This window comes from Janibacter endophyticus (assembly GCF_016888335.1).
Classification (GTDB): domain Bacteria; phylum Actinomycetota; class Actinomycetes; order Actinomycetales; family Dermatophilaceae; genus Marihabitans; species Marihabitans endophyticum.
In genome coordinates this window covers 1,857,913-1,913,388 of record NZ_JAFEJG010000004.1, presented here as the reverse complement: position 1 = coordinate 1,913,388, position 55,476 = coordinate 1,857,913, and the positions used below count along the sequence as shown (strand labels likewise).

The following is a 55,476-nucleotide window of genomic DNA, read 5'->3' as shown; positions in this document are numbered from 1 at the left end:
GCGGGCTGACGACGTCGTTGCGCAGGCGCCGGTGCCAGGCCTCGTGGTGCGCCTCGGGTGCTGCGGGGTCCATGAGAGGGACCGTAGATCACCCGGCAGCGGTGAGGCGGCTGTCCAGCACTCCTTCGTCGAGGTAGTGGCGCAGGCGAACCGTCGTCGTCGTGAGGTAGGCCTCGGCCTCGGCCCGGAACGACGGCGTGACCGTCGCGAGCAAGGAGGCGGTCAGGGTGAGCTGCCGGGCCGCGACGAGGCCCTCGAAGATGCTCGAGCTGACGGGCGGGAGGGCTGCGTGCTCGGCGTACCCGGCAAAGAGTCTCGTCATCGCTTCCGGGTCCCCCGACCGGCGGGTGTAGAAGGCGGTCACCGCGATGTCGTGGGCGGGAGAGGCGACGACGGCGTCGTCGAGGTCGAGGACGTACGGCTCCACCCGGCCGTCCTCCCACAGCAGGTTGCCGGCGTGCAGGTCTCCGTGGACCGGCAGGACGCCGATGGCGTTGGCGGCGTCGACGGCCGTCTGCGACCGTCGCACCGCCTCGGCGACGACGGCCCGGTCTGCCTGGTCCGTCAGGGCCGGCGTCACGAGGTCGGGGTAGCCGCAGAAGGGGTCGGCCATCGTCGGGAACCCCGTCCCGTCGGGGAAGGACCACCGGCTCGCCTGCCCGTGCATGCGGGCCATCACGCCGCCGAGGGCGTGCGTCTGGTCGGTGGTGATCTCCGGGTGGACCGTGCCGGTCACCCACCACGACGCGCAGACCCGGAAGTCGCGGCCGGCGCCCTCGGGCCGCACGACGACCACGTCCTCGCCGCCGGGCCCGAACCACGGCGGCGGCACCGGCACCCCAGCGACGGCCAGGGCCTGCGCCCAGGCGAGCTGGCCACGGACGTGGGCGTCGTCGGCGATGCTGTTGACGAGGACGCGGACGGCGACGCGTCCCCCGGCGACGAGATCGACGGCGAAGGTCGTGTTGTAGGCGTGAGTGACGAGGCCGACGTGCTGGGCCTCGATCCCGAGCAGCGGCAGGGCCAGGCGCGCCGCCTGGGTGACGACGGCGACCTGGCGCTGCTCGTCGAGGTCTTCGTAACGGCTCACGCCTGCGAGCGTAGGTCCCCCGCGGTCTCGAAGGTCATGACGAGGTGCTCCGTCTCGGCCTTGCGGGCCTTGCGCAGACCGAGCACCGTCGGCTGGCCCGGGGCGACGACGAGCTCGATCTTGCCCGGGAGGAGCACCGGCTTCTTGAACCACACGTGGCTGCTCGACGGTCCGCTGGCCTGGGGCCCGAGCGAGCCGAGGCAGCGGGCGTAGGTCCACATGCCGTGCGCGATCGCCGACGGGAAGCCCATCGCCCGCGCGGTGAGCGCGCTCATGTGGATCGGGTTGACGTCGCCGGAGACCCGCGCGTACTGCCGACCGAGGTCACCGGGCAGCGACCACACCGCGGCGGGATGACCCGTCGGCGTGGTCGGAGGGGCCTCGCCGCGCGGTGCGTCCGCGTCGCCACGGCCGCGTGCGAGGTACGTCGAGCGACCCTCCCAGACGAGCTCGCCGTCGACCTCGGCCACCGTCACGAGGTCGACGGTGCGCCCCTTCGGGTGCGGCGCGAGCCGGTCGGCGGTGACGGTGACGTCGAGGACGTCGTCCGCGGTGAGCCGACGGTGGACGGTGATCTGGTTCTCGACGTGGACCAGGCCCACGAGCGGGAGCGGGAAGTCCGGCTTACTCATGAGCGTCATCTGCAGCGGCATGCCCATGATGTGCGGGTACGTGTGCGGCAGCACGTCGTCGGCGTTGAAGCCGCACAGCCGCTGGTACTCGTGCAGGTGTGCCCGGTCGATCTCCTGGGCGGCGAGGCGCAGGCTGCGCTCGGGCAGCTTCGTGCCCTTCTTCTTCCCGCCGATCCCGACCGCCCCGAGGGCGGAGCGGGCGAAGATCGGACCGAGGGCCGGGGCGCTCTTGAGGGTCTCGACGGCCATCAGGCGCCCAGCATCATCTGGCCGCAGACGCGGACCGTGTTGCCGGTGACGCCACGGTTGGCGTCCCACGCGAACCAGCCGATGGTCTCGGCGACGTCGACCGGCTTGCCGCCCTGCGAGAGCGAGTTCATGAGGCGCCCGACCTCACGGGTGGCGAAGGGGACCTTCGCCGTCATCTCGGTCTCGATGAAGCCCGGGGCAACCGCGTTGACGGTGATCCCCTTGGCGAGGATCTCGTCGTCCTGGGCGAGCGCCGAGGTCATGCCGATGACGCCGGCCTTGGAGGCCGCGTAGTTCGTCTGGCCACGGTTGCCCGCGATGCCGGCGATCGAGGCGACGTTGACGATGTGACCGCCCTCGTTCATCGCCGGGACGAGCGCCTCGTTCATCGCGAGGATGGACCTGAGGTTGACGTCGACGACGGAGGCCCAGCGCTCGGCGTCGGTGTTCGCGAGCAGCTTGTCGCGGGTGATGCCGGCGTTGTGCACGACGATGTCGAAGCCGCCGTGCAGCGACTGCGCGTGCTCGACGATCTTCGTGCCCGCGTCGGGCGAGGTGACGTCGAGCTGGAGGGCGCTGCCGCCGAGACGGTTGGCGACCTCGGCGAGCGGGCCGCCGGCGGCCGGGATGTCGACGCACACGACGGTCGCGCCGTCACGGGCGAGGACGTCGGCGATCGAGGCGCCGATGCCGCGCGCGGCACCGGTGACGACGGCGACCTTGCCGGCGAGCGGCTTGGCCCAGTCCTGCGGCTGGACGACCTCGCCGACCGGGGAGTCGACGTGGACGACCTGCGCGTCGACGTAGGCCGACCGGCCGGAGAGGAAGAAGCGCACGCTCGCGTCGACGCCGGCGTCGGCGCCCTCGGCGACGTAGATGGTGTTGGCGGTACCGCCGCCACGCATCTCCTTGCCGATGGATCGGACGATGCCCTCGAGCGCGCGGCGCGCGGCCGACTGCGCGACCGAGGTGGCCTCGTCGACCGGGCGGCCGATGACGATGACCCGGCCGGTCGGGGCGAGCGTCTTCAGCGCCGGCGCGACGATCGCGCGGAGCGACTCGAGGTCGGCCGGGGTCTCGATGGTCGTCATGTCGACGACGACACCGGCGACCGAGGTCGACGGCTGGGTCGCGACCTGGACCCCTTCGCCCTCGAGGAGCGCGGTGAGCTGCGGGACCAACGGCGCGTCGCCGTGGCCGGTGAGCAGGACCGCACCGTTGATGAGGGCGCCGCCCGCCTTGTGGCGACGCAGGGTGGTCGGCCGAGGCAGGCCGAAGGTCGTGGCGAGCTGCTTGCCGAGACCGCTGCTGACGAACTTGCCGTACTCAAATCCCATGGGAGTTCTCCTGGTTCAGGTGGGCGGGAGGGCCGGGCGCGAGGCTCAGGCGCCCTCGAGGATGGCGACGACGCCCTGGCCGCCGGCGGCGCAGATCGAGATGAGGCCGCGGCTGCCCGGGCCCTTCTCGTGCAGCATCTTGGCCAGCGCGGCGACGATGCGGCCACCGGTGGCGGCGAAGGGGTGACCCGCGGCGAGCGAGGAGCCGTTGACGTTGAGCTTGTCGCGGTCGATCGAGCCGAGCGGGGTGTCGCGGCCGAGCTTCTCCTGGCAGAAGGTCGGGTCCTCCCACGCCTTGAGGGTGGAGAGGACGGTCGCGGCGAAGGCCTCGTGGATCTCGTAGAAGTCGAAGTCCTGGAGGGTGAGGCCCTGGCGCTCGAGCATCCGCGGGATGGCGTACGCGGGGGCCATGAGCAGGCCCTCGGCGCCGTGGACGTAGTCGACCGCGGCGGCCTCGCCGTCGACGAAGTAGGCGAGCACCTTGAGGTGGTGCTCGGCGGCCCACTCCTCGCTGCCCATGAGGACGACGGAGGCGCCGTCGGTCAGCGGGGTGGAGTTGCCGGCCGTCATCGTCGCGTCGTCGCCCTTGCCGAAAACCGGCTTGAGCTTCGCGAGCTTCTCCATCGAGGAGTCGGCGCGCAGGTTCTGGTCCTTCGAGAGGCCGTTGAAGGACGTCATGAGGTCGTCCATGAAGCCCTCGTCGTAGGCCCGCGCGAGGTTGTGGTGGCTCTTCATCGCCAGCTCGTCCTGGGCCTCGCGGGTGATGCCCCACTTCTTGGCGGTCTGGGCCATGTGGTCACCCATGGACAGGCCGGTGCGCGGCTCGGAGTTCGCCGGGGTCGCGATGCCGAGGTCGGTCGGGCGGATCTTCAGCAGGGCGAGGGCCTGGGCCTTGCCGCCCTTGGCGCGGTTGACGCGCAGGAGCTTCTTGCGGAGCTTCTCGCTCACGGTGATGGGCGCGTCGGAGGCGGTGTCGACGCCGCCCGCGATGCCGGACTCGATCTGGCCGAGCTTGATCTTGTTGCTCACGAGGATCGCGGCCTCGAGGCCGGTGCCGCAGGCCTGCTGGATGTCGTAGGCGGAGGTGTGCGGGTCGAGGCTGGAGCCGAGCACGGACTCGCGGGTGAGGTTGAAGTCGCGGCTGTGCTTGACGACCGCGCCGGCGACGACCTCGTCGATCTTCTCGCCCCCGAGGTTGTACCGGGCGACGAGGCCCTCGAGCGCGGAGGTGAGCATGTCCTGGTTGCTCGCCTCGGCGTAGGCGGCGAACTGACGGGCGAAGGGGATGCGGTTGCCGCCGAGGATGGCGGCGCGACGCGGAGCGTTCGGCTGGGTGGACGCCACGGAGATCTCCTGAGATCGGGGTCTGGGACGGGCGGCCCGACGTCGGCACCGACCGTGATTTATCCGAAACGGACGGTAGCAGGTACACCTGGTACCTGCTACCGTCCCGCGATGTGAGCACGCCCACCGATGGACGCAGCGCCCGATGGGAGGCGCACCGTCAGCAGCGACGCAAGGAGCTCGTCGAGTCGACGCTGCTCGCCATCCGTGAGCACGGCGCCTCCGTCGGCATGGACGAGATCGCCGCGTCGGCGGGGACGAGCAAGACCGTCTTCTACCGGCACTTCACCGACCGCTCGGGCCTGTACCGCGCGATTGCCGAGCGGGTCGACGAGCTGATCCTGCGGGACGTGGGCACGGCGCTCGGCCAGCAGCTGCGGGGCACCACCGCCCTCTCCACCCTCGACGAGGACCCGCGCTCGCTCATCGCAGCCGCCGTCGGCGCCTACCTCCACCTCGTCGAGCGGGACCCGGAGGTCTACCGTTTCATCGTCTCGGCCCCACTCGTCGGGGCGGAACGCTCCGGCAACGCGGCGGAGGCAGCCGCTGACGTGACCGGCCGGATGGCCCTGCAGATGGGCGAGCTCATCGCGCACGCCCTCGTCGACCGGGGCAACGACCCCGCCCCGGCCCGCGTGTGGGGCCTCTCGCTCGTCGGCATGGTTCGGGCCGGGGCCGACGCCTGGCTCGACGGCCAGCTCGGCGAGCTCGACCGCGACGGCCTCACCGAGCAGCTCACCGCGCTCGCGTGGGGCGGCGCGCGCATCGCCTGGCACCCCCGCGGCTGACCCGACCAGGCCCTACCGACCGGTACGGTCGGGGCGCATGACGGTCACCGCGGACCCCCTCGCCGCACTCCAGGAGCTCCTCCGCCTGCCGACGGTTGCCGCACCGTCCGGCGGAGAGACCGACCCGGCCCCCTTCGTCGCCGCCCACGAGGTGCTGCGGCGACGCTTCCCCCTCGTCATGGCCGAGGAGGTCGTCGACGTCGACCCGCACGGGCTGCTCGTCCGGGTCGCCGCCGACCCTGCCGGCGAGGCCGACGGCGAGGCGCCGGTCGTCCTCATGGCCCACCTCGACATCGTGCCGATCGGTGACGAGTCGCGCTGGACCCATCCGCCGTTGGCCGGCGAGGTCGTCGACGGTCTGCTCTGGGGCCGCGGCACCCTCGACGACAAGGGCCAGCTCGTCGCTGCCATCAGCGCCGTCGAGTCGCTCCTGGCCGACGGTCGCCGCCCCGCCCGGGACGTCTGGCTCTCCTTCGGCGGCGACGAGGAGGTCCTCGGTCACGGGGCCAGGAACGCCGTGGACATCCTGCGAGAGCGTGGCGTGCAGCCCTGGTTCGTCCTCGACGAAGGGGGTGCCGTCGCCTCCGGCGCGTTCCCCGGCGTCAGCGCCCCGCTCGGCGTGGTCGGCGTCTCCGAGAAGGGCGCGGTCTCCCTGCGTCTCACCGCGTCCGGCCGGGGAGGACACGCCTCCACGCCGGCGAAGGGCGGCCCCGCCGCCCGGATCGCCACCGCGATCACCCGGCTCGAGCAGCGTCCCTTCGCCGCCTCGATCAGCCCGCCGACCGCCGAGATGCTCCGGCGACTCGCGCCCCACCTGCCGGCCCCCCTTCGGCCGCTCGCCGCACGGATCGAGACGCTCGCGCCCGTCCTGGCCCGCGCGATGGTCGCAGCCGGCCCCGAGGCCGCCGCCCTTGTCCGCACGACGCTGGCCGTGACGACGCTCCAGGGCTCACCGGCGATCAACGTCATCCCCACCTCCGTCGAGGCCGGACTCAACCTGCGTATCGCGGTCGGCGAGAGCGCCGCGGCGGCGATCGAGCGTGTGCGGTCGATCGTCGGCGCCGACATCGAGGTCCGGGTGGTCGAGCAGCACGACCCCAGCCCCCTCTCCCCCGTCGACGACCCCGCCTTCGCGCTCCTCGAGCGCACCATCAGCGCCGTCTTCACCGACGCCGTGCCGATCCCCTACGTGCTCTACGCGGCGACCGACTCACGGCACTTCACGGCGATCTGCGAGCGGGTCTACCGCTTCGCGCCCTTCCGGATGAGCAAGGCCCAGCGCGAGTCCATCCACTCCTACGACGAGCACATCGGGGTCGAGGACCTGCTCGACGGGGTGCGGTGGTACCGCGCCCTGCTCGACGGGCTGCCGACCGTGGGCACCGAGGGAGGCGCGCGGTGAGCCCGGCGATCTGGCGCCTCGTCGGCTTCCTCGCCGCCGTCGAGATCGCCTCCGGCGTCATCCAGGGCTACTACACGCCGCTCTACTCGGACATCGCCGACCACCTGCGGATCACCGACGGCGACGTCAACTGGTTCGAGGCAGCCCAGCTCATCGTCTCCGCGCTCGCCGTGCCCGTCCTCTCGCGGCTCGGTGACCTTCACGGTCATCGACGAGTGCTCCTCGGCGCGACCCTGGTCACCGCTCTGGCAGGGTGGGGCGTCGCCGTGGCCCCGGACTTCTGGACCTTCCTCGTGGCCTGGGGCGTCCAGGGTGTCTACGCCGTGTGGTTGCCGATGGAGATCGCGATCCTCCACGAGCGCTCCCGGGACCGACCCGACCAGGACGCCCTCGTGCGCAAGGGCGCCGGCTTCCTCGTCCTCGCGCTCGAGGTCGGCGTCATCGCCGGTGCCCTCTCGGCGGGAGCGCTCCAGCCGGTGCTCGGCATGACCGGGCTGCTCGCGATGCCCGCGGCCGCGACGACCATCGCCCTCGTCGCGATCTGGTTCGGCGTGCGCGACGCCCCGACCCAGGCGAAGGGGGGCCGGCTCGACCTGCCGGGGACCGGGCTGCTCACCCTCGGGCTCCTCGGGCTGCTGGCCGGGCTCGTCGTCGTGCGGGTCCAGGGTCCGCTGTCCCCGCTCGCATGGCTGCTCATGCTGGCCGGCGCTGCCGTGCTCGCTGTCTTCGTGCGCGTCGAGCGTCGCACCGACTCGCCCCTCATCGACGTGCGGATGCTCGCCGGCCCACGGATGTGGCCCGTCCAGGTCGCGGCCGCCCTCTTCGGCATGAGCGTCCTCGGCGCGCAGATCCCGCTGTCGACCTTCGCCCGGACCGACCCCGCCGAGGTGGGTTACGGCTTCGGGGTCTCGGCGGCTGCCATCGCCAACGTCATCGGCCTCTACGTCGCGTGCATGGCGATCGGGGCGCTGCTCAGCCCGGTCGTCGCCCGAAGGCTCGGGGTCCGGTGGATGCTTGTGCTCGCCGCGGTGCTCGTCGCGGCGGGGTACGCGACCTTCCTGCCGCTGCACGGCGTGCTGTGGCACGCGATGCTCGCCATGGGCATCGCTGGGCTCGGCTCCGGTGCGCTCGTCGCCTCGCTGCCCGCGGCTGCAGCGGCCGCGGCGACGCACGGGGCCACCGCGGAGGCCGCCGGCCTGACCAACGCCACGAAGACAGTCGGCGGGTGCATCGCCTCGGCGATCTTCGCCGTGGCGCTCACCTCCACCGGCTCGATCTCCGAGCCGGGGGCCGGCCACGCACCGCTCGAGGGCTACCTCACGGTGTGGGCGATCTGCGCGGTGTCCGCGCTCGTCGCCGCGCTCTGCCTCGCCCGCCTGCCGCGGCCCGAGCCGCACGCTGAGGCCCAGGCCACGACGTCGTAGGCGACCACTGCCCCCTTCGCTCTGGGAGAGTGCCGCCATGGGTACCGCCGAAGAGATCCGGACCGTGCTCGACGGGCGCTGGGAGGAGGTGCGCCAGGAGGTGCGCTCCCGGCTCGACCCCGAGACCTTCGCACCACCGCTCTCGACGCTCCCCCTCGACGAGCACCGGCAGCGGACCCTCCAGGCCGTCCTCGAGCTGACCCAGACCGACTTCGCGCGCAACGGCCTGACCGAGGAGCAGGGCGGGACGAACGAGCACGGGGCGTCCGTCACCGCCTTCGAGATGCTCGGGCACGCCGACCTCTCCGTCTTCGTCAAGGCCGGTGTGCAGTTCGGGCTCTTCGGCGGGGCGATCGCCAACCTCGGGACCAAGCGGCACTGGGATGCCTACCTGCCCGGCATGCTCGACGGCTCGCTGCTCGGGTCCTTCGCCATGACCGAGCTCGGCCACGGCTCCGACGTGCAGTCGCTCCTCACGACCGCGACGTACGTGCCCGAGACCGACGAGATCGAGATCCACTCCCCCGGCATCGCGGCGCGCAAGGACTACATCGGCAACGCTGCCCGCGACGCCCGTATGGCCGCGGTCTTCGCCCAGCTCGTCGTCGACGGCGAGAACCACGGCGTCCACTGCGTCCTCGTCCCGATCCGCGACGAGCACGGCAACCCGCTCGACGGCGTGACCATCGGTGACTGCGGCGCGAAGATGGGCCTGCGCGGCGTCGACAACGGCGAGCTGACCTTCGACCACGTCCGCGTGCCGCGGCTCAACCTGCTCAACCGCTACGGCACGATCGACGACGACGGTCGCTACCACTCGCCGATCGAGAACCCGAGCCGCCGCTTCTTCACGATGCTCGGCACCCTCGTCCGTGGCCGCATCTCCGTCGCGGGCGGCGCCGGCGCCGCGACCCGGACCGCGCTCACCCTGGCCGTGATCTACGGCCTGCACCGGACGCAGTTCCACACCCCCGACGGCGAGAGCGAGGTGCGGATCCTCGACTACCGCGGCCACCAGCGCAAGCTCCTGCCCCGGCTCGCCCGGTCGTTCGCGCTCATGCTGGCCCAGAACGCCCTCGTCGAGCAGATGCACCGCATCGCCGCCGGAGAGGAGAGCAGCGAGGACGCGCAGCGCGAGCTCGAGGCGCGTGCTGCCGGCATCAAGGCGCTGACGACCGAGCACGCGACCGACACCATCCAGGTCTGCCGCGAGGCGTGCGGCGGGGCCGGGTACATGTCGGTCAACCGCTTCGCCGACCTCAAGGCGGACACCGACGTCTTCTCGACCTTCGAGGGTGACAACACCGTCCTGCTCCAGCTCGTCGCCAAGGGCATGCTCACCGAGTACAAGGACGCCTTCCACGAGCTCGACACCCGTGGGGCGTTCTTCTTCGGGGCGCGCCAGGTCACCGAGGCGGTCATCGAGCGCACGATCGGCGGCTCGCTCATCCAGCGCCTCGTCTCCGGATCGCCCGGTCGTGACGGCGACGACGCGCTCACCGATCGGGGCGGTCAGCTCGACCTCTTCGAGGACCGCGAGAAGCACCTGCTCGAGACGCTCGCGATGCGGCTGCGCCGGGCAGGTGAGGAGGGCGCCGACGGGTTCGCGATCTTCAACGATGCGCAGCCCCACCTGCTGCTCACGGCCCGGGCGCACATCGAGCGGGTCGTCCTCGAGGCCTTCGTCGCCGCGATCGACGGGATGCCCGACGGCGAGTCCCGCGAGATCATGGAGCGGGTCTGCGACCTCTACGTCATGAGCACGATCGAGGCCGAGCGGGCCTGGTTCGTCGAGCACGGGCGGCTCAGCGCCCAGCAGTCGAAGTCGGTCATCGTCGCGGTCGACACGCTGTGCGCCGGGCTGCGGCCGCACGCCCAGACCCTCGTCGACGCCTTCGCGATCCCGCTGGCCTGGCGGGAGACGAACCTCATGGAGTTCCTCGGCGAGGCCGGCCCCGACGCATGAACGAAGGGGGACCGCAGCAGTCCCCCTTCGTCACGGCAGAGGTCGAGGCGACGATTCGACCGGGGCGTGGCCTCATCCCCATGGCTGAAAACCCTTCCCCTGCAAGGGATCCCACGTCGCGGTGACCCCGGTTGAGGCTCAGCGGACGCTGATGACGCGGTGCTCCTTGATCGACATGACTAGGGCGACGATCCAGCCGACGACGGTCCAGCCGAGGAGCAGGTTGACCCAGAAGACAGCCCATGCGTTGGCGTTGCCTCGCACGGCCGCGATAGCCCACGGCAGCATGTAGCCAGCACTGAGGATGGCGACGATGATGGCCACCGGCGCGCTGACGACCCGGGTCTTCTTGTCGGTGACGATGTCCATGCCTCCAGGGTAGGTGCGCGGTCTGGGAACGGGCTGCATGCATGACCGGCGAACTGTCAGGCTGAGCCCCTAGCGTGAGCGACCCAATCCGAAGGAGCCGCATTGGACGCCGCACCGATCGTCGACGTCGTCGTCGTGCTCTCGCTCGTGGTCGCGGTGCTGGCCGGATGGATGCAGGGTCTCGGCCGCACCGTCGGAGGCCTCGCGGGAGCCGTCCTCGGCACGGGCATCGCGCTGGTGCTTGTCGTGCCCTGGGTCGTCGACCGCTTCGACGAGCAGCAAGCCCGGTTGCTCGCTGTCGTGGCAGTCGTCATGGCGCTGGTAGCGACCGGTACCGCCCTCGGCTCGGCCGTCGGCGGGGTCGTGGGCAAGGCTCTCGACCGTGCCCGGCTCGGTCTGGCCGACGCTGCAGGTGGGGCGGTCGCTGGTGGCGTCATGACCGCCCTCGCCTGGGTCCTCGCCGCAGCGCTCGTCCCGGCAACGGGCTCGGCGCCGCTCACGGACAGCATGACGAGCGCCCGCACCATCCAGGAGCTGACGAGGTTCGCTCCCGCGTCGGTGCACGACGGCAGCATCGCCACCGGCCTGCTCGACCGGAACCAGCCATGGCTGGCCGAGGTCGCGGGCAGTCCGTCGGTGTCGCCAGAGATCCCTGACGTCGACGTCGACACGGCAGCCGTGCGCTCAGCGAGCCGTTCGGTCGTCCGTGTCAGCGGAGAGGTAGCCGGCTGCCCGGGTGTGATGACAGGGAGCGGCTTCGTCGTGGCCTCGAATCGTGTCATGACGAACGCGCACGTCGTCGCCGGTGCGGACTCGCCCGTCATCCGCGCTCCTGGTGAGCTGCCGAGGCGCGGTCGCATCGTCCACCTCGACATCAAGAACGACCTGGCGATCGTGGCCACCGACGGCCTGGCCACTCCTGCGCTGCGCTTCGCGGACGCGACGAAGCCTGGGAGCGAAGGGGTCGTCGTCGGATACCCCGGTGGCGGCCCCCTTCGTCTCGACCCCGCCCGTCTGCTGGCGGAGCGACCGACAGTCGTGACGAAGGACGGACGCAGCACGCATCGCTCGGTCGTCACCCTCGCAGCGTCGATCGCGAGCGGGAACTCCGGCGGGCCTGTGGTCTCGGGTCACGGCGAGGTGATCGGCGTGATCTTCGCCCGGGCCACGTCGGTGGAGGACGTCGCCTACGCAGTCCCGGCGTCCGTCGCACGCTCCCTGGCCGAGCGTTCGCCCCGCCTCACCGAGGCCGTCAGCACGTCAGGCTTCCGTCCCCACTGCGCCTAGCTGTCCCCGGGCGGGATGGACCGGACCGGGTCGTGGTGGCCGAAGCGCTCGCCGGACATCGCGTAGAGGCGCTCGATGACCCGGCGGCAGACCGAGCTCTCCTCGCCGAGCCACAGCGGCGCACGCCTCTCACGCCAGGTCGGTGAGCAGCGCGGCGCAGGCCGCCTCGCAGCGGCGGCAGGCCTCGGCGCAGACCCGGCAGTGCTCGTGCATCCCGGCATGCTTCTCGCACTCGTCCGCGCAGGCGGCGCAGGCGGCGCGGCAGGCCTCGACGAGGCTGCGCACGAAGGCCGGGTCGGTCTCGGCGCGGCGGGTGAGGACCCGTCCGGTGGCGGCGCAGACGTCGGCGCAGTCCAGGTTGGTCGTGATGCACCGGCGCAGCTCGGCGACCATCTCCTCGGCCAGGCACGCGTCCGCGCAGGCGGTGCAGGTCTGGGCGCACTCGAAGCAGGCGGCGATGCACTCGGCCAGGGCCTGCTGGTCCACACCTCCGATGTCGCCGGGGTAGGTGTCAAGCATCGAGGTGATGTGCGTCATGGCTGGCTCCTGGGTGTCGGCTCGGGCCGTGGTCCGGGCCCGCACCACCCACCGTAGGAACGTTCCACCCTCCACGGGGTCAGAGCACGGGGGTCAATCCTCCGTCCTGCACCCCGCTGACCTGGGACGACGCCGCGAGCAGCCAGAGCATGCACTGGTTGTAGGGGGTGGGGAGGCCGTGCTTCGCCCCGAGCTCGACCACCCGTCCGGCGAAGACGTCGACCTCGGTCGGGCGGCCGGCCATGACGTCCTGGAGCATCGACGTGCGGCCGTCGTAGGGCTGACCGTCGAGCACGGCGTACCACCGACGGACGTCCTCCGGGCCGAGGTCGACCCCTTCGGCGTTGGCCACGGTGACGACCTCTTGCTGGAGGGCGTCCATGAGCTCTCGCGCCGGGCCGGGCTCGCGCAGCTGCCCGTAGGTCGCGCCGGTGACCGCGGAGGCCTGGTTGCCACCGACGTTGACGAGGAACTTCCACCACATCTGGTGCTCGATGTCTGCGGGGGCCTCCCAGGCGAGGCCCGCTCGGTCGAGCAGCTCCTGGACCGCCACGAGCCGCTCGCTCGGCGAGCCGTCGCCGGTACGGGTCGCGGGCCCGTCACCGATCTCGAGCCGCCCTGGGCTGGTGTACCTCACTGCGGTGCCCTCCCGGTCGGAGTCCATCGCCAGGGCGATGCAGAGCAGCACCTGCTCCGGGGCGAACCGCTCACCGATGGCCCTCTCGCTGTCGAGGCCGTTGAGGACGCTGAGGAAGGTCGTCCGCTCGTCGACGACCGGCGCGACGAGGTCGAGCGAGTCGTCGATCTGCTGCGCCTTGACGGCGACGAGGACGAGGTCGAAGGGGGCGTGCCCGCCGGTCGTCGGGTCGACGACGGGGATGTCGTAGGGGGTGCCGTTGACGGCGAGCTCGGCTCGACGGAGTCGGTCCGCGCGGTCGCCGGTCGCGACGAAGGCGACGTCGATGCCGGCATCGGCGAGGTGCGCGGCGTACATGGCGCCGAGCGCGCCGGCCCCGACGACCGCTACGGACGAGATGGTCGTGGGCCCACCGACGACGCGCTTGCCTGACATGCGCCGAGTCTACGAAGGCGTGGCGAACTCCTTACGGAGAGTTCACCGCGCCGCCACGCAGGAGTCGTCCGGAGGGACCCGAACGACGATGAGGTGGGTTCGTCCTCCAGACCACCCCCGAAGGGACCACCTCGATGAAGCGTCTCCTCCCCATGGCAGGCCACACCCGCGGCTCGCGGTCACCGGTGACCTGCGCCCTCAAGTGCGGCAACGCCTGCGCCCATCCGGCGCCCAACACCTCGGGCAACCCGCACTTCCGGGAGATCGCCGAGGCCGCCATCAGCCGACGCTCGGCCCTCGGCCTCGGCGGTGGCGTCGCTGCCGCCGTCGTCCTCGCCAACGCCCCGGAGGCCGCGGCCGACAACGGCATCTTCCCGAAGGGTGGCGGCAAGCTCCCCTTCACCGCGATCGAGGCCGTCCCGCGGACCGTCGACACCATGACTGTCCCGAAGGGCTACGACTGGGCGCCGATCATCCGGTGGGGTGACCCCCTCTTCGCGGACTCCCCCGAGTTCGACATCACCGCTCAGACCGGTGAGTCGCAGTCGAAGCAGTTCGGCTACAACTGCGACTACCTCAACGTCATCTCCGACGGCGGGAACGACCGGACGGGGTACCTCGTCAACTCCCACGAGTACACGAACGAGTACATCATGTTCTCGCCCGAGTACATCGCCTCGAACTTCGAGGACGTCGTCAACGCCGGGATCGCCGCGCACGGCCTCTCCGTCGTCGACCTCAAGCGCTCGAAGCAGGGCGAGCCGTGGACCTACGTCCGCGGGGGCCGCCGCAACCGACGGATCACCGGCTTCACCCCCTTCGCCGTCGACGGGCCGGCCGCAGGGTCGGGCCTCATGAAGACCGCGGCGGACCCCGTGGGTCGCCGCGTGCTCGGCACCCTCAACAACTGCGCCGGTGGCACGACGCCGTGGGGCACGGTGCTCTCCGGCGAGGAGAACTTCGACCAGTACTTCGTCGGCACGGGCTCGCCCGAGGAGGCCCGCTACGGCCTGCGCAACCGCCCGACGGAGCGCGGCTGGGAGAAGGTGTACGAGCGCTTCGACCTCAACAACGACGGGTATGCCAACGAGGCCAACCGCTTCGGCTGGATCGTCGAGGTCGACCCCGAGGACCCGACGTCCACCCCGGTCAAGCACACGGCGCTCGGCCGCTTCAAGCACGAGGCCGGCACGACGGTCATCGCGGCCTCCGGGCACGCCGTCGTCTACATGGGCGACGACCAGGTCAACGACTACGTCTACAAGTTCGTCTCGTCGAAGACCTACCGTGAGGGCGACAAGCGCCACAACATGACGCTGCTGTCCGACGGCACCCTCTACGTCGCGAAGTACACGGGCGACTCCCCGCAGTCCGAGATCACCGGCACCGGGACCCTCCCCAGCGACGGGGCCTTCGACGGCACCGGCACGTGGATCCCGCTCGTGCGCGGCAACCGCTCGCTCGTCCCGGGCATGTCGGTCGAGGAGGTGCTCGTCTACACGCGTCTCGCCGCCGACAAGATGGGCGCGACGATGATGGACCGGCCCGAGGACATGGAGCCCAACCCCGTCACCGGCAAGATCTACCTCGCGCTGACGAACAACAGCTCCCGTCGGCTCGACAAGGTCGACGAGGCCAACCCGGTCGCCCCCAACCGCGACGGGCACGTCATCGAGATGGTCGAGGCCGGTGGTGACCACACCGCCGAGTCGTTCTCGTGGAACATCCTCATGCTCTGCGGCGACCCGGCGAAGTCCTCGTCGGCGTACTTCTCCGGCTACCCGAAGGAGAAGGTCTCCCCGATCTCCTGCCCGGACAACCTCGCCTTCGACTCCCAGGGCAACCTGTGGATCTCGACGGACGGCCAGCCCGGCAAGATCGGCTACGGCGACGCCCTGCACAAGGTGACGCTCGAGGGCCGCAACCGCGGCCGTGTCGAGCAGTTCCTCGCCGTGCCGACCGACGCCGAGACCTGCGGCCCGGTGATCCACGACCGGGACAACTCGGTCTTCGTCGCCGTCCAGCACCCCGGTGAGAACGGCGACTGGGGCGCCCACACGTCGTACTTCCCCGACTTCCTCCCGGCCAGCGGCCCGCTGCAGGTCGGGGACGACGTCGCGGTCCCCCGACCCACTGTCGTTCAGGTCTTCTCGACCACGGGCAACCGCGGCAAGGGCCACCACCAGCGCGCCCAGAAGTCGATGCGGCGCGACGACCGCCGCAAGAGCACCGACAAGGGCCGCGGCAATGGCGTCAACGAGAACCGCAGCAGCAACCCCCGGGCCGGCCGCGGCTGAGCCTAGGACAGAACGCCACGGAGGCCCCTCAGCCGCGCGGGTGGGGGGCCTCCGTCGTGCCTTCGTGCCCCGAGCGACGAAGCGTACGCGAGCTGGGACAGCAGGTAGAGACCGTGGAAGGTGCAGTGCCGGCGCGACTGCTCCAGCACGAAGGGGAGCCAATCGAAGGGAACCGACCGTGCCGTGGCAGTGCAGGGCGCGGACGAACCTCCGGCTTCGCAGGTGGGTTGTGCAGCTGGTTCGATGGTGACGTGACCAGCTCCGCCGAAGCAGTGCCTATCCCCCACCCCAGTCGTCCATGGCTGTGCGTGGTGGCCGGCAGACCCGGCACGGGGAAGACCACCTTGGCAAAGGGACTGGCTGGGGCTACGGGGGCGTGCTACCTGCGCGTCGATGCAGTCGAGGCCGCCCTGCGGCGCGCAGGCAACGACGTTGGGCCCGAGGGGTACTTCATCGTCCACGAGCTGGCGGCCTCCAACCTCCTGGTCGGTAACTCAGTGGTGGTCGACGCCGTGAACCCGGTCTCGGAAGCGCGGCAAGGATGGCAGGACACCGCTGCCCGCGCTGGTGCGCGACTCGTCGTCCTCGAGACGTCCTTGAGCAACGAGGCCGAGCACCGGCGTCGCGTCGAGACCCGGGACGCCGACATTCCTGGGCACAGGGTGCCCACTTGGGAAGAGGTCCAAGACGACGGCTGGGTGCAATGGGACGTACTGCGCGACGGCTCTCGCACCCTGGTCGACACGTCCAACGCGGAAGCCGCCCTGGCCGCAGCGGAAGCGGCCATCCAACCATCCTGAGCAACGCGCGCTCATACCGCGTTGGGTGACAGCTCCATTGTTCGGTGCCCCAAGGACATCTGGAGGCGCACCAAGTCCGTCTGGGTCCTGCACGAAGGGCTGGCGGACGCCCACCTCTTCGCTCGGCCTGATGCGGTACCACTTCTCTTCCGGCTCCATGAACAGTGGCCAGTCCGCTTCACGTAGCCGCCTGAGTGGGCGCCAGCCTCGCAGAGGGCCTTCCCGAATGCCTGTGCTGCTAGTGATCTCGCATTAGCTGGGCCAAGTCGGGCCGTCATCCCGGGGCCGGATGGAGTTGACATAGCCAAGCTGCCCTGCTGAACGCCCGACTGGTGGACGTAAAGGGACTCGAAACATTTTCTTGCATGCTCCGACCAGTCCCACGTACACCAGCAATTGTCCTGATTTCCTGCGATACTGGGGACGCTAGCACGAATCCGGTCTGGACGTAACCGGACACGCGAGCACATCTTATGTACGCGTTGTGTACGCAGAGGGAGTAGCGATGGCTAGGCGACGCAGAGGCTTCGGCACGATCGTCCCCGAGCGCTCCGGCCGCTACAGGGCTCGGTATGCCGACCCCGAGGGCCGGACCCGCATCACCAAGCACGGAAACACTGCCCCTCTCCTTCATCGAGCCCCGCATACCTTCGACACCCGGGAAGACGCAGAGGCATGGCTCACTGATGAACGTCGCCTGATCAGCTCGGGACGATGGTCTCCGCCGGCTTCTCGGCACAAGGCTGCTCTTGCGGCAGAAGGCGAAGAGGAACGCAACACCTTCTCGCGCTATGCCCGGGCCTGGCTGGCAGGACGTCACGAGCTGCGAGCCTCAACCAGGGCGAGCTACACCACGGCGATCGAACGACACCTGATCCCCGCCTTCGGAGACACCCCCCTCGCTGACGTCACGGTCTCGGCCGTCCGCGCGTGGTTCGCGTCGTACGAGGACCGGACCCCTACCGCTCGAGCGCACGCTTACCAGGTCCTCGGCGCGATCATGGCGCAGGCCGAGGATGACGAGCTCATCGCCCGCTCTCCCGTGCGAGTCAAAGCGGGAGGGCGTTCTCGGGTCAGGCGGGAGCCCGAGGTCCTGACCCGAGCCGAACTCTTTGCCCTCGCTGACGCGATGCCAGAAAAGCACCGCGCGCTGACGCTGATCTGTGGAATGTGCGGTCTGCGGTTCGGCGAAGCCGTCGCACTTCGTCGACGCGACGTCAACCTCGAGCAGCGCACCCTGACGGTGTCAAGGGCCAAGTGAAAGTCCCCAGTTTTGGCCAAGTAGAAGTCCCCACCCTCTGCGGGGGTTGATCACTGGCTCAGGTGCTCACCTCCTCGGCGCTGACGGGCTTGTCGCATGCGGTAGGACTGGCCGTTGGTAACCACGGTGGTGGCGTGGTGCAGCAGCCGGTCGAGCATGGACACGGCGGTGGTGTGCTCGGGCAGGAACCGGCCCCAGTCCTCGAAGGAGTGGTGGGAGGCGATGCCGAGGGATCGGCGTTCGTAGGCGGCGGCGACGAACCGGAAGAGCAGCTGGGCGCCGGTGTCGTCCAGCGGGGCGAAGCCGATCTCGTCGACCAGGACGACGTCGTTGCGCAGCAGGGCCTCGATGACCTTGCCGACGGTGTTGTCGGCCAGGCCGCGGTAGAGCGTCTCGACCAGGTCGGCCGCCGTGAGGTATCGCACCCGGTGCCCGGCGGTGACCGCGGCGTGCCCCAGCGCGATCAGGGTGTGCGACTTGCCGGTCCCGGCCGGGCCGATGAGCGCGAGGTTCTCCTTGGCCCGGACCCACTCCAGGGACGTCAGGTAGGCCCAGGTCGGTGCCGGGATGGAGGAGGCGGCCAGGTCGAACTCCTCGAGTGTCTTGAGCACCGGGAAGGCCGCGGCTTTGAGCCGTGCTCGCTCGTTCGAGGCGTCGCGGGCGGCGATCTCGGCCTCGACGAGGGCCCGCAGCACCTCCTCGGGCGCCCAGCGTTGGGTCTTGGCCGTCACCAGTAGCTCGGGCGCGAGCTGACGCATCGCGGCCAGCTTGAGCCGGCGCAGCCCGGCGGTCAGGTCCGCATCCAGCGGTGGCGCGGTGGTGCTCACGAGGACACCGCCTTGCTGCTGGTCGGGGCGTACTCGGCCAGCGACCGTCCCGCGGCTGTGGGCAGGTCGATGACCAGCGCGTCCCCGGCCGGGCGGGGTGTGGGTACCCCGGTGCCGGCGGCCAGGATCGAGCGGACATCGGCCGCACGCCACCGCCCGAACGCGGTCGCTCTTTCCAGCGCGGCGACCATCGCCGCATGGCCGTGGGCAGCGGTCAGCGTGTTCAGCTCGGCCAGCTCTGGTCCGAGGCGGGTGTGCCCAGCCGCCGCGGCGCCGGCGATGAACGCCTCCGCCGCCGGGCCGAGCGCGCAGAACTCCTTCTCCGCCGCGCTCCGGGGACGGATCGCCCGCACCGGCGTGGTGGGACGAGCACCGCCGTAGTGCTCGTCCAGCACCGAGGCCTCACCCGGCGCGACCAGGGGGTGCTCGGCATGCACCTCCCCGGTAGCGGGGTCCAGGACCAGCACCCGGGTGCCCTCGACGAGCACACCCACAGACGTGCCGATCAGGCCGGTCGGCACGGAGTACCGCGCTGAACCCAGCCGGATGGTGGACAGCTTGTCGACCTTGCGGGTGACCGGCGCCGGCCCGATGACCGGGCGCAGCGAGGGCAGCTCGGTGAGCAGCTCGACCTCGGTGGCCAGCCGCTGGTCCGGGACCGCGCAGGTCTCGGAGTGGACCTGCGCGTTGACCTGCGCGCACCAGGCGGCCGCGGCTCGGTTGGCGCCGTCCAGGTCGGCCAGGACGGCCGCGGCACCGACGGCCAGGTCGTCGGCACCGACGGCGCGGGCGTGCTCCAGCAGCAGTGGCAGGGCCAGGTCGTCCTTGCCGTAGCGCACCAGCGCCTCGACCATGCCCTTGGACTCCGGGTCGGCCGCCTCACAGAAGTCGGGCCGGAACCGGTAGTGGGTGGCGAAGCGGACATAGTCCGGCGTGGGCACGACCCGGTTGGCGACCACGCCACCTTTGAGGCAGCCCATCCGGTCGGCCAGCACCACCTTCGGCGTGCCGCCGAGGACCTCGAAGCACTCGGCCAGCATGGCCATCGTCGTCGAGGCCTTCTCGTCGGCGGCGAAGCGGACGAACCGGAACCTCGACCAGGCCAGCACCGCACAGAAGACGTGCACGCCCTGGATGACGCCCCAGTCGATGACCAGGTGCTCACCCGGGGACCAGGACGCCGGCCGGTGCCGGCGGCCGCGCTCGGCTCGCCAGGCCTTCTTCTCCTCGGCGACCAGGCGGCGGAAGTTACGGGCCGAGCCGGTGTACCCAGCCGCCCGCGCCTTCGGCAGCAGCCGTTTGGCGCTGATCCGGCCACGTGTGTCTTTGACGTCCTGGGCCACCAGCGTGCGCACGGCCTCGTAGTTCGCCGGCCGCGGCGCCCGCACCGGGCGGGCCTGCCCGGCGGCGTGCCGTTCGACGACCCGCTTGACGGTCTTGTGGGTGGTGCCGCAGATGTCCGCAGCGCCACGGTAGGTGCCCACCCTCTCGTAGGCGGTGATGATGTCCAACTCTTCCCTCATGTTCTTCAATGGAGCTCCCTGGGCGGTGCGGTGACTGGGCTAGACACCGCCACCGTCCACCGTCCAGGGGCTCACTTCATGGACGACACGAGCAGAGGGTGGGGACTTTTACCTGGCCACCAGCGGGGACCTCACCTGGCCACCAGTGGGGACATTGCCACGGCCATGGACATGACGGTCGCCCGCACCGCAACCCGCGCCGACGGCAAGAAGTCCACAGGCCCTCCCAAGACGGCTGCCGGCCGACGAACAGTGGCCATGCCACCGAGTGTCACTGAGGCATTACGAGTACACCTGGCGAACCAACCCGTCTCGGGTCGAGATGCGCTGATCTTCCCTGGGGCAAACGGTGAACTCCTGGCACCAACCGCCCTGTACGGCAGAGAAGCCCGCATCGAGCGCCGAGGCCGGAAGAAGTACGTCAAGAAGGCCTACGGATTCTTCGCCGCCCGGGAAGCCATCGGCCGCCCAGACCTCAACTGGCACGACCTGAGACGGACCGCTGCCACCCTCGGTGCACAAGCTGGTGCCACCGTCCGCGAGATGCAGCACCGGCTCGGACATGCGACTGGTGACATGGCGCTCTACTACCAACGAGCGACGGCAGACCGGGACCGCGCTGTCGCGGACGCACTCGATGCAGGCGCCGACGACGAGGCGCCCACTCCCCTACGGAAAGGCAGCGAGAAACAGAGCCGCTAGGCCCTCGGACGTAGACCCCGGAAGGATCCCTGGCCCAGCCACATCGCCGGGGTCGCGTCATGCGGCAAAGGCGGACGTTGATCGATTCAGGTAAGTGCAAGCGGATTCCAACGCGGAAGGGCTGCGAGTTCGTCTCGTTCCAACGGCGCGACCTATAAGGCGCTGGATCAGGTGGGTGTCGCCATCAACGCACTCCTGACGGGCGCGCACTCCTTCTCCACTGGCGCACTGCCACCGCGAACAGCGTGACGGCGAGCACGATGAGTCCGATGCTCACCCACGGCAGCAGCGCGTAGGCAGCCCCGCAAGACGGGTCTGGGAGCGGGGACGGGCGGCCAAACAGGGCAGGTCCACAGTTCACGAACAGCCCATCCGGCTCGGCGCCGCTGAGGGGAAGCGCTCCCACTGCCCAACCGAAGACACCGGCCAGGAATCCCAGGCCTACGAGGAGGACGACCCGCATCTTCGGCATGTCGGGACTGTATACGCGGCGCGCCATCGGCGCCTACCACCGACCAACCGTCACTTCCGAGGCAGCGCAGCCAGACATGAGGATGGAACGCGGGTCATCTCCTCCCTATGGCTGACCGAGGCGCGGCATGGTCGGACGCTAGCGCTCCGTCAGCGGCAGTTTCGGATGGTGCTCGGTTAGTCCGCCGACTCACCAGGCGCGTGGGAGCAGGCGTCAGCCCAGCCGCCATGCCGCCAGGCCAGCCGCGGGGGCGATGAGCAGGACGGGGGCGAGCCACCACATGACCAGGCGTGGGATCACTGATTGCGGGATGACCGTGGTGAGCCGGGGTGGTGGGCGGAATGCGGACCAGCACAGCACCGCGAGGAGTATCGGCACGAGCGCGAGTGTTGGGAGCAGCGCTGCGAGCTCGCCGGCCACCGCGACGCCTGCTGTGAGGCACGCGGTCAGGAGGATTGTCGGGAGCAGTAGGTGCCGGGCTGCCTGAGCCGGGTGGCTCCACCCGAGGAGGGACGGGCTGCCGAGGCGGGCCGCCTGGAGGCGGAGCGGGCGGCCCCAAGGGGTCGCTCCGAGGTAGACGATCGCCGCGCTGACCCCGGCGAGTCCGGGCAGGTCCGCGTTGATGGCCTGCGCGAGGATCCACCCGCCGGTGAGGACGACGACGAAGGGGGCTGGCCACCCTGGGCCAGCACGTCTTAGGGAGAGCAGGTCACGTCGCAGGACGATCCAGGGACCGGGGCGAAGGGACCCCTTCGCCTGGACCGATGCGCGACCTGTCTGTGCCCGGATGGTCTCTGAGCTGCCCGAGAGGGCGCCGGCCATGAGCATCTCGCGGCGACCTGCTTGCGCGAGCAGGCTCTCTACCCCCATGCGCCGAAGCGCCGTGTCCGGCCGCCAGGTGCTGGCGCCGTCGAGGGGCTGGTCTGCTGATCCCTGAGCGTGCAGCCAGACGAGAGCCAGGAGCCATGCTCCGCAGGCGAGCAGCGCGGCCGCAGCGGGGACGGCGAGCCATCCGGTGGTGCCGGCTGACCACAGCGAGAGACCGAGGACGACTCCCAGGACCGCTCCGCCTCCGAGCAGGCCCCCGAGGGTGAGCCGCCACCAGCGTCGCAGCGCCACGGCACGGTCGATCGGGGCGGTGAGCACGTGCGAGCACCAGATCGGTGGCGGGGACACCGGCCCGGAGATCCGCCCTCCGCGGTGCGCCAGCCCGAGAAGCCCCGCGTACCCGAGCACGAGAAGGACGATCGTCACCGGGTCGGCCGCCAGCTGTGAGACCCGTTCAGCGCCCAGCGTGGCGAGGATCGTGCGGCCGTAGGGAAAGCCGTAGACGATCGCGAAGACGGCGACGACGTACACGACGTAGGCGACGTTCCCGGCTGACCCCGCCCGCGAGCCGCGGCGCAGGACGCCGAGCGCCGCTGCGGTCCGCTCGTGCGAGTCCGGCATCAGGATGCGCCCCGATCCGCCCCCGAGTCGGACGCCAGGAGGGTGATCTCGTCATCGCATGCCGCGGCGGCCACACCGGGGTCGTGCGTGGCGATGACCATGGTGGTCCCGGCGTCGACCCGCTCCCTGAGAAGCCGCGCCACGAGCGCCCGCCGATCAGCGTCGAGCCGCTGCTCCGGCTCATCGAGCACCAGCAGGTCCGCGGGACGGAAGAGAACGAGCCCGATGTCGACGAGGTGCCGCTGACCGGAGGAGAGCTCGTGCGGGAACCGGTCGGCGTAGCCACCGATCCTCAGCCCGTCCAAGACGTTGTCGATGCGCTCCTCGAGGGTCTCCTTCTGCCCGCCCCACGAAGCGTCGATCAGCAGGAGATGCTCGTAGACTGTCAGGTCGGAGTAGGTGGCCGACGCGCCCAGCAGCGCTGAGATCCGCCGGCGCGTGGCGCGTGCTCGCTCGTCCACGACCTGGCCGTCGAGCAGGACCCGCCCTGCACTCGGCCGCTGCATCCCCGCCACGCAGCGCAGCAAGGTGGTCTTGCCCGACCCGTTCTCTCCACGGACAGCCAGCGCAGTACCGGACTCGACGACCACGCTCACCGGCAGAAGGATCTGCTGCCGCCCTACCGACACAGTCACCTCGTCGACCTCGAGACGGGGACACTCCAGCGTCGGCACGTGCCGATCCTCGCACGCAGGCCAACACCCTTCGCCCTCGCATCCACCAAGGCATTCGCCTTCGACACCCAGCATCCCGCCGCGGCAGCGACTCTGTGCAAGCCCCAAGCGCGGCATGAGCGGATGCTGGTGCCAGCGGGCAAGGGCAGTGAGGTGCCGAGCGGGGGGCACCGGCAGCGGACCTGTACTCATACGGTAGGCGGGTGACCAGATTCGTCATCGATGCCCCCACGCTGATCCACCTCGTCTCGGAGCATCTCGAGGTCCACTCCGCTCATCAGTTGGTGGCGTCGAACGCGATCCGATCCCAGGCGCTGACGAGGCTGTTGGAGGCGGTGCGCCGCGGTCAGCTGGCGGAGAAGGAGGCCCTCGTTCTCGAAGAACGGATGACGGAGGTCAAGGTGCGGCTGCTCGGCGACCGAGTCTCACGCCGTACCGCGTGGCGGATCGCCCGGGAACAGGGTTGGGCTGACCTGGTCGAGGCGGAGTACGTCGCCGTCACCCGCCTGCAGGCCGACGCCTTGGTCTCCGTCGACAGCGACCTGTCGAGCAGAGTGCAGGCTCTGGTGCCGGTCGAGCCGGTGGAGGCGCTCACACGTCCCCCTGGGACCGCGACATCGGCATGACCCCGGGCTGCCGAGGTGCGGCAGATCAGTACGTTGTGCGGTTCAGACGGGCCCGTGGCGGTCAGAAGTAGAGGCCGGTGGTCCCGCCGTGGTTGCGGGCGGTCACGGGATCAGGCTCGTCTCCTGCGCGACGAAGGTCCGACGGCGTCTTGATGGTGCCGGGCCAGTTGCTGATGAACAGCAGGGCGACGAGCCCGCCGATGACGATCACGGCGAGCAGGACAAGGACGCCTGTGGCCACCACTGCTGCGAGTGAGCTCATGTCCCCGCTCCTTCCCCGAAGTGTGTGAAGGGTAGCGGCGGCGGCTCTGCGCCGTCGCTGAACCGACGGTTGTTCAGCGACCGTTCACCAAGGGCGCTTGCCTGAATGCTTATCGCTGCGTCAGCGCGGGAGACCTTGCCAGCCGCCGGACAGCCTGGTTGCGGCATGAGAGTGCGCGTTACGGGCCGTTGCTGTCGCACCATTCCCGGACGCGCAGGATGGCCGTGCGCGGTGGCAAGGCCAGAAGTTCGTCGACCCCCATTCCTGCAGCCAGCCAGTCGCTGATCATTTGGTCTCCCAGCCAATACCCGCACCGCGTTGGCAGACCGTCGACGGGACGATTGAGGAACACCCCAGCCACCGCCGGATCATCCTCGGGCGAGTCCAAGTGGTCGGCGACGAATGATCGGATCCCGTGCGAATGTGACTCGCATTCGTGGACCCAATCGGCGTGAGCGGCGTCGAACCAGAGGTACTGGCTGTCAGCCAAGCCCGGTACGGCAAGCCGTGACGCAGCCACGGCAAGGCCCTCGCAGTACAGAGCGAAGGCCACCGTCTCAGGGACGGCCTCCACGTCGCGGACCCGGCCTTGATGGACGGCGTGTATTGCCTCGTGCACCGCAAGGACCTCGTCACCGGGACCGTCAGTCAGAAGCTCCAACGCCAAGAACAGCGAGGGCACTCCGCTACTGATCGCTGCCCAACCGTTCGAGGTGCTCACGCCCACCAGGAGCACGGTTTGGAGGCCCTCGACACCGACTCCCGCCCGTGCCATCCGGTCCTCAAGCACGGCGAGCACCGAACGCATCCTCGCCTCGCGAGCGACGATGGTCTCGACCAGCCGGGGCGCGCCGTCTGCGGCCGCTTCCCGTCGATCCCGATCGCCCCACGCCGAGTAGTAGGTGGTGAACACATCAGGGTGGGCTGCTTCGTACTCATCGACCCATGCCTCTCGGCGGCGCTGCCGATCCTCGATCGATGCAAGCGCGCGATACTCGTCGACAGTCGAGATCAGCTTCCGCACCCCTGCGAGTATGCCCACCTCTGCCAGCGGCAGATGAGGGTGGCGGGAGCAGTTGTCGCGTCGCTTTGGGCGTGTCAGCCAAGTGGTTGTGGGGGGTGTGTCACTGCTGCACGTCGGGGATGTGTGAGCATCTGAAGCCGGCGGACTCGATCGCGGCTTCTACCTCTGAACGAGTGAGCGGTTGGGCGGCGGTGACGAGGACGGGGGTGGAGGGCCGCTGAGGGTTGTCAATGACCACCTTGGCTACACCCTTAACCTCTTGGAGGGTTTGGGATACGCGCATGTTGCATTTCTGGCAGTGCATCCCTTGTACGTCCAGGATCCACACGTGCGTTGTTGGTTGAGCATGGATTGACTGGTCTGGTTCTGGCTGTGCAGAGTCCGGGGCTTCTCCGCGTGGGCTCACCGTGCGGGAGCCCGAGTCGTGGTGTGCACGTGCTGAAGCGGGGTCGAGACTCGCGGCAGGCTCCTTAGTCGTCACAGAGGCTTCTCCATTGGGTACCACTCCTTCGGCGTGGTCTTTCGCGGCGGTGCTCAGGTGCAGCACGGTGCGCTTCTAGTGGTCAGGTGATGTTCTGGCTGCGTAGGCGCAGCGCGTTGGTGATGACGCTGACGCTGGAGAGGGCCATGGCTGCTGCGGCGATGATCGGCGAGAGCAGGAGCCCGAAGATGGGGTACAGGACTCCGGCGGCCACGGGGATTCCGAGGACGTTGTAGATGAAGGCCAGGAACAGGTTCTGGCGGATGTTGGACATCGTCTTCTCGGAGAGGCGTCGCGCACGGACGATGCCGTTGAGGTCACCCTTGAGGAGGGTGACGCTGGCGCTCTCCATGGCAACGTCGGTGCCTGACCCCATGGCGATGCCGACGTCGGCTGCCGCGAGGGCGGGGGCGTCGTTGATGCCGTCACCGGCCATGGCGACGACGTGACCTTGGCCGCGAAGCTTGCTGACGATGTCGCTCTTGTGGTCGGGCAGGACTTCGGCCTCGACGTGCTCGATGCCGAGGGTCTTGGCGACGGCCTGCGCGGTGACGCGGTTGTCGCCGGTGAGCATGACTACGTCGATGCCTTCCTTCCGGAGCGCGCTCAGTGCTTCTGGCGTGGTCTTCTTGACCGGGTCGGCGATGGCGAAAAGGCCCGCAGGCTGTCCGTCGACTCCGATGTGGATGACGGTCGCCCCGTCGCCGCGGAGGTCGTCGGCGCGTTCGCTCAGGCCCTTGGCGTCGATGCCCTCGGAGGTGAGGAAGGTGGCGCTGCCGATGGTGATTCGCTGGCCCTCGACTGTGCCAAGGACGCCTCGCCCGACCGGGGAGTCGAAGTCGGTGACGTCTGGGATAGTCAGGTTCTTCTCGTTCGCGGCCGCGACGATGGCTTGTGCCAGGGGGTGCTCGGAGGCGCGTTCGACTCCGGCCGCGATGCGAAGCAGGTCCTCTTGGCTGCGCCCGTCGGTGGTGACCACGGCGGTGACGGTCGGTCTGCCTTCGGTCAGGGTGCCGGTCTTGTCGACGACGAGGGTGTCGACCTTCTCCATGCGTTCGAGGGCTTCGGCGTTCTTGATCAGGACCCCGAGGCTGGCGCCGCGGCCGACGCCGACCATGATCGACATGGGTGTGGCCAGTCCCAGGGCGCAGGGGCAGGCGATGATGAGCACGGCCACGGCGACGATGAGCGCATGGGCGAGCTTGGGGTCGGGTCCGAGCACTGCCCAGGCGATAAAGGCGACAACGGCGACGGCGATGACGATGGGCACGAAGATGCCCGAGACCTTGTCGGCCATGCGCTGGATGGGGGCGCGGGATCGCTGTGCGTCGGCGACCATGGCCACGATGCGGGCGAGCATGGTGTCGCGTCCGACCTTCTCAGCGACCATGACCAGCCCGCCGCTGCCGTTGATGGTGCCTCCGATGACGGTGTCTCCGTCTTCCTTGGTCACTGGCATCGACTCGCCGGTGACCAGGGATTCGTCGACCGCTGAGCGGCCTTCTTCGACGGTTCCGTCGACGGGGACTGCTTCACCGGGGCGGACTCGAAGTCGGTCCCCGAGCTGGACCTGGTCCAGGGGCACCTCTTCATCACGGCCGTCGCTGGTGATGCGGCGAGCGGTCTTCGGGCTCAGGTCCAGCAGGGCCTTGATGGCTCCCGAGGTCTGTTCCCTGGCGCGCAGCTCGAGAACCTGCCCGAGCAGGACGAGGGTGGTGATGACGGCCGCGGCCTCGAAGTAGACGTCGACCGTCCCGTCCTCGCTCCGGAACGAGTCCGGGAAGATGCCAGGCAAGAGGGTGGCGACGATGCTGAACAGCCATGCGATGCCGGTTCCCATCGCGATCAGCGTGAACATGTTCAGGTTGCGGCTACGCACCGATGCCCAGCCGCGGGTGAAGAACGGCCAGCCTGCCCACAGGACCACGGGTGTGCCAAGAAGGAGCTGCAGCCAGATGGCTGTCGGGCCGGGGATCCTCTCGTGCAGCCATGGGATGAAGTGGCGTCCCATCTCGAGGAAGACGACGGGGATGGTGAGGGCGGTGGCGACCCAGAATCTGCGGGTCATGTCGGCCAGCTCTGGGCTGGGACCGCTGTCGGCCCTGATCGTGACTGGCTCGAGGGCCATCCCGCAGATCGGGCACGCTCCTGGGGCGTCCCGGCGGATCTCGGGGTGCATCGGGCAGGTCCACTCGACGGCCTCGTCGTCGGCGGCTTGCGGCGGCGAGGGTTGGGCGGCGTTGCCAGGCGCTGCATCCGTGTACGTGTCCGGGTCCGCGGTGAAGGTCGCCTGGCAGCGCTCCGAGCAGAAGTGGTACAGGCGGTTGTCGTGCTCGGTGCTCAGCGAGGTCGCTGGGTCGATGCTCATCCCGCACACCGGGTCCTGGACGAGGACCTCGGCGGGGGCGTGATCGCCCTGCTGGTGCTGGTGCTGGTGCTGGTGCTCGGTCATGGTCTCTCCCCGTGGCAGGTGGATGTCGTCAGAGCAGGTCTTCCATGGTGGCGATCTCGGACTTCTGGGCCTTGATGATCGCCTTGGCCATCTGCTCCACCTCCGGGTTCTCGGTGGTGGTCAGGACCTGCTCGGCCATGGACACTGCGCCCTTGTGGTGACTGATCATCATCGTGATCCACATCTGGTCGAAGCTCTTGCCCTCGGCGCTCTTGAGCTCCTCCATGTCGGTCTCGCTCATCATGCCGCTGCCGTGGTCCATGCCGGTCGGTGCCGAGGTCGGGGCACCCCACGAGGTCAGCCATTCACGCATGGTGGTGATCTCCGGGTCCTGGGCCTTCTTGATCTCGGTGGCCAGCGCGTCGACCTCGCTGGAGGCGCTGGACTTGGACAGGGCGATGTCCGCCATCTCGATGGCCTGCTCGTGGTGGGGGATCATCATCTGGGCGAACATGACATCTCCCTGCCTGGCAGCGTCCGAGCTGCTGCCGGTGGTGGCGCCGCTGGTGCTGCTGCTCATGGGGGTGGCGTTGTGGTCCATGCCGCGCATGGAGTCGTCACTGGTGTTCGAGCAGGCGGCGAGCGTGCCGACGGTCAGGGCTCCTGCTGCTGCCAGCAGCGAGGCGCGCTTGGTGAGGCTGGACATGGGATCTCCTGTAGTCGTTGGTGTGCTCGAGCCTTCACCGCGAACGTGATGGTCCTGCCGTGGTCATGTTGAGATTCGGTCAAGGTCCATGCTGCGGCCGGGACTACTGACCCCCGCCGTCGCCTCCGTGGTTCATCCACCGCATCATCACGGCCATCATGGCCAGGCAGGCGAGGGCGAAGAGCAGCCCGCTGGCGCCCAGGCCACCGGTGATGATGAGAGCGCCGACGAGGATGAGCATGGGCAGGCACATCAGCCACATCAGCCATCCGTGGGAGTGGCGCGCCGGGGGCGGGTTGACGGCGTCCTGGTCGCGGGCCGTAACCGGCGAGCTCGAGGGAAGCGGCGCGTGGCCGTGAGCGGCGGGGTTCTTGCGTTCGATCTTCACGTTGCTCTCCTTCGAAGGTGCCGGCTCCTTGGTGCTGGCTCGGATCAGCTCAGCGTCGTTCATGAACCTCATGGCTGCGTTGAGACCTGATGGAGGACGGGTCAAGGTTCTCGGGGCTACTGGACGAGGGTCTCCGTGCTCGCGCCGGCGTTGGTGGTGCGGATGACCTTGTTGTCGACGACGGCGAGGATCTCCAGCTGCCCATCCGAGGTCCGGTGGGCCGAGAGTGCCTCGGTGGTGCCGATGCTGTCCGGGTGCAGGGTCCAGGTCGATCCGGCGTCGCTGCTGGTGGCCAGCCTGCCGCTGGTGGTGGCGATGACGGCGGTTGTGTCGTCGGCCCATGCCGCCAGGACCGCGGGCTCGGGCGGTGCCAGCGTGGTCCAGGACTGCCCGCCGTCGGTGCTGGTGAGCAGTCCGGAGCTCGTCGTGGCCAGCAGGGTCCCCTTCTTGGGGGCGGCCGCCACGTCTCGTGGCGGTGCCGGGATCGGATGCGTGGTCCAGGTCTTGTTGTCCGTGGTGGTGCGCAGGGCGCCGTCGAAGCCTGTCACCGTGCCCGGGCCGGCGGTCAGGGCGTGGAAGTCGGACTCTCCACCTCGGGAAGCGACCTCCCAGGAGGCGCCGCCGTCGGTGGAGGTGATCAGTCCGACCGGCTGCGGCAGGTCGACTCCGACACCGGGGTGCCCGGAGGCGTAGTAGGTCCCGTCGGATCCGACGGCGAAGCCCATCAGGTCGATGACAGGGCCGGCCTTGCGCAGCTGTCCGTCGACCTGGCGGAAGAGGCCCTGGTGGGTGGCCAGCAGCAGCTCGCCGCTCTTGGGGTCCCGGGTGATCGCGTGGATGTGTGTGATGGCGAGCGGCTGGGCTGGTGCCGCCGTGGGAGACCCCGACACGGACGTGGGCTGCGTCGTGGGCGCGGATCGTTGCCGCTCGGGGCCGTCCCCGAACGAGCACGCCGACAGGGTCGCCACGGCTGCGAGCGTTGCTGCCCCGATCAGGACTGGGCGTCTCATGAGACGTAGTTCAGGGCGATCATCATCCCGACCTCTGCGTGGTAGATGTTGTGGCAGTGGATCATCCAGTCCCCGGCGTTGTCGGCGTCCAGGTCGATGGCGAAGGACTGCATCGGGGCCATGAGCACGGTGTCTTTCCGCAGCCCGGAGGGCAGGGCGAAGGTGTGCCCGTGCAGGTGCAGCGGGTGGGTCATCATCGTCATGTTTGTCGCGTTGATCCGGAGTCGCTGACCGGCCTTGACCGTCAAGGGCTCGTTCTCTCCAAACGGTGCGCCGTTGATGCCCCACCGGTAGGGCTTCATCGAGCCGTTGAGGGTCAGCTGTGCTTCGGCGTCCGGTTCCCGGGGCGGCAGCTTTGCTAAGGCCGCAGGTTGCAGCTCGGAGCCGATGAGGACCTGCCCGGTCAGCTCGTCCGGGCTGGTGCCCGCACCGGGAGCGGCCCCGCTCCCGGTGCGGACCAGGGCCATGGCCTGGCCGCCGCTGGTCTTGCCGAACGGCCTGGCCACCAGGGGAAAGACCCCGTCCTTGAGGGTGACGATCGCGTCGTAGCGTTCGCCCATCCCGATGTAGAGAGCGTCCACGTCGGTCGCCTCGACCGGCCACCCGTCGGTGTGGGTGACGCTCATCCGGTGCCCGCCGAGAGCGACGGTGAAGATCGTGTCGGAGGCGGCGCTGATGATCCGCAGACGCACCCGCTGCCCGGGCTTGGCCCGAAGGACCTCCGGGTCGGTCGGTGGCCGCCCGTTGATCAGGAACAGCGGGTAGGTCACATCACCGGCATCTCCCCAGGGGTCGGCGCCCATGTGACCCATGGAGCCGTGGTCCATGCCGCCCATGGGGCCGTTGGCGGGGCCGCCGTCGGCCACGAGCTTCTTCAGGACCTCGTCCGGGCTGGTGCCGGTGCCGTCGATCCAGTCGTCGAGCACCAGGATCCACTCGGCGTCGTAGCGGCCGGGCTCGTCCGGGTCGTCGATGACCATCGGCGCGTAGAGGCCCCGGTCGAGCTGGACACCGACATGAGGGTGGAAGAAGTAGGTGCCGGGGTCGGGGGCGGTGAACTCGTACACGTACCTCGATCCAGCAGCGATGGGGTCCTGGGTCTGACCCGGCACCCCGTCGGCGGCGTTGCGCAGCCGGATGCCGTGCCAGTGGATCGAGGTGTCGGTGGGCAGCTGGTTGTCCAGGGTGACCCGCAGGAGGTCCCCTGCGGTGGCCCGAACCAAGGGACCGGGTGCTGCGTCACCGTAGGCCCACGTGCTGACCGTTCGTCCTCCCAGGTCCAGGGTGACGGGCCGGGCCGTCAGCGACTTCTCGACGACCTTCTGGCCCGCTGCCGGCGAGACGGGACTGGGGGAGCCGAAGGCGCGCGTCGAGGTGCTGGACGCGCCTTCACCGCTCGCGCAGGCGGTCAGGGCCGCTGTCGTCGCCACCCCCAGCCCACCCAGGAGAACGTGTCGTCGGGTCAGTGCGTGCATTGTCGTGATGCCTCTCTCAACGTGTCTGAAGCTGGTCAGTGACCGTCGACGAGGAGACGACGTCGCTGCTCGTACTCCTCCGGGCTGAGCTCCCCGCTGGCCAGTCGCTCCTGAAGCAGAGTCAGCGGTTCCGGCCGCGGCGGCGGATACGCCACCTTCTTCTGGCCCGGGAGCAGGTCCCGGACCGCCAGGACGACCACGACCCAGAACGCAAGCGTGCCGACCCCCATCGAGAGCCACATCCACCACGTCATCCCGTCACCGTGTCCCCACATCATCAGCAGGCTCCTTCCCGGTCCGGCCGAGCTGAGCTGCCCGGCACGGGTCCAGCCTCGAAGCCCCGCCTCAAGGTCGGATGGTCGTGTGATTGAGGTTTGACGAAGATGACCCGAGGACAGCCCCTAGAGGCTGTCGCCAGCGGGGTCGTGGGGAAGACTCACAAGGGTGAGCACAAGCCCCACCACCACGCCGGCCACCGTCCTGGTCATCGAGGACGAGAAGCCTCTGGCCGACATGGTCGTCGCCTATCTGGCCCGCGCCGGCTACCAGACCCTGATCGCCCACACCGGGCCTGCCGGGGTCCAGGCGGCCCGCGAGTCCCGACCCGAGGTAGTGATCCTCGACCTCGGCCTGCCCGGCCTGGACGGCATCGAGGTCTGCCGCCAGATCCGGACCTTCAGCGACTGCTACGTCATCGTCGCCACCGCCCGGAGCGACGAGATCGACACCCTCATCGGACTCTCCGTCGGAGCCGACGACTACGTCACCAAGCCTTTCAGCGTCCGCGAGCTCGTCGCGCGCGTCCAGACCGTCCTGCGCCGGCCCCGGACCGCCTCCTCCGCACAGGATCACGCCCAGCCCCCCCGCGTGTTCGGCGAGCTCTCGGTGGACCCCTCGTCACTGCAGGTCCACCTTCGGGGCGAGCCGGTAGCACTGACCCCCACCGAACGCGATCTGCTCATGACCCTGGCCTCCCGCCCGAGCATGGCCTTCTCACGCCGCCAGCTCATCGACGACGTCTGGGGCGGCGGCTGGGTCGGCGACGAGCACCTCGTCGACGTCCACATCGCCCACCTGCGCAAGAAGCTCGGCGACAACCCCGACACCGGCCGGTACGTCACCACCGTCCGAGGCGTCGGCTACCGGATGGGACCAGGATGACCACCACGCGCCCCATGCGCCTGCGACGACCCCGCGGACTGGCCGGACGGCTCCTGGCCGGACAGACCCTCGTCCTGCTCGCCGGAGCCCTGACAGCGGCGCTGGTCGCCACCGTCGTGGGCCCCCCGCTCTTCCACGACCACCTGCTCCAGGCCGGCCACGCCGAGAACTCACCCGAGCTGGTCCACATCGAGATGGCCTACCGCGACGCCTCGCTCATCTCCGTCGGCGGCGCACTCCTCATCTCCCTGCTCGCCGCGACCGCCGTCAGCTGGTACCTCACCCGCCGCCTCCGCCGGCCCCTGGACCAGATCAGCGCCGCCGCCCGCGAACTCTCCCGAGGGCACTACCAGGCCCGGGTGCCACAGGTCGGGTCAGGCACCGAGCTAGAGACCCTTGCCCACGCCTTCAACGACATGGCCGCACGTCTCGAAGGCGTCGAGGACACCCGGCGACGCATGCTCTCCGACCTCGCCCACGAGCTCAGGACACCCATCGCGACCCTCAGCGCCTACCACGAAGGCCTGCACGACAGGATCGTCCAACTCGGCCCCGAGTCCCTCGCCGCCCTGACCGAGCAGACAGACCGGCTCACTCGGCTGGCCGAGGACATCACCGAGGTCTCCACCGCCGAAGAAGGACGCCTCGCCCTCGACCTACATGACGTACCACTGACCGACCTGCTCTGGTCCGCCTACGACGGAATGCGCGACCACTACAGCACCAAGGGCGTCAACCTCCAGATCGACACCGACTCCACTGCCGCCCTCATCGTCACCGTCGACCGCCGCCGCATCGGTCAGATCCTCACCAACCTCCTGGCCAACTCCCTGCGCCACACCCCACCCGGGGGCACCGTCACCATCAGCGGTGGCCGCGATCACCACGAGGTGACCATCACCGTGACGGACAACGGTGACGGCATGACCACCGAACAACTCACCCACGCCTTCGAACGCTTCTACCGAGGCGACTCAGCCCGCACCAGGGACCGCACCGGATCCGGCATCGGACTGACCATCAGCAAAGCCATCGCAGACGCACACGGAGGCAGCCTCACGGCCCAAAGCCCAGGACCCGACCAAGGATCCGCCTTCACGGTCACCCTGCCAGCCCGATGAACCTGTCGGTTCGGACCCGGACACAGGACACACGCTCTTCGGCAAGAGCGCGAACTGTCCGCGTCCCTGGATGGCCTGTCAAAGGCCGCGTGCGACACCCGTGAGGTCCGAGCCAGGGCCTCCAGATGGCTGTTCACGGTAGAGGTTCGCCCTCACTCGTCCAGCTCCGATGTGGTCAGACAGCGGTGCCGGATGTGAACGTGAACGCCGGGACCGCCACCGCGGGCTTTCGTCAGTAGGGCAGGCCCATCCGGGGTCAGCCACTGCTGTTAGGAGGTTGCGATGGCCGATGTCACCGAATCCACTTTCGACCTGGTCTCGCATGTGCGAAGGCACCTGCTCGAAACGCTGAGGCTCATCGATGAGATGGAGCAGTCAATAGGGCCTCTGGTTGACCCAGTTGAGGCCGGGACCGGCGATGAGTGAGCGGGAGTTGATGCAGGCCGATTGGGCTCTGCGTGACGCCCATCGGGAGGTGACCTTGGCCCGCCTGGCTCTGGATGATCTCCACAGGGGGGTGTCGGCGGCCGCGACGGCTCTCTCGGAGGCTGAGCTGGTTGCGCGGGGTGTAAGCCCCGATGCCTGGATGCAGTCAGTTGCACCCGAGGACCTCAGCCACGTCGGGCGCCTGTGTGACTCGGCGGCATCCGTCGGCGTGGAGATCGCATCGCACCTGAAGATGGCCAGTGAGTCGATCGAGGACGCCAGGCGAACATTGGAGCGGGTGGAGCGCGGGGGGCTGGAAGGGCCGACCGCCGTCAGCCTGGCCGCGCTGGAGGCCCGCACTGCCGCTGTCGGCGAGGTCGTCGACCTCGCTCTGCCCATGGCGACAGCCGCCTCGGAGCACCTCTACTCGGCTGCCTACGGTGTTGGGAACGGCCGCTCTCCGAGCACTCATGCGGCAGGCATCGAACAGATCCCCGCAGTGACGTTCGGGTCGCTGAGCATGGTCAGCAACGACCTCGGGCGGGCCCAGGCCGATGAGCGACACCTCGGCAGGACGGTGGACCGGGCCGAGGTCAGGATCGCCCAGGTCACCACCGAAGCCGAGTGCGTCACCGCTGACGCGCAGGCGCGGCTGGGCCGCTCGCAGCCCCATCAAGAGTCCCCCGCCCAAGCCGCGGTCTCCGTCGAGGGACCCGCTCGATGAACACCGCCAGCGCCCCTCACACCGACACCCGTCTGGCACGCAGCGTCGCCCTGGCTGAGCAGCGGCGAGAACTCGTGGACGCAGGCATTCATGCAGTTCTGGGCCGGGCTGTGGCCTTGTGGGAACAGATGCTCGAGGGGTCCGCCCTCGACCCAATCTCGGGCTTCTTGGCTGGTGGACGTAAAGGGACTCGAACCCCTGACCTCTCGCGTGTGAAGCGAGCGCTCTAACCAGCTGAGCTATACGTCCTCGGTGCCGCTGCAGAGTACCTGGCGGGCTCCCCCTTCGTCACATCGCCCCGCCCTTCGAGGCTCCTCGCAGAGCTCGTCGCACCTCAGGGACCGTGGGCTAGGTGGGCTCGAGCCCCGGGACCATGAGCAGGTACTCCTCGACCACGTCCGGGGTCCATCCCGGGACGCCGGTGAAGGTCAGCGCGAGGTAGGCGCAGAACCAGCCGAAGGCGATGGAGGCGAGGACGAGGGGGATCTTCATCTTCCACGGCAGGTGCCGGGCCCACTGGTCGAAGGTCTTGACCTCCGCCTTGACGAACTGCGTCACCCGCCGGGCCCACATGAACTCGGTGCTCCACAGGAAGAGCCCGAGGAAGATCACCGCCCAGCCTGGGCCGACGAGCGGGACCATCGGGATGCCGGCGATGATCAGCGCGAGCCCCAGGATGGCGACGAGCACCCGGTAGAGCGGCCCGACGACGGGGTTCGTCCGGATAGCCCGCCGCCAGGCGATCGGGTCCTCCGACGGGTCGATGCGCTGGTTGTCCCCGAAGCGCTCGCGGAGTTCCTCCTTGACGAGGTCGTGCTGGTCGCGGCGGATCTCGAGGTAGGGGCGACGATTGCCGGCCTCATCCAGACCCCTCCCCCGGGTGTCCTCAGCCCCCTCCGCCGCGGCGTGGGTCGCGTCGGCCACGCTCACGGGTCCAGCCGCTCAGACGCGCGCTGCGCGAAGATCTCGGCAAGACGAGCCGTCACGGGTCCAGGTGCATCGAGCTCACGGTCGTCGACTGCCGCCACCGGATGCACGTCGCGAGTCGTCCCGGTGAGGAAGACCTCCTCGGCGCGGTGGACGACGTCGAGCGGCATCGCCTCCTCGCGGACCTCGATGCCCGCCTCGCGCGCCCACTCGATCGTTAGCGCCCGCGTGATCCCGGCGAGGCAGCCCGACTCCAGCGGCGGGGTGCGCACGACCCCGTCGAGGACGACGAAGACGTTGCTGCCCGTGCACTCGCACAGCTCACCCTTGGTGTTCCCGAAGAGCGCCTCAGCGGCGCCGAGCGACTTGACCCGCGCGAGGGCCACGACGTTCTCCGCGTAGGACGTGGTCTTCAGTCCCGCCACGGCGGAGGTCTCGTTGCGCGTCCACGGCACGGTGGCGATGCGCACGGTCGGTGTCGGTCGGGGCGCCGCGCCGGCGGCGACGACGTAGGTCATCGCTGCGTCTCCCCGGTCGGAGCCCAGCGGACCGGCCCCCGCGGTCACGGTGACCCGCAGCCGGCCGAAGGGGATGGCGTCGCCAGCCAGGACGGCCTCCACCCCTTCGCGGATGTGGTCGTGATCGGCCGGCTCGAGCCCGAGCCCGGTGAGGCTGCGGTCCAACCGGCGCAGGTGACGGGTCAGGGCGAAGGCCTGTCCGTCGACGATCTTCATGGTCTCGAAGACCCCGTCCCCGACGGTCACCCCGTGGTCGATCGGAGACAGCGCCAGGCCCCCCGACTCGATGAGGGTGCCGTCCACCCACACCCGCACTCCCTCGCTCATGCCCTCACTCTTCCAGATCGCTCCGACGTCACGAATCCACCTACGGGATGAGATGTGGTGTCTTGGGTATATGCCTGTCATCGGTCACCACTGCAGCCACGAGCAGATCAGCCCCCGGCAGCTCCTCGCCGACGTGCAGCACGCGGAGCGGGTCGGCTTCACCGCCGGCATGTCGAGCGACCACCTCGTCCCGTGGAGCGAGCGTCAGGGCGAGTCGGGCTTCGCCTGGAGCTGGCTCGGCGCCGCGCTCGCGACGACCGACCTCCCCTTCGGTGTCGTCAACGCCCCCGGCCAGCGCTACCACCCGGCGATCATCGCCCAGGCGATGGCGACGCTCGGGCAGATGTTCCCCGGCCGCTTCTGGGCGGCTCTCGGCTCCGGCGAGGCGAGCAACGAGCGGGTCACCGGCGACGGCTGGCCGCGCAAGAGCATCCGCGACGAACGCCTGCGCGAGTGCGTCGGCGTCATCCGGCGGCTCCTCGCCGGCGAGGAGGTCAGCCACGACGGGCACGTCACCGCCGACCGCGCCCAGCTGTGGACCCTCGCCGACCCGGTCCCCCACCTCGTCGGTCCGGCCGTCACCCCGGGGACGGCCGCCCGGCACGCCGACTGGGCCGACGGGCTCATCACCGTCAACCAGCCGGTCCAGCGGCTGCGCGACGTGCTGACCGCCTACCGCGACGCCGGCGGCCGCGGCCCGGCCCGGCTGCAGGTCCACCTCTCCTGGGCGCCAACCGAGGACGCGGCCCTCGCCATCGCTCACGACCAGTGGCGGTCCAACGTCGTCGGTCCGCCGATCTCTTGGGACGTCGACACCGTCGCCGGGTTCGACGCCATCAGCGAGCACATCACCCCCGAGCAGGTGCGCGGCTCGGTCCTCGTGAGCCACGAGCCGGCGCAGCACGTCGAGTGGCTCCAGGAGTACCTCGAGCTCGGCTACGACGAGCTCTACCTCCACTTCGTCGGGCAGGACCAGCACGACTACCTCGAGACGTTCGGCGAGCACGTCCTGCCCGCCCTCTCCCCCACACCCCCGGCAGATACCCCTTCGCCCGGACCGTCGACCGAGGAGACCCGATGAACCTCACGGAGACCGCCGACCTCTGGTGGAAGAACGCCGTCGTCTACTGCTGCGACGTGCAGACCTTCCTCGACCTCGACGGGGACGGCCATGGCGACCTCGCGGGGCTCGCCCAGCGCATCGACTACCTCGCCGACCTCGGCGTGACCTGCCTGTGGCTCATGCCCTTCTACCCGACCGCCGACCGCGACGACGGCTACGACATCACTGACTTCTACGGCGTCGACCCGCGGCTCGGCACGCCCGGCAACGTCGTCGAGGTGATCCAGCTCGCCCGCTCCCGCGGCATCCGCGTGATCATCGACTTCGTCATGAACCACACCTCGAACCGGCACCCGTGGTTCAAGGAGTCGCGCAAGAGCCTCGACAACCCGAAGCGCGACTGGTACGTCTGGCGCCGATCGACCCCGCCGGACACCTCGAAGGAGGTCGTCTTCCCAGACGCCGAGGACTCCATCTGGACCAAGGACGACAAGACCGGGGAGTACTACCTCCACCACTTCTACCGGACGCAGCCCGACCTCAACATCGCCAACCCCGCGGTGCGCGAGGAGATCAAGCGGACGATGGGCTACTGGCTCGAGCTCGGCGTCTCCGGCTTCCGGGTCGACGCGGTGCCCTTCCTCTTCGCCGAGGACGCGCTGCCCAAGGCCGAGCAGCACTTCCCGCCGTACGACCCGCACGACTTCCTGCGGCACCTCGCGAACTTCGTCGGGCACCGCGGGGGCGACGTCATGCTCCTCGGCGAGGTCAACGTCCCCTTCGCGGAGCAGAAGAAGTTCTTCGGCGGCACCGACGGCGACGAGCTGACGATGCAGTTCGACTTCATGGGGATGCAGTCGATCTACCTCTCCCTCGCCCGCGGCGACGCCCACCCCCTGGCCGCGACGCTGCGCAAGCGCCCGAAGCTCGACCGCGTCAGCCAGTGGGCGAACTTCCTGCGCAACCACGACGAGCTGACCCTCGACAAGCTGAGCAAGGACGAGCGCCAGGAGGTCTTCGACGCCTTCGGACCCGACCCCGACATGCAGCTCTTCGACCGTGGCCTGCGGCGCCGGCTGCCGACGATGCTCGGCGGTGACCAGCGGCGGATCCGGATGGCGTACTCGCTGATGTTCTCCCTGCCGGGCACTCCGGTGCTCTTCTACGGCGAGGAGATCGGCATGGGCGAGAACCTCGACATCCCCGGTCGGCTCGCCGTGCGCTCACCGATGCAGTGGGCGCCCGAGCCCGGCGGCGGCTTCTCGCGCGCACCCGTACGCAAGCACCGCCGCCCGATGCCGACGGGGGTGTGGGGCCCGGAGCAGATCAACGTCGCCGACCAGCGCAACGACCCAGAGTCGCTGCTGCACTTCTTCAAGACCCTCATCCAGCGCTACCGCCAGTCACCCGAGATCGGGTGGTCGACGGTCGAGATCCTCAAGGGCACCCCGAGGCAGGTCCTCGCGCACGTCTGCCGGGTCGATGACTGGGCCACGGTCATGGTCCACAACCTCGCCGACGAGCCGGTCGAGCTAACCCTCACCGTGCCGGACCTCGAGGAGGGGACGCCGCTCGTCGACCTCGTGTCGTCCGGCGAGCCGATCCGCACGACCGCGGCGAAGGGGGGTCAGGTGACCCTGACCCTCGAGGGCTACGGCTTCCGGTGGCTGCGGCTGTGCCCGGAGGGCGACAACCGGATCCACTGATAGGTCTCGTCGCCCCCACCTCGACCTCGGCGCGGCCCACGTTCGTCCGGCCTACGACTGGCCCTGGCCCTCGACTGACCGCGAGGCGATGGCGACGAGCCGGCCCGCCTTGAGCTCGGTCTCGTCCCACTCGCAGGAGGGGTCGGACCCCCAGGTGATGCCGGCGCCGGTCCCGAAGCGGAGGGTCCTCCCTTCGCCCTGGCCCTCGGCCCAGAAGGTCCGGATCCCCACCGCCAGGCGGGCCGTCCCGGTGTCGGCGTCGACCCAGCCGATGGCGCCGCAGTACGGGCCGCGCGGGGTCGGCTCGAGCTCGCCGATGATCCGCAGCGCGGAAGACTTCGGGGCGCCGCTGACCGACCCGGGCGGGAAGGACGCCTCAAGGATCTCGGTCCACGTCGTGCCGGGCCGCAGGCGCGCCGCGACGTCGCTCGTGAGGTGGAGCAGACCGGGGTGCTCCTCGAGCGCGCAGAGTGCTTCGACGTCGACCGTGCCGGGGACCGCGACGTGGGAGAGGTCGTTGCGGACGAGGTCGGTGATCATGACGTTCTCGGCGTGGTCCTTGGCACCGAGGTCCACGGGGACGCGGCCGGTCCCCTTGATCGGGCGGGAGATGATCCGGTCGCCGTCGCGCAGCAGGTACGCCTCGGGCGAGGCGGTGACGACGTCGAGCCCGGCCGAAGGGATGTGCACGACCCCTGCGTACGGGGCCGGGTTGCCCGCCTCGAGGAGAGGTGCCAGGGACGGCAGGTGCGCCTCCGGCGGGAGGGGTGCGGACATCACCCGGCAGAGGTTGACCTGGTAGACGTCGCCCGCGGCGATGTGCTCACGGATCCGCTCGACCCCCGCGACGTACTCCCCCTTCGTCATCGAGGAGGACCACGTGCCCGTGGGTGGGAACCATGCGCCGGTCGGCGGTGGGGCCCCCTTCGCCACCCGGTCGAAGCGGACCGCGGTGAGCTCACCCTCGAAGGTGACGACGACGCCCCACACGCCGCCACGGTCGAGGTCGGCTGGGTCGTGGGTCACCGCGGTGGGCTCGGTGAGGACGAGGTCCCCGAATCGCGCGTGCTCCACGCGGGCGAGCATAGGTCGTGATAACTGCCGATCACCCGCTGTGCTGGACTACGTTGCTGCCGTGAGGTGCAGGGGCGCCCGCAGCCTGACCAGGTCAGGCACCAGCCGAAGGAGAAAGCATGTCGAACGACGCCATCGTCCTGCTCAAGGAAGACCACAAGGAGATCCGCAAGCTCTTCGCGGACTTCGAGAACGCGGGTGAGAACGCGCACAAGACCAAGGGCAAGATCGTGCACCGCATCATCGAGCTGCTCACGGTGCACACCTACCTCGAGAACGAGATCATGTACCCCCGGGTGCGGGAGCTGCTCCCCGCCCTGGAGGAGGACATCCTCGAGTCCTACGAGGAGCACCACGTCGCCGACGTCCTGGTGATGGAGCTCTACGGGATGGAGCCCGAGCACGAGCGGTTCGACGCCAAGACCACGGTGCTCATCGAGAACGTCCGCCACCACATCGAGGAGGAGGAGGACGAGTGGTTCCCCAAGGTCCGCGAGGGCCTGGGACGCAAGCAGCTCCAGGAGATCGGCGAGGAGATGCTCGAGGCCAAGAAGACGGCCCCCCGGGAGCCCAGCCAGCCCGGCGCGCTGAAGAAGACCATCGACGCGATCATCTCCTGACACCGGCGGCCGGGGGGTGAGACGTGCGAGTCCGCCCTCACCCTCCGGGCGCCTGTGCCATGCTCGGGGTACTGGCTCGCGTCCGGCAACGGGGAGCCCCTCTCTGGGGAACGTGGCCGGGATGCGCGCCGGCCCGTTGCTGGTCGGCGACGGAGGGATGGGACCCATGAGTCCAGAAGAGGCAGCCAGCGGCGAGATCGGTGAGAAGGCCAGCGAGATGGCCAGTCAGATCGAGCTGACCGCCCGTGACCTGGCCCGCGTCGGGCAGGAGGCCGCCTCCCTGGCCGGTGCCCTGGCCAGCAAGGTGGCCAGCATGGCCGGCCGCGATCCGCAGGACGCCGAGGGCTCGTAGATCAGCGAGCAGGCTCGTCAGGTGGCCGAGGCGGTGGGCAAGACCGCGGACGACGCCGTGCGCATCGCCCAGAAGGCCGTGGAGATGGCCAGCAAGATCGCCCAGGCACCCACCCGCGGCAGCGGCACGACGTCGGGCTAGGTACCCGCCCGCCTACCCGGGGGTGTCCTGGCTGAAGACGTTGACGAGGGAGCCGTCGGCCGTCCGGCGCCAGAGCGAGCTGACCATCCACGTGATCGGCTCGGCACCCTCGGGTGCCCGGAAGCGGACGCGGTAGGCGATGAGCGCCGAGTCCTCGCCCGTGACCATCGTGCGGGTCTCGAGGATGGCGAAGGCCGCGACCGTCGGACCGTCGTCGAGCTCGGCGACGTGGTCCTCGCGAGTGACGAAGCCGGTCGGGTACACACCGAGGAAGTCCTCCGCGAGGAGCGCGTGGTCCGCGGCCTGGTCACCGGCCCGCAGCGCCTCCCAGACCGCCGTCTCGGCGCTGAGGAGCTCGTCCGGGCTCGGCGGTGGCGGGCAGCTGCGGGTCATCCCGGCGATGCTAGACGGCGTCAGGAGTAGAAGGGGCGATGCCTGTCGGCGGGGTCGCTGACGCCAGGTTGGACGCGGAGGTTGTCACCGGCGGCCGCGCCGACACGCTGCCCGAGCACCCAACCGTTGTCGGTCTCGACGACGAGGACGTCCAGGTGGGCCACTTCGCGGCATGGACGTGCACAGACCGTGCTTCTGAAGTCATCGCCGCGCATATGCGGTGCCGGCGACCTCCAGACGGCGGCTTGTGCACAGGAGTGGCCGATCTATGCCCGAACCTCTCCCCTATCTGGCATGAATCTGGCACGAAGAAGGCCCCTGACCGGCGTTTCCGCTGATCAGGGGCCTTCCGTCCTGGTGGGCGATACTGGGTTTGAACCAGTGACCTCTTCCGTGTCAAGGAAGCGCGCTACCGCTGCGCCAATCGCCCGAGACATGCAAGGTTCTGCATGGTCGAGGTGGAGACGGGATTTGAACCCGTGTAGACGGCTTTGCAGGCCGTTGCCTCGCCTCTCGGCCACTCCACCAATGAAGGCGGTTGAACCTTCCGAGCGGATGACCGGCCTCGAACCGGCGACCTCAACCTTGGCAAGGTTGCGCTCTACCAACTGAGCTACATCCGCACATACGCTCCGGGCTTCGCTGCCCCTTGCGTGCGGAGTGACATTAGCCCAGACCTTCGCCCAAATCCAAACTGAACGTGAACGACCCGCAGATCACGCCTGCGAGATGGATCGGTCGGCCGCCGAGTGGGGCCAGAGCGACCGGACCGCGGCGTTGAGAGCAGCCCCGATGAGCACCGAGATGGCAAAGGCGTAGAGACCGACGAGGAGGATGATCGGGGTGCTCAGCGGCCCGAAGATCGAGCTGCCGCCGAGGGAGTCGGCGACGAGCGTGCGCATGAGCCAGGCCGAGAGCACCCACAGGACGAGCGTCAGCGCCGCACCCGGCAGGTCGCGCCGCCACGGGTCGCGCTGCGGCGTCGAGAGGTGGAAGAGGGTGGCCACGCTCGCGAGGACGAGCACCGAGACCACCGGCCAGTACAGGGTCACGAGCCAGTCCACCGGGTCCGGCAGCAGCCGTCCGATGAGCGTGGGCCCCATGACGACCAGCGGGACGACCACCGCACCGAGGAGCAGCCCGCCGGTGTAGAGCGACAGGCTCATCGCCCGGGTGCGCACGATCCCGCGCATCCCGCTCTGCCCGTACATGATCGAGATCGTGTCGAGGAAGACGTTGAGCACCCGCGAGCCCGACCACAGGGAAAGCAGGAAGCCGATGGAGATCAGCTCGCCCCGCCCGTTGCGGAAGACGTCGTCGACCGTCGGCAGGAGGAGGTCGTCGATGATCTCCGGGGTGAGGAAGGTCCCGGCGTAGCCGGCGATCCGCTCGGTGAAGTCGTCCACGCCCCGCTGGCCGACCGCGCTGCCGACGTACCCGACACCGCCGAAGAGGCCCAGGACGAGCGGCGGCAGCGACAGGAGGGCGAAGAACCCCGCCTCGGCCGCCAGACCGGTCACGCGGTAGCGCAGGCAGATCCGCACCGTCTCGCGGAAGAGCCGGGCGAAGGGGATGCCGAAGGGGACGGTCTCGATCCCGTCCCGCACCCTCGCCCGCGTGCTCACCCCAGCACGGTAGGGCCAGAGCGGGCCCGACCGGCGGACCCACGCGGGCCGCCACCTATCCTCACGCCATGGCGACGCACGAGGTCTTCAACCAGGCACCCCCCTTCGTCGGTCACGACGTCTACCGGATGGACGCGGTGCTCACCGAGGCCGTCGACCGCTGGGTGCCCGAGGACCACCGCAGCGCCACCCACGACGAGCTGAGCGCCCTCGGGGTGCGGGCCGGGAGCGCCGAGGCGGCCGAGCTCGCCGAGCGGGCGGAGCGCAACGCCCCCCGGCTGCGGACCCACGACCGGTGGGGCCACCGGGTCGACGAGGTGGACTTCGACCCCGCGTGGCACGACCTCATGACGGTCGCGGCAGGAGCCGGCCTGACGGCCGAGACCTGGACGAAGGGGCGGGACGTGGGCGCCCACGTCCGTCGCGCCGCCGGGTTCGTCACCTGGTCGCAGGTCGACGCCGGGCACATCTGCCCGATCACCATGACCCACGCGGCCCTGCCCGCGCTGCGCCACTCCCCCGTGCTCGCCGAGCGCTACGAGGGCCCGCTGGCCTCCCGCGAGTACGACTTCGGCCTGCGCCCCGTGAGCGAGAAGGCCGGGGCGATCGCCGGCATGGGCATGACCGAGAAGCAGGGCGGCTCCGACGTCCGCTCCAACACCACGCGCGCGCTCGCCACCCCCGGCGGCCCTCTGCCCGGCGAGACCTACCGGCTGACCGGCCACAAGTGGTTCTGCTCCGCCCCGATGAGCGACCTCTTCCTCGTCCTCGCCAAGACCTCCCCCGAGGCGGCCCCGAGCTGCTTCCTCGTCCCCCGGGTCCTCGACGACGGGACACGCAACCCCTTCGCCATCCAGCGGCTCAAGGACAAGCTCGGGGACCGCTCCAACGCCTCCTCCGAGATCGAGCTCGACGGGACGTGGGGCTCGCTCGTCGGCGAGGAGGGCCGCGGGGTCCGCGCGATCATCGACATGGTCGCCGCGACCCGGCTCGACTGCATCCTCGGCTCCGCCGCGATCACCCGCGCCGCGCTGACCCGCGCCGCCCACCACGCCCGGCACCGCAGTGCCTTCGGCAAGACGCTCGTCGACCAGCCGCTCATGCGCGCCGTCCTCACGGACCTCGCGATCGAGTCCGAGGCCGCCACCCTGCTCGGGATGCGCCTGGCCCAGGCCGTCGACGCCGGTGAGGTCGAGCTCGCGCGGCTCGGCGTCGCCGTCGGCAAGTACTGGGTGTGCAAGCGCACCCCGACCCTGGTCGCCGAGGCGATGGAGTGCCTCGGAGGGCTTGGCTACGTCGAGGAGAACGGCCTGGCCCGGCTCTACCGCCAGGCCCCGCTGAACTCGATCTGGGAGGGCTCCGGCAACGTCAACGCCCTCGACGTCCTGCGCGCGGTCGCACGCGAGCCGGCCAGCCTCAAGGCCCTGCTCGAGGAGGCCGAGGCCGGTCGCGGTCAGCTGAGCACGCTCGACCGCGCGCTCGACCGGGTCCTCGCGGAGGGGCAGGCCCTCGCCGTCGACCCGCAGGGCGCCGAGGCGGGCGCCCGGCGGCTCGTCGAGGGGCTCGCGCTGACGCTGCAGGGCTCTCTCATGGCCCGCTACGCGCCGCCGGAGATGGCCGAGGCCTTCGTCGAGTCACGGCTCGGCGACGGGATGCGGCTCGGGCTGGGCGCGCTCGAGCCGGGGCTGACCGTGCTGGCCGCCCCGGCCGCGTTGGAGCGCTGCTAGTCAGGTCTCCTCGAGGCGCGCCTGCTGCTCCGCGACGTCGAAGTCCGCCTCGGGCCACTGGGGGTCCATCGCCTCGAGGTGCTCCTTGAGCAGGTTCATCACGGCGAGCCGCGCGTACCACTTGCGGTCGGCGGGGACGACGAACCACGGTGCCTCGTCGGTCGAGGTCTGGTCGATGACCGCCTGGTAGGCCTCCTGGTAGTCCTCCCAGTGCTCGCGCTCGTCGAGGTCGCCAGGGTTGAACTTCCAGTGCTTGTCCGGGCGGTCGAGCCGCTCGGACAGGCGCGCCTTCTGCTCGTCCTTGGAGATGTGGAGCATGACCTTGATGATCGTCGTGCCCTTGTCGATGACCCCGGCCTCGAAACGGTTGATCTGGCCGTAGCGCCGTGACCACTGCGCCCTCGGCACGAGGTCGTGCACCCGGACGACGAGGACGTCCTCGTAGTGGCTGCGGTCGAAGACCCCGATCTGCCCCGGTCCCGGGAGAGCCCGGCGGATCCGCCACAGGAAGGGATGCTCCTTCTCCTCCGCCGTCGGCGCCTTGAACGCCGTGATCTCCACGCCCTGCGGGTCGACCGCCCCCACGACGTGGCGCATGATGCCGCCCTTGCCCGAGGTGTCCATGCCCTGGATGACGAGCAGGACCGAGCGCCGCCCCCCTGCCTTGGACTCGGCGTAGAGCCGCTCCTGCAGGTCGCTGACCTCCTCCGCGAGACCCGCCAGCAGACCCTCGCCGGCGGCCTTGTCCCCGTCGAAGCCCGGCGTGCTGCGCGGGTCGATGCCGGCGATCTGCGTGCCCTCACCCGCCCGGAGCGCGTCGGTGAAGGACGCGGTGGCCGAGGCGTCCTCGGCCGCCTTCGCCGCCTTCTTCAGCTTCTTGGCCTGCTTGGCGGCCTCCTCGACGACGTCGTCGTGCTTCTTCTTCTTCGACCTCGACTTCTTGCCCATCGCCTCATCATGCCGTCGCGAGGGGCCGATGTGGGGGATCGACTACCGCACGAAGTCGACGACCACCCGGTCCCAGCGCAGCGGGTCGACGTTCCACTCCTTGCAGTGACCGGCCAGCGACCAGGGCTCGAAGGTGACGAGGTCGGGGCGCGCCTGCGCCAGTCGTTCGCTGGGTCCGACGGGCACGAACCCGTCGTCGCGCGAGTGGATGATGAGCAGCGGGTGGTGCAGCTCGTCGGCACGGCGCACCCAGTCGGTGCGGGCGACGTCGACCGCCTCGTGCACCCCGACGAGCCGCCGCGCCCACCGCTTGCCCATGAGCACCCGACCGAGGTGACCGACCGGTGCCGGGATCGAGTGCAGCCGGGCGTGATGAGCGATCACCGACGCCCAGTCGACGACCGGGCCGTCGAGCACCGCCCGGCTGACGACCGGTGCGAGCACCGAGCGGTCGAGGACCTGCAGGACGATCGCGCCCCCCATCGACCAGCCGACCAGGACGATCTCCTCGGCGCCCCGGGCGATCGCCAGACGCATCGCCGCCTCCACGTCACGCCACTCCGAGAGCCCAAGGTTGTACCGGCCGTCCGGACCAGCCGGCGCCTCCCCGTCGTTGCGGTAGCTCGGGACGAGGACGTTCAGACCCGCGGCGTGCAACGCCGGGATGCCCCGCAGCGTCTCGTACCGCCGGGCACCACGCCCGTGGACCAGGACCGCCCAACGCGACCGGTCCCCCCCTTCGCTCGGGACGACCCACGCCGGCATCGCCCCCACCTCGCTGTGCACCAGGACGTCCTCGTGGTGCAGCCCCAGGTCCTGGTACGGGTCGCGGGCGTAGTAGTAGCCGTTGAGACGCGCCGGGCCGGGCCGGGCCGTCCCCCAGTCGACGTTGACGAGCCGCCGCCGCACCCGGTGCAGCCGGTGGTCGTGCTCGAGGACGTCGCCGATGCGGACGTGCCCGCGGTCCCCGTCGATCCACAGCCCGTAGCGGCCCGGCAGGATCGTGTCCGGCGTCGCGTCCAGGGTCACCGAGTCGGTGTGCAGGACCCGGATCATCACGTCGTCGGGACGGTAGGGCTCGGGGGTGAGCACGCGCCGGGCGAAGTAGCTCGCGGCGCCCAGCCAGACCGACCCCGCACCGACGAGAGCGCCGCCGACGGCGGCACCGCCGTAGGTCGCGGCGCGTCTCGTCGTCGTGCTCGGGCTCACGACCCCATCGTGTCAGGTCATGATGTCTGGGTGAGGCAACCCATCCCGCTGCCCGTCGACCCCATGCTCGCCAAGGCGGTCGCCGCCGTCCCCGCCGCCGACGCCGTCGCGGGCGGCTACGCCTACGAGCCGAAGTGGGACGGCTTCCGCTGCATCGTCCTCAAGGACGGTGACGACGTCGAGATCGCCAGCCGCGGCAAGAAGCCGCTCACCCGCTACTTCCCCGAGGTCGTGCAGGCCTGCCGCGAGCACCTGCCCGAGCGCATCGTGCTCGACGGCGAGATCGTCGTGCGCTCCGGCGAGCCCGGCGCGGAGCGGCTGAGCTTCGAGGCGCTCGGTCAGCGCATCCACCCGGCCGAGTCCCGGATCACCCGGCTCGCCGCCGAGACCCCGGCCGAGGTCATCTTCTTCGACCTCCTGGCCCTCGGCGACGAGGACCTGACCTCATCCCCCTTCGCCCAGCGGCGCAGCCGCCTCGAGGAGGTCTTCGACGAGGTGACGAAGGGGGCTCCGCTGCACCTCACCCGGGTGACCCGGGACGCGGACGAGGCGGAGGACTGGTTCGCGCGGTTCGAGGGCGCCGGGCTCGACGGGGTCATCGCCAAGCCGCTCGACGGCGTCTACTCCCCCGGCAAGCGGGCGATGCTCAAGATCAAGCACAAGCGCACCGCCGAGGCCGTCGTCACCGGCTATCGCGTGCACAAGTCCGGTCAGGGCGTCGGCTCGCTGCTCCTCGGGCTCTACCACGACGGTCGTCTCTTCAACGTCGGCGGCATCGCGGCCTTCACCGCTGCGAGGCGCCTCGAGCTCGTCGACGAGCTCGAGCCGCTCGTCGTCCGCGACGAGGAGGGCGAGGTCGAGCACGCCGAGACCGACCGCTCCCGCTTCTCCTCGAGCAAGGACGTCAGCTATGTGCCGCTGCGGCCCGAGCGGGTCGTCGAGGTGGCCTTCGACCAGCTCGAGGGCTGGCGCTTCCGGCACACCGTGCAGCTGCTGCGCTGGCGCCCGGACCGCGACCCCGAGTCGTGCACGCTCGACCAGATCGAGCGCGCCCCCGACTACGACCTCGGCGACGTGCTCGACGGCTGAGCGCGCGGGCCTGGCGTCTGGCGGGCCGATCTGATCTGCTGGGGTGACCACCCGACGAGGAGAACCGATGCACATCACGAGCCTGACGACCACCGCGACCGAGCAGCTCGACGCAGCCCGTGCGGCGAGCAGCGGACTCGCCGCCCGCACGATCTTCGGCGGGCACGAGCACTCCCTGCGCCAGACCCTCATCGCGCTCGTCGCGGACAGCGAGCTCGCCGAGCACGAGAGCCCCGGCGAGGCCACCCTCCAGGTGGTCCTCGGACGGGTGCGCCTCGCCGCCGGCGAGGACGGTGTCGACCTCGGGACCGGCGACCACGCCACGATCCCCGACACGCGGCACTCTCTCCTCGCCCTCGAGGACGCGGTCGTCCTGCTCACGGTCTCCAAGCGGGACGTGCCCGCCGGCTGATCACTCCTCGACGCGGTTGCCCTCGGCGTCCCAGTGGGAGGCGACCTTCTTCGAGGGCTGCACGCGCGGCGGCTCTCCGGGCATCTTCGGGTGGTCGGGCGGAAAGCTCAGCTCGCCGAGCCCGCGCTCCTCGACGTCCTTGTCCCACAACGCGATCGCGGCGGCGACGTCCCCCTTCGCCTCGTCGATACCCGCCCACGGGTCGTCCTGGACGCGCTCCACGACCGTTCGGATGGTCAGGCTCCGCGGGTCGACGGAGTCGAGCTCGTCCCACGTGATCGGTGTGGAGACCGGCGCGCCGGCGATCGGTCGGGGGCTCCAGGCGGAGGCGATGGTGCGGTCCCGGTTGGCCTGGTTGTAGTCGACGAAGATCCGCTCGCCGCGCTCCTCCTTCCACCACGCCGTCGTCACGAGGTCGGGCATGCGCCGCTCGAGCGCGCGGGCGATGCCGATGACACCGTGCCGGACGTCGAGGAACTCGTGGGTCGGCTCGATCCGCGCGTAGACGTGGACCCCTCGGTTGCCCGAGGTCTTGACGAAGGGGGTGAGCCCGATCTGCGTCATCACCTCGCGCAGCCCTCGGGCCGCCTCGACGACGTCGGCGAAGGCCCGCCCGGGCTGGGGGTCGAGGTCGATCCGCAGCTCGTCCGGGCGGTCGTTGTCGCCCGTGCGGACCGGCCACGGGTGCCAGGTGATCGTCGACATCTGGACGCACCACAGCGCGGTGGCCACCTCGTCGACGACGAGCTGCGGGTGGGAGCGGCCGCTCGGGTAGGTGCACATCGTCGTGCGCACCCAGTCGGGCAGGCCCTTGGGCGGGTTCTTGCTGTAGAACTCCTGCCCCTCGATCCCGTCCCGGAAGCGCTGGAGGGTGACCGGGCGGTCCTCCAGCGCGTCGCCGACGAGCCGGTCACCGACGGCGATGACGTAGTCGGCGAGCTCGCGCTTGGTGATCGCCGGGCCGTGCTCGCCCTCGGGCCACATGACCTTGTCCGGGCTGGAGAGCCGGACCTGCCGGGTCTCGCCGTCGGGGCCGGGGACCTCGAGGGTCGTCGCAGCGCTCATGCGGCGAAGGCTACTGCCGCAGGGTCACCACCAGCGGTCCTGACGAACTCTTGACCCAACCCATGACCGCTGTTTACCCCGCGTCCCCCGACACGCCGGCCCGGCCGACCTACGGTGCGGGGGCCACCCCCTTCGCCACACCCCCGGGAGACCCCGTGCACCACCGCAAGCGTGTCCTCGCAGCCCTGACGGTTGCCCCACTTGGCCTCGCCACCGCCCTAATCTGCGCGCCCGCCGCGACCGCGGCGAGCGACACCGTCGTCATCGCCGAGGCCTACGGCGGCGGAGGCAACTCCGGTGCGCCGCTGCGCAGCGACTTCGTCGAGCTCGCCAACCGGTCTCAGGAGCAGGTCGACCTCACCGGCTGGAGCCTGGCCTACTACTCGGCCAACGGCACGAGCGCGCAGACCACCCCGCTCTCCGGGACGATCGCCGCCGGCGGCCGCTACCTCGTCAAGCAGGCCGACGGTGCGAACGCCGCGGCCCCCGCGCTGCCGGAGCCCGATGCGACCGGACGCGTCGCGATGTCGAGCACGGGCGCCCGCGTCGTGCTCGTCGGCCCGTCGGGCCAGAGCGTCGACCTGCTCGGCTGGGGCTCGGCCTCGACCTTCGAGGGGGCACCGGCGGGAGCCACGAGCAACGCGACCTCCGTCGCCCGGCGCGACATCTGCGTCGACACGGACAACAACGCCGCCGACTTCGTCGTCGGGGCACCGACCCCGCAGAACTCGACGACCTAGCTGGCTGTGTGCGAGCCGGGGACGGGCGAGCCGCCCGTCGACGAGCCCGAGACGATCGCCCAGGTCCAGGGCGCCGCGCACCTCTCGCCGCTCGACGGCCAGCGGGTCAACGGCGTCGAGGGCGTCGTCACGGCCGTGAGCCGCAACGGCTTCTGGATGCAGTCGACGACCCCCGACGACGACCCGGCGACGAGCGAGGGCCTCTTCGTCTACACGCGCTCCGCGCCCACCGTGGCGGCCGGGCAGACCGTGAGCGTCGACGGGGCCGTCGACGAGTTCCGCCCCGGCGGCTCGGGCGGCTGGGACAACCTCACGACGACGCAGGTCGTCGGTGCGACCGTGACGGTCACGGGCACCGCCGACGTCCCCGCCCCGGTCGTGCTCGGTGAGGACCGGGTCGCCCCGCAGCAGGTCGTCGAGGCCGGCGACCCCAAGAGCGTCGAGTACGCCGGCGTCGACTTCCTCCCCGGCACCGAGGCCATCGACTTCTACGAGTCCCTTGAGGGAATGTACGTCGGCGTCCGCGACGCCGAGGTCGTCGGCCCGACGAAGTCCTTCGGCGAGATCTCTGTCGTGCCCGGCACAGGCGTCGACGCGATCCGTACCGAGGCGGACGGGGTGCTCTACTCCGGCTACGACCGGCCCAACGCGATGAGGGTCCAGGTCGACGACGTGCTGCTCCCCCGGGACTCCATGCCGCCGGCCGACGTCCGCGACACCCTGACCGGCCTGGTCGCCGGCCCGCTGGACTACTCCTTCAGCAACTACAAGCTCCTCGCGACCGAGGTCCCGACCGTCGCCGACGGCGGGCTCGAGCGTGAGGTCGCCCCGGTCCAGCACGACCGCGAGCTGAGCGTCGCGGCCTTCAACGTGGAGAACCTCGCGCCGAGCAACCCGCAGGAGAAGTTCGACCGGCTCGCGGGCCAGGTCGTGACCAACCTGCGCTCCCCCGACGTCATCGCCGTCGAGGAGGTCCAGGACAACAACGGCTCGCAGGACGACGGCACCGTCGACTCGACGACCACCACCGACACGCTCATCGCCGCCATCACGGCTGCCGGGGGGCCCGCGTACACCGCCTACTGGGTGAACCCGCAGGACAAGGCCGACGGCGGCCAGCCCGGCGGCAACATCCGCAACGTCCTGCTCGTGCGCAGCGACCGTGACATCGAGGTCGTCCAGCGCGACTCCGGCGACGCCCACCACGAGGCCGAGGTCGTCGCCGAGCGCCAGGGCAACCGGTCGCTGCCCACGCTCACCACCTCACCCGGGCGGATCGACCCGACGAACCCGGCCTTCGAGGACTCGCGCAAGCCGCTCGTCACCGAGCTGCGCTACCGCGGCGAGCGGGTCTTCGTCGCCGCGGTGCACTTCTCCTCCAAGGGCGGCGACGACCCGCTCTTCGGGCGCTGACAGCAGCCGGTGCGCTCGAGCGAGGCGGACCGCCACGAGCAGGCGAAGGCCGTCCGCGGCTTCGTCGACGACCTCCTCGCCGTCGACCCGCAGGCCAAGGTCGTCGTCGCCGGCGACGTCAACGACTTCGAGTTCTCCGACACCGCCGAGCTGCTCATCAACACGCTCGAGGGTAGCGGCGCCAACGCGCTGACCGACCTGCCGCGCACGCTCCCCGAGCACATGCGGTGGACCTACGTCTACGAGGGCAACAGCCAGGTGCTCGACCACATCCTCGTGAGCCCCTCGCTCGTGACCCGCGAGAAGGTCAACGGCCCGTGGCGTCCCGGCTCCGGCGGCAACCCCGTCTTCCGGTACGACATCGTCCACACCAACTCCCCCTTCGCCGACCAGGACAGCGACCACGACCCCCAGGTCGTGCACCTCGACCTCAAGAAGTGAGCTGAGACGACGGCCGCCCCGGATGATCTCCGGGGCGGCCGTCGTTGCACACTGGGACGATCCCCCCTTCGAAGGAGCACTTCCATGGAGCCCACCGGCCGCGAGTACGACGTCACCAAGACCGACGAGCAGTGGCGGGCCGAGCTGACCCCCGACGAGTACTCCGTGCTGCGCCAGGCCGGCACCGAGCGCCCCTTCGTCGGCGAGTACACCGACACCACGACCGAAGGGGTCTACGCGTGCCGCGCGTGCGGCGCCGAGCTCTTCACCTCGGAGACGAAGTTCGACAGCCACTGCGGGTGGCCGTCCTTCTTCTCCCCGCTGGCCGAGGACCGGGTCGAGTACCTCGAGGACAACTCCCTCCCGGGTCGCCCGCGCGTCGAGGTCCGCTGCGGCTCGTGCGGCAGCCACCTCGGGCACGTCTTCGAGGGCGAGGGCTACAACACCCCCACCGACCAGCGCTACTGCATCAACTCCATCGCGATGACTCTGCGGCCCAAGAGCGAGGGCTGAGGCGCCTCGGACCCGGCCGTGCACAAGCCGCTGCCTGGGGGTCGCCGGCACCGGATATCCGTGCCGGCGACCTCCTGACCGCGACCTGTGCACGCCACCGGGCGAGTGGGCCTCCCCGGATGGTCCTCGGGTCAGCGCAGGCGGGTGATGATCTCGCCGACCTCGACTCGCGGGCCGGTGTAGAAGGGGATCTCCTCACGGACGTGCAGCCGTGCCTTGGAGGCCCTCAGATCACGCATGAGGTCGACGATGCGGTGCAGCTCGTCGGCCTCGAAGGCGAGGACCCACTCGTAGTCACCGAGGGCGAAGGCGCTGATCGTGTTGGCCCGCACGTCGGGGTAGTCGCGCGCCATCTGGCCGTGCTCGGAGAGCATGGCGCGGCGCTCCTTGTCGTCGATGACGTACCAGTCGTAGGACCGGACGAAGGGGTAGACGCACAGGTAGTCGCGCGGCTCCTCCCCTGCCATGAAGGCCGGGATGTGGCTGCGGTTGAACTCGGCCTGGCGGTGCAGCGCCGCAACCGACCAGACCGGCTCGAGGTGGCCGCCGAAGCCGGTCCGCAGGAAGCGGTGGTAGGCCTCCTGGAGCTGCTCGATGGTGTCGGCGTGCCACCAGATCATGAGGTCGGCGTCCGCCCGCAGGCCGGCGACGTCGTAGGTGCCGCGGATCCGGACCCCGCTCGCGCGCAGCTCCTCGAAGAGCGCCTCGACCTCGGCGCCCATCGCCTCGCGGTCCTCCCCGAGCGGCGAGGTCGCGGCGAAGACGGAGAACATCGCGTAGTGCACCGAGGAGTTGATCGCCTCGAGCTCCTCACGCGACGGCTTGGCGGGGACAGGACGGGTGCTCATGCGTTCTCCTTGGGTCGGGCGAGCTGGTCGTGGATCGTGGTGGCGGCGGCGCGGGCGTGCGCGACGACGGCGGCGATGCCGACGCCCTCGTAGCTCGCGCCGGTGACGGCGAGGCCGGGGACGGCGGCGACCTCGGCGGCGATGCGCGCGATGCGGGCGCGGTGGCCGACGGTGTATTGCGGCAGCCCGCCGCCCCACCGCTGGACGTGGGAGTCGACGACGTGCGGCACGGGCCGGCCGAGCGCCGCGGCGACGTCGGCGAGGGCGGCGGCCGTGAGGTCCGCGTCGTCGCGCTGCAGGGCGGCGACCTCCCCGGCCCGCCCGACGGAGGCGCGCAGGAGCAGCAGGCCCTCGCGGCTCGCGGCGTCACGCGCCCACCCCCACTTCGTGCTGACGAAGGTGCTCGCCTTGATGAGCCGCCCGTCGACGGCCGGCACGAGGAAGCCCGAGCCGGGCAGGGCGTCCCAGCCGTCGCGGCCCGCCGGGACGGCGAGGGTGACGACGGCCATCGAGGCGGTCTCGACCTCGCGCAGCTCCTCGGCGGCGAAGGGGGTGACCTCGGCGAGCAGGCGGGCGGCGGCGGGCGCCGGGGTGGCGACGACGACGGCGTCGGCGTCGAGGGAGGTCGGGTCGGTCGTCGGCCCGGTGAGGACACGCCAGCCGGTGGCAGTTCGCTCGAGGCCGCGGCTCAGGGTCGAGAGGCGGATCTCGCCACCGCGTGCGCGGACGATGTCGGCGAGCGCGAGCGGCAGCTGGTGGACGCCGCCCTCGAGACCGAGCAGCATCGGGCCGCGTCGACCGGTCGCCGCTCCGGCGCCGGCGGAGGGCGAAGGGGTGACCGGCGGGACGAGGGAGCGCACCGCGTCCGTGAGGGAGCCCTCGCGTCGGGCGGCCGCCCACAGAGGCGGCATCGTCGAGGCGAGCGAGAGGTCCTCGACCCGGCCCGCGTAGACGCCACCGAGCAGCGGCTCGACGAGCCGGTCGACGACCGCACGCCCGTACTCGGCGGAGATCCCGGACGCCACGG

57 protein-coding genes and 4 tRNA genes (2 of these 61 cut by a window edge) are annotated in these 55,476 nt (G+C 70.3%); 25 read left to right on the top strand and 36 right to left on the bottom strand.

Going from position 1 to position 55,476, the window contains the following annotated elements:
* The 5 genes in view from JNO54_RS09200 to JNO54_RS09180 are tightly spaced (at most 45 nt apart) and all read right to left on the bottom strand, a layout consistent with a single transcriptional unit that may run on beyond the window.
* A protein-coding gene (locus JNO54_RS09200; protein WP_204143630.1) for an FUSC family protein crosses the window boundary here: on the bottom strand, positions 1-73 show its 5' end (the start). The gene continues 1,145 nt to the left of window position 1, outside the view; 73 of the gene's 1,218 nt are visible here — the first part of the coding sequence; it begins with the start codon at positions 71-73; its stop codon lies beyond the left edge, outside the window.
* 15 nt (positions 74-88) lie between these two features.
* Positions 89-1,090: a phosphotransferase enzyme family protein gene (locus JNO54_RS09195; RefSeq protein ID WP_204143629.1), complete on the bottom strand. Its 1,002-nt coding sequence runs from the start codon at positions 1,088-1,090 to the stop codon at positions 89-91.
* Positions 1,087-1,971 (bottom strand): MaoC/PaaZ C-terminal domain-containing protein, encoded by an 885-nt coding sequence (locus tag JNO54_RS09190; RefSeq protein WP_204143628.1) that lies wholly within the window; start codon positions 1,969-1,971, stop codon positions 1,087-1,089. The genes JNO54_RS09195 and JNO54_RS09190 overlap by 4 nt, the downstream gene beginning before the upstream one ends.
* Positions 1,971-3,308 (bottom strand): 3-oxoacyl-ACP reductase, encoded by a 1,338-nt coding sequence (locus JNO54_RS09185; protein ID WP_204143627.1) that lies wholly within the window; start codon positions 3,306-3,308, stop codon positions 1,971-1,973. Before JNO54_RS09185 ends, JNO54_RS09190 begins: the two co-directional genes overlap by 1 nt.
* Before the next feature lie 45 nt (positions 3,309-3,353).
* Positions 3,354-4,652, bottom strand: a complete 1,299-nt coding sequence (locus JNO54_RS09180) for an acetyl-CoA C-acetyltransferase (RefSeq protein ID WP_204143626.1) — start codon at positions 4,650-4,652, stop codon at positions 3,354-3,356.
* Positions 4,653-4,765: 113 nt separating this feature from the next.
* Here JNO54_RS09180 and JNO54_RS09175 point away from each other — a divergent pair, with 113 nt between their 5' ends.
* From JNO54_RS09175 to JNO54_RS09160, 4 genes are read left to right on the top strand one after another with little or no spacing between them, the layout of a single operon-like run.
* Complete coding sequence (locus JNO54_RS09175; RefSeq protein WP_204143625.1) at positions 4,766-5,440, top strand: TetR/AcrR family transcriptional regulator; 675 nt, start codon at positions 4,766-4,768, stop codon at positions 5,438-5,440.
* 37 nt (positions 5,441-5,477) lie between these two features.
* On the top strand, positions 5,478-6,842 hold the full coding sequence (locus tag JNO54_RS09170) for a M20/M25/M40 family metallo-hydrolase (protein WP_204143624.1): 1,365 nt from the start codon (positions 5,478-5,480) through the stop codon (positions 6,840-6,842).
* Complete coding sequence (locus JNO54_RS14980; RefSeq protein ID WP_204143623.1) at positions 6,839-8,266, top strand: MFS transporter; 1,428 nt, start codon at positions 6,839-6,841, stop codon at positions 8,264-8,266. The genes JNO54_RS09170 and JNO54_RS14980 overlap by 4 nt, the downstream gene beginning before the upstream one ends.
* Before the next feature lie 37 nt (positions 8,267-8,303).
* Entirely contained in the window at positions 8,304-10,232 is a 1,929-nt protein-coding gene (locus tag JNO54_RS09160; protein WP_204143622.1) for an acyl-CoA dehydrogenase family protein, read from the top strand.
* A 138-nt stretch (positions 10,233-10,370) separates the two neighbouring features.
* Here JNO54_RS09160 and JNO54_RS09155 read toward each other — a convergent pair whose 3' ends face one another.
* On the bottom strand, positions 10,371-10,601 hold the full coding sequence (locus JNO54_RS09155) for a superinfection immunity protein (RefSeq protein ID WP_204143621.1): 231 nt from the start codon (positions 10,599-10,601) through the stop codon (positions 10,371-10,373).
* A gap of 102 nt (positions 10,602-10,703) precedes the next feature.
* On the opposite strand from JNO54_RS09155, the gene JNO54_RS09150 reads away from it, so the two are divergent.
* Positions 10,704-11,888, top strand: a complete 1,185-nt coding sequence (locus JNO54_RS09150) for a MarP family serine protease (RefSeq protein ID WP_204143620.1) — start codon at positions 10,704-10,706, stop codon at positions 11,886-11,888.
* Between the two features lie 129 nt (positions 11,889-12,017).
* Here JNO54_RS09150 and JNO54_RS09145 read toward each other — a convergent pair whose 3' ends face one another.
* On the bottom strand, positions 12,018-12,425 hold the full coding sequence (locus JNO54_RS09145; protein ID WP_204143619.1) for a four-helix bundle copper-binding protein: 408 nt from the start codon (positions 12,423-12,425) through the stop codon (positions 12,018-12,020).
* A gap of 79 nt (positions 12,426-12,504) precedes the next feature.
* Positions 12,505-13,497 carry a ketopantoate reductase family protein gene (locus tag JNO54_RS09140; RefSeq protein ID WP_204143618.1) on the bottom strand — a complete coding sequence of 331 codons (993 nt, stop codon included), beginning with the start codon at positions 13,495-13,497 and terminating at the stop codon, positions 12,505-12,507.
* A 134-nt stretch (positions 13,498-13,631) separates the two neighbouring features.
* Here JNO54_RS09140 and JNO54_RS09135 point away from each other — a divergent pair, with 134 nt between their 5' ends.
* From JNO54_RS09135 to JNO54_RS09125, 3 genes are all read left to right on the top strand, one after another.
* Positions 13,632-15,794 (top strand): PhoX family protein, encoded by a 2,163-nt coding sequence (locus JNO54_RS09135; RefSeq protein WP_204143617.1) that lies wholly within the window; start codon positions 13,632-13,634, stop codon positions 15,792-15,794.
* A gap of 56 nt (positions 15,795-15,850) precedes the next feature.
* On the top strand, positions 15,851-16,594 hold the full coding sequence (locus JNO54_RS09130; protein ID WP_307818143.1) for a P-loop nucleotide/nucleoside kinase family protein: 744 nt from the start codon (positions 15,851-15,853) through the stop codon (positions 16,592-16,594).
* 505 nt (positions 16,595-17,099) lie between these two features.
* Entirely contained in the window at positions 17,100-17,855 is a 756-nt protein-coding gene (locus JNO54_RS09125) for a tyrosine-type recombinase/integrase (RefSeq protein WP_204143615.1), read from the top strand.
* Positions 17,856-17,905: 50 nt separating this feature from the next.
* On the opposite strand, the gene istB is transcribed toward JNO54_RS09125, so the two are convergent.
* Both istB and istA read right to left on the bottom strand, forming a co-directional pair.
* Positions 17,906-18,682 carry an IS21-like element helper ATPase IstB gene (istB, locus tag JNO54_RS09120; protein WP_307818142.1) on the bottom strand — a complete coding sequence of 259 codons (777 nt, stop codon included), beginning with the start codon at positions 18,680-18,682 and terminating at the stop codon, positions 17,906-17,908.
* Positions 18,679-20,214, bottom strand: a complete 1,536-nt coding sequence (gene istA, locus JNO54_RS09115) for an IS21 family transposase (RefSeq protein WP_204143614.1) — start codon at positions 20,212-20,214, stop codon at positions 18,679-18,681. Before istA ends, istB begins: the two co-directional genes overlap by 4 nt.
* 156 nt (positions 20,215-20,370) lie before the next feature.
* Between istA and JNO54_RS09110 the strand changes: the two genes are divergently transcribed.
* Positions 20,371-20,907, top strand: a complete 537-nt coding sequence (locus JNO54_RS09110) for a tyrosine-type recombinase/integrase (protein ID WP_204143613.1) — start codon at positions 20,371-20,373, stop codon at positions 20,905-20,907.
* A 685-nt stretch (positions 20,908-21,592) separates the two neighbouring features.
* Here the strand turns inward: JNO54_RS09110 and JNO54_RS09105 are convergent.
* Both JNO54_RS09105 and JNO54_RS09100 read right to left on the bottom strand, forming a co-directional pair.
* Positions 21,593-22,828 (bottom strand): hypothetical protein, encoded by a 1,236-nt coding sequence (locus JNO54_RS09105; RefSeq protein WP_204143612.1) that lies wholly within the window; start codon positions 22,826-22,828, stop codon positions 21,593-21,595.
* Complete coding sequence (locus JNO54_RS09100; RefSeq protein ID WP_307818141.1) at positions 22,828-23,502, bottom strand: ABC transporter ATP-binding protein; 675 nt, start codon at positions 23,500-23,502, stop codon at positions 22,828-22,830. Before JNO54_RS09100 ends, JNO54_RS09105 begins: the two co-directional genes overlap by 1 nt.
* A gap of 203 nt (positions 23,503-23,705) precedes the next feature.
* Here JNO54_RS09100 and JNO54_RS09095 point away from each other — a divergent pair, with 203 nt between their 5' ends.
* Positions 23,706-24,128, top strand: a complete 423-nt coding sequence (locus JNO54_RS09095) for a hypothetical protein (protein ID WP_204143611.1) — start codon at positions 23,706-23,708, stop codon at positions 24,126-24,128.
* Between the two features lie 61 nt (positions 24,129-24,189).
* Here the strand turns inward: JNO54_RS09095 and JNO54_RS09090 are convergent, their stop codons facing one another.
* The 9 genes from JNO54_RS09090 to JNO54_RS09050 form a co-directional block, all read right to left on the bottom strand.
* On the bottom strand, positions 24,190-24,390 hold the full coding sequence (locus tag JNO54_RS09090; RefSeq protein ID WP_204143610.1) for a hypothetical protein: 201 nt from the start codon (positions 24,388-24,390) through the stop codon (positions 24,190-24,192).
* A gap of 178 nt (positions 24,391-24,568) precedes the next feature.
* Entirely contained in the window at positions 24,569-25,414 is an 846-nt protein-coding gene (locus JNO54_RS09085; RefSeq protein ID WP_204143609.1) for a DUF2268 domain-containing putative Zn-dependent protease, read from the bottom strand.
* Between the two features lie 100 nt (positions 25,415-25,514).
* Positions 25,515-25,742 carry a heavy-metal-associated domain-containing protein gene (locus JNO54_RS15115; RefSeq protein ID WP_204143608.1) on the bottom strand — a complete coding sequence of 76 codons (228 nt, stop codon included), beginning with the start codon at positions 25,740-25,742 and terminating at the stop codon, positions 25,515-25,517.
* Between the two features lie 235 nt (positions 25,743-25,977).
* On the bottom strand, positions 25,978-28,347 hold the full coding sequence (locus tag JNO54_RS09075; RefSeq protein ID WP_204143607.1) for a heavy metal translocating P-type ATPase: 2,370 nt from the start codon (positions 28,345-28,347) through the stop codon (positions 25,978-25,980).
* 28 nt (positions 28,348-28,375) lie between these two features.
* Complete coding sequence (locus JNO54_RS09070; RefSeq protein ID WP_204143606.1) at positions 28,376-28,993, bottom strand: DUF305 domain-containing protein; 618 nt, start codon at positions 28,991-28,993, stop codon at positions 28,376-28,378.
* A 103-nt stretch (positions 28,994-29,096) separates the two neighbouring features.
* Positions 29,097-29,381 (bottom strand): hypothetical protein, encoded by a 285-nt coding sequence (locus tag JNO54_RS09065; protein ID WP_204143605.1) that lies wholly within the window; start codon positions 29,379-29,381, stop codon positions 29,097-29,099.
* A gap of 116 nt (positions 29,382-29,497) precedes the next feature.
* Complete coding sequence (locus tag JNO54_RS09060) at positions 29,498-30,271, bottom strand: F510_1955 family glycosylhydrolase (RefSeq protein WP_307818140.1); 774 nt, start codon at positions 30,269-30,271, stop codon at positions 29,498-29,500.
* A 116-nt stretch (positions 30,272-30,387) separates the two neighbouring features.
* Entirely contained in the window at positions 30,388-31,866 is a 1,479-nt protein-coding gene (locus JNO54_RS09055; RefSeq protein WP_204143603.1) for a multicopper oxidase family protein, read from the bottom strand.
* A 35-nt stretch (positions 31,867-31,901) separates the two neighbouring features.
* Positions 31,902-32,144, bottom strand: a complete 243-nt coding sequence (locus JNO54_RS09050; protein WP_204143602.1) for an SHOCT domain-containing protein — start codon at positions 32,142-32,144, stop codon at positions 31,902-31,904.
* A gap of 166 nt (positions 32,145-32,310) precedes the next feature.
* Here JNO54_RS09050 and JNO54_RS09045 point away from each other — a divergent pair, with 166 nt between their 5' ends.
* The 4 genes from JNO54_RS09045 (at position 32,311) to JNO54_RS09030 (ending at position 35,298) form a co-directional block, all read left to right on the top strand.
* On the top strand, positions 32,311-33,027 hold the full coding sequence (locus JNO54_RS09045; RefSeq protein ID WP_204143601.1) for a winged helix-turn-helix domain-containing protein: 717 nt from the start codon (positions 32,311-32,313) through the stop codon (positions 33,025-33,027).
* Positions 33,024-34,148 (top strand): sensor histidine kinase, encoded by a 1,125-nt coding sequence (locus JNO54_RS09040; RefSeq protein ID WP_204143600.1) that lies wholly within the window; start codon positions 33,024-33,026, stop codon positions 34,146-34,148. The genes JNO54_RS09045 and JNO54_RS09040 overlap by 4 nt, the downstream gene beginning before the upstream one ends.
* A gap of 282 nt (positions 34,149-34,430) precedes the next feature.
* Positions 34,431-34,574, top strand: a complete 144-nt coding sequence (locus JNO54_RS09035; RefSeq protein WP_204143599.1) for a hypothetical protein — start codon at positions 34,431-34,433, stop codon at positions 34,572-34,574.
* Positions 34,567-35,298, top strand: a complete 732-nt coding sequence (locus JNO54_RS09030) for a hypothetical protein (protein WP_204143598.1) — start codon at positions 34,567-34,569, stop codon at positions 35,296-35,298. The genes JNO54_RS09035 and JNO54_RS09030 overlap by 8 nt, the downstream gene beginning before the upstream one ends.
* Positions 35,299-35,470: 172 nt before the next feature.
* On the opposite strand, the gene JNO54_RS09025 is transcribed toward JNO54_RS09030, so the two are convergent.
* The 3 genes from JNO54_RS09025 to JNO54_RS09015 form a co-directional block, all read right to left on the bottom strand.
* Positions 35,471-35,547 (bottom strand) — tRNA-Val (locus tag JNO54_RS09025).
* Between the two features lie 99 nt (positions 35,548-35,646).
* The gene (locus JNO54_RS14795) at positions 35,647-36,228 is read right to left on the bottom strand and encodes a PGPGW domain-containing protein (RefSeq protein ID WP_204143597.1); all 582 of its coding nucleotides are present in this window, start codon (positions 36,226-36,228) and stop codon (positions 35,647-35,649) included.
* Positions 36,225-37,070, bottom strand: a complete 846-nt coding sequence (locus JNO54_RS09015; RefSeq protein ID WP_204143596.1) for an aminotransferase class IV — start codon at positions 37,068-37,070, stop codon at positions 36,225-36,227. Before JNO54_RS09015 ends, JNO54_RS14795 begins: the two co-directional genes overlap by 4 nt.
* 70 nt (positions 37,071-37,140) lie before the next feature.
* On the opposite strand from JNO54_RS09015, the gene JNO54_RS09010 reads away from it, so the two are divergent.
* Both JNO54_RS09010 and JNO54_RS09005 read left to right on the top strand, forming a co-directional pair.
* Complete coding sequence (locus JNO54_RS09010) at positions 37,141-38,151, top strand: TIGR03885 family FMN-dependent LLM class oxidoreductase (protein ID WP_204143595.1); 1,011 nt, start codon at positions 37,141-37,143, stop codon at positions 38,149-38,151.
* Positions 38,148-39,839, top strand: coding sequence for an alpha-amylase family protein (locus JNO54_RS09005; RefSeq protein ID WP_204143594.1), 1,692 nt, complete (start codon positions 38,148-38,150; stop codon positions 39,837-39,839). Before JNO54_RS09010 ends, JNO54_RS09005 begins: the two co-directional genes overlap by 4 nt.
* Positions 39,840-39,890: 51 nt before the next feature.
* On the opposite strand, the gene JNO54_RS09000 is transcribed toward JNO54_RS09005, so the two are convergent.
* Positions 39,891-40,925 carry a chorismate-binding protein gene (locus JNO54_RS09000; RefSeq protein ID WP_204143593.1) on the bottom strand — a complete coding sequence of 345 codons (1,035 nt, stop codon included), beginning with the start codon at positions 40,923-40,925 and terminating at the stop codon, positions 39,891-39,893.
* A gap of 107 nt (positions 40,926-41,032) precedes the next feature.
* Between JNO54_RS09000 and JNO54_RS08995 the strand changes: the two genes are divergently transcribed.
* Both JNO54_RS08995 and JNO54_RS08990 read left to right on the top strand, forming a co-directional pair.
* On the top strand, positions 41,033-41,533 hold the full coding sequence (locus JNO54_RS08995; protein WP_204143592.1) for a hemerythrin domain-containing protein: 501 nt from the start codon (positions 41,033-41,035) through the stop codon (positions 41,531-41,533).
* 166 nt (positions 41,534-41,699) lie between these two features.
* The gene (locus tag JNO54_RS08990) at positions 41,700-41,885 is read left to right on the top strand and encodes a hypothetical protein (RefSeq protein ID WP_204143591.1); all 186 of its coding nucleotides are present in this window, start codon (positions 41,700-41,702) and stop codon (positions 41,883-41,885) included.
* Positions 41,886-42,038: 153 nt separating this feature from the next.
* On the opposite strand, the gene JNO54_RS08985 is transcribed toward JNO54_RS08990, so the two are convergent.
* The 6 genes from JNO54_RS08985 to JNO54_RS08960 form a co-directional block, all read right to left on the bottom strand.
* Positions 42,039-42,419 (bottom strand): nuclear transport factor 2 family protein, encoded by a 381-nt coding sequence (locus JNO54_RS08985; RefSeq protein ID WP_204143590.1) that lies wholly within the window; start codon positions 42,417-42,419, stop codon positions 42,039-42,041.
* Positions 42,420-42,439: 20 nt separating this feature from the next.
* Complete coding sequence (locus JNO54_RS08980; RefSeq protein WP_204143589.1) at positions 42,440-42,583, bottom strand: hypothetical protein; 144 nt, start codon at positions 42,581-42,583, stop codon at positions 42,440-42,442.
* Between the two features lie 191 nt (positions 42,584-42,774).
* A tRNA-Val gene (locus JNO54_RS08975) sits at positions 42,775-42,849 on the bottom strand.
* Between the two features lie 26 nt (positions 42,850-42,875).
* A tRNA-Cys gene (locus JNO54_RS08970) sits at positions 42,876-42,946 on the bottom strand.
* Positions 42,947-42,969: 23 nt separating this feature from the next.
* Positions 42,970-43,042: transfer RNA gene (locus JNO54_RS08965), tRNA-Gly, on the bottom strand.
* A 93-nt stretch (positions 43,043-43,135) separates the two neighbouring features.
* Positions 43,136-44,044, bottom strand: a complete 909-nt coding sequence (locus JNO54_RS08960) for a YihY/virulence factor BrkB family protein (protein ID WP_204143588.1) — start codon at positions 44,042-44,044, stop codon at positions 43,136-43,138.
* Positions 44,045-44,112: 68 nt separating this feature from the next.
* Between JNO54_RS08960 and JNO54_RS08955 the strand changes: the two genes are divergently transcribed.
* Positions 44,113-45,771 carry an acyl-CoA dehydrogenase family protein gene (locus JNO54_RS08955; protein WP_204143587.1) on the top strand — a complete coding sequence of 553 codons (1,659 nt, stop codon included), beginning with the start codon at positions 44,113-44,115 and terminating at the stop codon, positions 45,769-45,771.
* Here the strand turns inward: JNO54_RS08955 and JNO54_RS08950 are convergent, their stop codons facing one another.
* Positions 45,772-46,719, bottom strand: a complete 948-nt coding sequence (locus JNO54_RS08950; RefSeq protein ID WP_204143586.1) for a polyphosphate kinase 2 family protein — start codon at positions 46,717-46,719, stop codon at positions 45,772-45,774.
* A gap of 42 nt (positions 46,720-46,761) precedes the next feature.
* Positions 46,762-47,928: an alpha/beta hydrolase family protein gene (locus JNO54_RS08945; protein ID WP_204143585.1), complete on the bottom strand. Its 1,167-nt coding sequence runs from the start codon at positions 47,926-47,928 to the stop codon at positions 46,762-46,764.
* Positions 47,929-47,991: 63 nt separating this feature from the next.
* On the opposite strand from JNO54_RS08945, the gene JNO54_RS08940 reads away from it, so the two are divergent.
* On the top strand, positions 47,992-49,017 hold the full coding sequence (locus JNO54_RS08940) for an ATP-dependent DNA ligase (RefSeq protein WP_233703640.1): 1,026 nt from the start codon (positions 47,992-47,994) through the stop codon (positions 49,015-49,017).
* A gap of 67 nt (positions 49,018-49,084) precedes the next feature.
* A complete protein-coding gene (locus JNO54_RS08935; protein WP_204143583.1) occupies positions 49,085-49,429 on the top strand; it encodes a cupin domain-containing protein in 345 nt (114 codons plus the stop codon).
* Here JNO54_RS08935 and ligD read toward each other — a convergent pair whose 3' ends face one another.
* Positions 49,430-50,494: a non-homologous end-joining DNA ligase gene (ligD, locus tag JNO54_RS08930; RefSeq protein ID WP_204143582.1), complete on the bottom strand. Its 1,065-nt coding sequence runs from the start codon at positions 50,492-50,494 to the stop codon at positions 49,430-49,432.
* A gap of 62 nt (positions 50,495-50,556) precedes the next feature.
* Between ligD and JNO54_RS14520 the strand changes: the two genes are divergently transcribed.
* The 4 genes from JNO54_RS14520 (at position 50,557) to msrB (ending at position 53,601) form a co-directional block, all read left to right on the top strand.
* Positions 50,557-51,234, top strand: coding sequence for a lamin tail domain-containing protein (locus JNO54_RS14520; RefSeq protein ID WP_233703219.1), 678 nt, complete (start codon positions 50,557-50,559; stop codon positions 51,232-51,234).
* 6 nt (positions 51,235-51,240) lie between these two features.
* On the top strand, positions 51,241-52,647 hold the full coding sequence (locus JNO54_RS14515; RefSeq protein ID WP_233703218.1) for a DUF8508 domain-containing protein: 1,407 nt from the start codon (positions 51,241-51,243) through the stop codon (positions 52,645-52,647).
* 9 nt (positions 52,648-52,656) lie between these two features.
* Positions 52,657-53,088, top strand: coding sequence for an endonuclease/exonuclease/phosphatase family protein (locus JNO54_RS14510; RefSeq protein WP_307818138.1), 432 nt, complete (start codon positions 52,657-52,659; stop codon positions 53,086-53,088).
* An 84-nt stretch (positions 53,089-53,172) separates the two neighbouring features.
* Complete coding sequence (msrB, locus tag JNO54_RS08920) at positions 53,173-53,601, top strand: peptide-methionine (R)-S-oxide reductase MsrB (RefSeq protein ID WP_204143581.1); 429 nt, start codon at positions 53,173-53,175, stop codon at positions 53,599-53,601.
* A gap of 131 nt (positions 53,602-53,732) precedes the next feature.
* On the opposite strand, the gene hemQ is transcribed toward msrB, so the two are convergent.
* Complete coding sequence (gene hemQ, locus JNO54_RS08915; RefSeq protein WP_204143580.1) at positions 53,733-54,449, bottom strand: hydrogen peroxide-dependent heme synthase; 717 nt, start codon at positions 54,447-54,449, stop codon at positions 53,733-53,735.
* Positions 54,446-55,476, bottom strand: the 3' portion of a protein-coding gene (hemG, locus tag JNO54_RS08910) for a protoporphyrinogen oxidase (RefSeq protein ID WP_204143579.1). The gene runs 415 nt beyond the window's last position; only the last 1,031 of its 1,446 coding nucleotides appear in the window; its start codon lies beyond the right edge, outside the window; it ends in the stop codon at positions 54,446-54,448. The genes hemQ and hemG overlap by 4 nt, the downstream gene beginning before the upstream one ends.

What these genes read in the sequence shown, in the direction of transcription:
- JNO54_RS09135 (WP_204143617.1), top strand. Translation starts at nt 13,632, where the DNA reads ATGAAGCGTCTCCTCCCCATGGCAGGCCACACCCGCGGCTCGCGGTCA.
- JNO54_RS09000 (WP_204143593.1), bottom strand. Translation starts at nt 40,925, where the DNA reads ATGCTCGCCCGCGTGGAGCACGCGCGATTCGGGGACCTCGTCCTCACC.
- ligD (WP_204143582.1), bottom strand. Translation starts at nt 50,494, where the DNA reads ATGAGCGCTGCGACGACCCTCGAGGTCCCCGGCCCCGACGGCGAGACC.
- JNO54_RS08940 (WP_233703640.1), top strand. Translation starts at nt 47,992, where the DNA reads ATGCTCGCCAAGGCGGTCGCCGCCGTCCCCGCCGCCGACGCCGTCGCG.
- msrB (WP_204143581.1), top strand. Translation starts at nt 53,173, where the DNA reads ATGGAGCCCACCGGCCGCGAGTACGACGTCACCAAGACCGACGAGCAG.
- JNO54_RS09110 (WP_204143613.1), top strand. Translation starts at nt 20,371, where the DNA reads ATGGACATGACGGTCGCCCGCACCGCAACCCGCGCCGACGGCAAGAAG.
- JNO54_RS09030 (WP_204143598.1), top strand. Translation starts at nt 34,567, where the DNA reads ATGAGTGAGCGGGAGTTGATGCAGGCCGATTGGGCTCTGCGTGACGCC.
- hemQ (WP_204143580.1), bottom strand. Translation starts at nt 54,449, where the DNA reads ATGAGCACCCGTCCTGTCCCCGCCAAGCCGTCGCGTGAGGAGCTCGAG.
- JNO54_RS09035 (WP_204143599.1), top strand. Translation starts at nt 34,431, where the DNA reads ATGGCCGATGTCACCGAATCCACTTTCGACCTGGTCTCGCATGTGCGA.
- JNO54_RS09050 (WP_204143602.1), bottom strand. Translation starts at nt 32,144, where the DNA reads ATGATGTGGGGACACGGTGACGGGATGACGTGGTGGATGTGGCTCTCG.
- JNO54_RS09075 (WP_204143607.1), bottom strand. Translation starts at nt 28,347, where the DNA reads ATGACCGAGCACCAGCACCAGCACCAGCACCAGCAGGGCGATCACGCC.
- JNO54_RS09170 (WP_204143624.1), top strand. Translation starts at nt 5,478, where the DNA reads ATGACGGTCACCGCGGACCCCCTCGCCGCACTCCAGGAGCTCCTCCGC.
- JNO54_RS09160 (WP_204143622.1), top strand. Translation starts at nt 8,304, where the DNA reads ATGGGTACCGCCGAAGAGATCCGGACCGTGCTCGACGGGCGCTGGGAG.
- JNO54_RS09015 (WP_204143596.1), bottom strand. Translation starts at nt 37,070, where the DNA reads ATGAGCGAGGGAGTGCGGGTGTGGGTGGACGGCACCCTCATCGAGTCG.
- JNO54_RS09105 (WP_204143612.1), bottom strand. Translation starts at nt 22,828, where the DNA reads ATGCCGGACTCGCACGAGCGGACCGCAGCGGCGCTCGGCGTCCTGCGC.
- JNO54_RS09005 (WP_204143594.1), top strand. Translation starts at nt 38,148, where the DNA reads ATGAACCTCACGGAGACCGCCGACCTCTGGTGGAAGAACGCCGTCGTC.
- JNO54_RS08995 (WP_204143592.1), top strand. Translation starts at nt 41,033, where the DNA reads ATGTCGAACGACGCCATCGTCCTGCTCAAGGAAGACCACAAGGAGATC.
- JNO54_RS09055 (WP_204143603.1), bottom strand. Translation starts at nt 31,866, where the DNA reads ATGCACGCACTGACCCGACGACACGTTCTCCTGGGTGGGCTGGGGGTG.
- JNO54_RS08985 (WP_204143590.1), bottom strand. Translation starts at nt 42,419, where the DNA reads ATGACCCGCAGCTGCCCGCCACCGCCGAGCCCGGACGAGCTCCTCAGC.
- JNO54_RS08955 (WP_204143587.1), top strand. Translation starts at nt 44,113, where the DNA reads ATGGCGACGCACGAGGTCTTCAACCAGGCACCCCCCTTCGTCGGTCAC.
- JNO54_RS09090 (WP_204143610.1), bottom strand. Translation starts at nt 24,390, where the DNA reads ATGAGCTCACTCGCAGCAGTGGTGGCCACAGGCGTCCTTGTCCTGCTC.
- JNO54_RS09040 (WP_204143600.1), top strand. Translation starts at nt 33,024, where the DNA reads ATGACCACCACGCGCCCCATGCGCCTGCGACGACCCCGCGGACTGGCC.
- JNO54_RS09125 (WP_204143615.1), top strand. Translation starts at nt 17,100, where the DNA reads ATGGCTAGGCGACGCAGAGGCTTCGGCACGATCGTCCCCGAGCGCTCC.
- JNO54_RS08990 (WP_204143591.1), top strand. Translation starts at nt 41,700, where the DNA reads ATGAGTCCAGAAGAGGCAGCCAGCGGCGAGATCGGTGAGAAGGCCAGC.
- JNO54_RS08950 (WP_204143586.1), bottom strand. Translation starts at nt 46,719, where the DNA reads ATGGGCAAGAAGTCGAGGTCGAAGAAGAAGAAGCACGACGACGTCGTC.
- JNO54_RS14520 (WP_233703219.1), top strand. Translation starts at nt 50,557, where the DNA reads ATGACCGCTGTTTACCCCGCGTCCCCCGACACGCCGGCCCGGCCGACC.
- JNO54_RS09190 (WP_204143628.1), bottom strand. Translation starts at nt 1,971, where the DNA reads ATGGCCGTCGAGACCCTCAAGAGCGCCCCGGCCCTCGGTCCGATCTTC.
- JNO54_RS09155 (WP_204143621.1), bottom strand. Translation starts at nt 10,601, where the DNA reads ATGGACATCGTCACCGACAAGAAGACCCGGGTCGTCAGCGCGCCGGTG.
- JNO54_RS08935 (WP_204143583.1), top strand. Translation starts at nt 49,085, where the DNA reads ATGCACATCACGAGCCTGACGACCACCGCGACCGAGCAGCTCGACGCA.
- JNO54_RS09185 (WP_204143627.1), bottom strand. Translation starts at nt 3,308, where the DNA reads ATGGGATTTGAGTACGGCAAGTTCGTCAGCAGCGGTCTCGGCAAGCAG.
- JNO54_RS09010 (WP_204143595.1), top strand. Translation starts at nt 37,141, where the DNA reads ATGCCTGTCATCGGTCACCACTGCAGCCACGAGCAGATCAGCCCCCGG.
- JNO54_RS09070 (WP_204143606.1), bottom strand. Translation starts at nt 28,993, where the DNA reads ATGTCCAGCCTCACCAAGCGCGCCTCGCTGCTGGCAGCAGCAGGAGCC.
- JNO54_RS09145 (WP_204143619.1), bottom strand. Translation starts at nt 12,425, where the DNA reads ATGACGCACATCACCTCGATGCTTGACACCTACCCCGGCGACATCGGA.
- JNO54_RS09140 (WP_204143618.1), bottom strand. Translation starts at nt 13,497, where the DNA reads ATGTCAGGCAAGCGCGTCGTCGGTGGGCCCACGACCATCTCGTCCGTA.